This window comes from Sphingobacterium sp. GW821-FHT03E03 (assembly GCF_059420745.1).
In genome coordinates, this window is sequence record NZ_JBWKUH010000002.1 from 1 (window position 1) to 57,671 (window position 57,671).

Below are 57,671 nucleotides of genomic sequence, written 5' to 3' on the forward strand. Positions count from 1 at the left end.
ATAGAAATCTTTTCCGAACTTCCAAAAAACTTTTGAAGTTTTTTTTCTCTTCCTTTTTCCCGATTTCCGCGCCTAACTCCCGTCAGACCCTTCTTTTTTTCACTGGTATCCCCTTGCGAAGTAACCGTCCCTCCCTTGCGGAGTGGTGCAAAGATAGGGAGTTTTCGGGCAAACTTCCAAGCCTTTTGTTTATTATTTTTTAATATTAAGGTTAACTAACTGTAACATTGAAGGATTCATTTAAGACAGATATACTATAAACCGTCCAATCAGGTTAAATTAACCAATTAAACGGCCAAGCTGCTCGTTATAAATTTCAGTTCGAAGCCCTCCCTTAACAAAACAATTTCACAGCTAAAAGGACAAGTTAAATACTATTTACTGCTTTATTCTATACCACATAAAGTCCCTATGGAAACAAAAAAGGTCCAGACATACGCCTGGACCTTTCTCTATAAAATAATCTATGATAGATTAATCTTCTTCTTTCGAAGCCAACAATTGATCGTACTCTTCGCGAGAACCAACAATTAAGTTGCTGTATTGACGGATACCTGTACCTGAAGGAATCAAGTGACCAACGATTACGTTTTCTTTCAAACCTAACAAGTTGTCACGTTTACCTGCGATAGCAGCTTCATTCAATACTTTTGTTGTCTCTTGGAAAGAGGCAGCAGAGATAAACGATTTGGTACCTAATGACGCTCTAGTGATACCTTGCAACAATGGACTTGAAGTCGCTGGAATTGCTTCACGCACTTCTACAAGTTTTAAGTCACGACGTTTCAAGCTGGAGTTTTCCTCTCTCAACTTACGTAAAGAAACAATCTGTCCTGGACGTAAGCTATTGGAATCTCCGGCATCAACAACGACTTTCTTGTCGAACAAGGAATCATTCTCTTCCATGAAGTCCCATTTGTTTACAGCTTCTTTCTCTAAGAAACGTGTATCTCCTGGATCCTCAATGTTAACTTTTTGCATCATCTGGTGAACGATCGTTTCGAAGTGCTTATCGTTGATCTTCACACCTTGAAGACGGTATACCTCTTGGATACCATTCACGATGTAATGTTGCACCGCTGAAGGTCCTTTAATAGATAAGATATCCGCTGGAGAGATCGAACCATCCGATAATGGCATACCCGCTTTCACGAAGTCATTATCCTGAACAAGGATATGTTTGGAAAGTGGCACCAAGTATTTCTTGATTTGACCATCACGTGATTCAATCGACATCTCACGGTTACCACGTTTCACACCGCCTAATGTTACCACACCGTCGATTTCTGTTACAACAGCTGGGTTAGAAGGGTTACGTGCTTCGAACAACTCGGTTACACGTGGAAGACCACCCGTGATATCTCGTGTTTTACCAGTAGAACGAGGAATCTTAACTAAGATACCGCCTTCCTTAACAGTTACACCGTTAGCAACAGCAACGTGGGCGCCTACTGGGATATTGTACGTACGGATAACCTCTCCAGATTTATCAAGAATCTTGATGGATGGGTTTTTCGTTTTATCACGTGTTTCAATAATTACTTTCTCTTTGTGACCAGTTTGCTCATCTGATTCCTCACGGAAGGTAACACCTTCGATGATTGCATCAAACTCAACTTTACCAGCAAATTCAGAGATAATTACTGCGTTATATGGATCCCACTCTACCAATTTATCACCTTTAGCTACTGTACCGCCATCCTCAACGAACAACTGTGAACCATAAGGGATATTTTGTTGGAATACAATCTTATTATGTGCATCAATGATCTTAACCTCACCAGAACGTCCTAAGACAACCTGATGTGTACCATTGTCATTTGTTTGCGAAACGGTACGCACATTTTCAAATTCGATTTTACCATCGTATTTAGAAATGATGCTTGAGTCAGCGGCAATATTTGATGCCGTACCACCCACGTGGAATGTACGAAGTGTCAACTGTGTACCTGGCTCACCGATTGATTGTGCTGCGATAACACCGACAGCTTCACCCAATTGAACACGTTTACCAGATGCCAAGTTACGACCATAACAACAAGCACACACACCACGTTTCGATTCACAAGTTAATACAGTACGAATTTCGATACCTTCAATACCTGCTTTTTCGATAACCTCCGCAATTTCCTCAGTGATATCTTCATTTGCTGAAACGATCAACTCCTCTGTCTCCGGATGGAATACATCATGTAATGGAGTACGACCTAAGATACGGTCGAATAATGGTTCAACAACATCATCATTATCTTTCAATGCTGTTGTGTAGATACCACGTAAACCACCACAATCTTGTTCAACAACGATCATATCCTGAGCGACGTCATGTAAACGACGTGTCAAGTAACCCGCATCAGCCGTTTTCAAGGCTGTATCGGCAAGACCTTTACGCGCACCGTGGGTAGAGATAAAGTACTCCAATACGGACAAACCTTCTTTAAAGTTCGACAAGATCGGGTTCTCAATAATCTCACCACCTGAAGTACCAGATTTTTGAGGTTTCGCCATCAAACCACGCATACCACACAACTGACGAATCTGCTCTTTCGAACCACGGGCCCCAGAATCCAACATCATATAAACTGAGTTGAAACCTTGGTTATCGTTGGAAAGAATATCCATTACGTGCGCAGTCAATCTGTTGTTGATACGTGTCCAGATATCGATGATTTGGTTATAACGTTCGTTGTTCGTAATGAAACCCATGTTATAGTTGCTCATTACTTCTTCAACTTCGTTTGTTGCTTGTTGGATCAACTCAGCTTTCGCTGCAGGAATGTTCAAATCTTCCAAGTTGAAAGAAAGACCACCTTTGAAGGCTGTTTGATATCCCAACTCTTTCATATCATCCAAGAATTGTGCTGCACGAGCCATACCCGTAGTCTTCACAATCTCACCGATGATATTACGCAAAGATTTTTTAGTCAGCAATTCATTGACAAATCCCATTTCTTCAGGAACAACCTGGTTGAAGATCACACGACCTACAGTTGTCTCTAATAAGGTATCAACGATGCTACCATCTTTTTGTCTGACTTTTGTTTTTACTTTAATCCAAGCGTGAAGGTCAATTTGCTTCTCATTCAAAGCAATGATAACCTCTTCAGCTGAATAGAAAGTCATATCTTGGCCTCTTACGATATGGTCACCAGCAGTCTTACGACCTTTAGTAATATAGTAAAGACCCAATACCATGTCTTGAGATGGTACAGTGATCGGTGAACCGTTCGCAGGGTTCAAGATATTGTGTGCTGCTAACATCAAGATTTGGGCTTCCAAAACTGCAGCATTACCTAAAGGTAAGTGAACTGCCATCTGGTCACCGTCAAAATCGGCGTTGAACGCTGTACAAACCAATGGGTGTAACTGAATCGCTTTACCCTCTACCAAAGTAGGTTGGAAAGCTTGAATACCCAAACGGTGAAGCGTAGGTGCACGGTTAAGTAATACAGGATGACCTTTCAATACATTTTCAAGGATATCCCATACCACTGGATCTTTACGATCTACGATTTTCTTAGCGGATTTTACTGTTTTTACAATACCACGCTCGATCATCTTACGAATGATAAACGGTTTGTAAAGCTCAGCAGCCATATCTTTAGGAAGACCACACTCATGTAATTTCAAGTGAGGACCTACCACAATTACCGAACGAGCTGAATAATCGACACGTTTACCTAATAAGTTTTGACGGAAACGACCTTGTTTACCTTTCAAAATATCAGATAACGACTTCAATGCACGGTTACCTTCTGTCTTAACAGCATTCACTTTACGTGAGTTGTCAAACAAAGAATCCACTGCCTCTTGAAGCATACGTTTTTCGTTACGTAAGATTACTTCTGGAGCTTTGATCTCGATCAAACGTTTTAGACGGTTGTTACGGATAATAACACGACGGTATAAATCGTTCAAATCCGAAGTCGCAAAACGACCACCATCCAAAGGCACCAATGGGCGTAATTCAGGTGGAATGATAGGAACAATCTTCACGATCATCCATTCAGGACGATTCTCGATGTTTTCACGTGAGCTACGGAAAGCTTCAACAACATGAAGACGTTTTAACGCTTCATTTTTACGTTGTTGAGAAGTCTCGTTAGCAGCTTGGTGACGTAAATCGTAAGACAATTGATCCAAATCAATACGTTTCAACAAATCTTCCAAAGCCTCAGCACCCATCTTAGCGACAAATTTTTGAGGATCAGTATCGTCTAAATATTGATTTTCTTTTGGTAAGGTATCTAAAATATCTAAATATTCTTCTTCAGTCAAGAAGTCCATAAAGTTGATACCATCTTCTTCCTTAATACCAGCTTGGATAACGACATAACGTTCATAGTAAATGATCATATCCAGTTTCTTTGTAGGAAGCCCTAACAAATAACCGATTTTATTAGGAAGAGAACGGAAGTACCAGATGTGCGCTACAGGAACCACCAAGTTGATGTGTCCCATACGCTCACGACGTACTTTTTTCTCTGTTACCTCAACACCACAACGGTCACACACGATACCTTTATAACGGATACGTTTGTATTTACCACAGTGACATTCGTAATCCTTTACAGGACCAAAAATACGCTCACAGAATAAACCATCACGTTCTGGTTTGTAGGTACGATAGTTAATCGTTTCTGGTTTTGTAACTTCACCACTTGAACGCTCCAAAATAGTTTCTGGAGAAGCCAAGCTGATCGTAATCGAAGTGAAGTTGCTTTTAATTTTATTATCTTTTTTGTAAGACATACTTATTCAAAAGTTAAAGCTTTATAGAGAAGCTTTGAAGAACTGCAGTCCTTCAAAGCCCTAATTGCTTAATTAATCCAATGTGATATCTAGACCCAATCCGCGCAACTCGTGTACCAATACGTTGAACGATTCTGGTACCGATGGTGTCGGAAGGTTGTTGCCCTTAACGATTGCTTCGTAAGTTTTGGCACGACCAACTACGTCATCCGATTTCACGGTCAAGATCTCTTGAAGGATGTTAGATGCACCAAATGCTTCCAATGCCCAAACCTCCATCTCACCAAAACGCTGACCACCGAATTGTGCTTTACCACCCAGAGGTTGTTGTGTGATCAATGAGTAAGGACCGATTGAACGTGCGTGCATTTTATCATCAACCATGTGACCTAATTTCAACATGTAGATTACACCTACTGTTGTTGGTTGATCGAAACGGTCACCTGTCAATCCATTGTACAAATATGTACGACCTGATTTTGGTAAACCAGCTTTCGCAACCCAGTCTTGTACTTGATCCATCTCAGCACCGTCAAAGATTGGTGTAGCAAATTTAATACCTAATTTTTGACCAGCCCAACCTAATACAGTTTCATAGATCTGACCCAAGTTCATCCGTGAAGGTACCCCTAATGGGTTCAACACGATATCAACCGGAGTACCATCTTCCAAGAATGGCATATCTTCATCACGTACGATACGTGCAACAATACCTTTGTTACCGTGACGACCTGCCATCTTATCCCCTACTTTCAATTTACGTTTCTTAGCTACGTAAACTTTCGCCATCTGCACGATTCCTGATGGAAGCTCATCCCCAACAGATACTGCGAATTTATCACGTTTGAATGAACCTAATTCTTCATTAATTTTAATATTGTAATTATGAAGGGCCATTTTGATCAACTCGTTTTTATCTTCGTCAGTTGTCCATCCCATTGGGTTGATGTTGTTGTATTCTAATTCAGCTAAGATTTTTTGTGTAAACTTAGCACCTTTAGCAACTAACAACTCTTTATATACATTGTACACACCTTGGCTTGTTTTACCATTCACTACAATGAATAATTTCTCCACCAAACGGTCTTTCAATGATTTAACAGCTCTATCGTGAGCAACCTCTAATTTCTCTAAAGTTTTACGTTCAACTTCTTTAGACATTTTCTTCGCACGAGAGAATAACTTCGTATCGATAACAACACCTTTTAATGAAGGTGGAGTTTTCAATGAAGCATCTTTCACGTCACCAGCTTTGTCACCAAAGATTGCACGTAATAATTTCTCCTCTGGAGAAGGATCAGACTCACCTTTAGGCGTGATTTTACCGATCAAGATATCACCACCACCAACTTCAGCACCGATACGGATAATACCGTTTTCATCTAAGTCTTTCGTCGCTTCTTCAGATACGTTAGGAATATCAGCTGTTAACTCTTCTTCACCACGTTTTGTATCACGAACTTCAAGTTCGAATTCTTCAATGTGAAGAGAAGTAAACCAGTCTTCTTTCGCTACACGCTCAGAAATTACGATCGCATCCTCAAAGTTATATCCTTGCCAAGGCATGAACGCTACCTTTAAGTTACGACCCAATGCTAATTCACCATTTTCAGTAGCATAACCTTCACACAATACCTGTCCTGGTTCAACTCGTTGACCTTTCTTAATGATAGGCTTCAAGTTCATACAAGTATTCTGGTTAGTTTTCTTGAATTTGATCAATTTATATGTTCTGACATCATCATCAAATGATACTAAACGATCATCATCGTTTCTGTCGTAACGGATTTTAATTTCATCAGCATCTACATATTCAACCACACCATGACCTTCGGCATTGATCAATGTACGTGAATCTTTCGCTACACGACCTTCAAGACCAGTACCTACGATAGGAGCCTGCGGACGCAATACAGGCACAGCCTGACGTTGCATGTTGGATCCCATCAATGCACGGTTGGCATCATCGTGCTCCAAGAAAGGAATCAATGAAGCCGCAATAGATGTAATTTGGTTTGGAGCAACGTCCATATAGTCAAGCATTTCAGGCTCGATAATTGGGAAGTCACCTTCGTATCTGGCTTTTACCTTTGCATCTTCAAAATTACCTTTGTCATCATACAAAGCATTTGCTTGTGCAATTGTTTTACCATCTTCATCCTCAGCTGACAAGTATACCACAGGTTGGTCTACAACAACAACACCATCTTTTACCTTACGGTAAGGAGTTTCAATAAAACCTAAATGGTTGATTTTTGCATGTACAGCCAAAGAAGAAATCAAACCGATGTTTGGTCCCTCTGGTGTTTCGATTGTACAAAGACGACCGTAGTGTGTATAGTGAACGTCACGAACCTCGAAACCTGCGCGCTCACGAGAAAGACCACCTGGACCTAAAGCTGACAAACGACGTTTGTGCGTAATTTCAGCAAGAGGGTTAGTTTGGTCCATGAACTGAGATAACTGGTTGGTACCAAAGAACGAATTGATTACTGACGATAAAGTACGTGCATTAATCAAATCTGTTGGTGTAAACACCTCGTTATCTCTGATATTCATACGCTCACGGATTGTACGCGCCATACGAGATAGACCCACACCAAATTGAGCATATAATTGCTCACCAACTGTACGTACACGACGATTTGACAAGTGGTCAATATCATCCACCTCAGCTTTGGAGTTGATCAAGTTTATCAAATACTTCACGATTGCAATGATATCTTCACGCGTCAAGACCTTAGTCTCATCTGGTGTACCCAATTTCAACTTACGGTTGATACGGTAACGACCTACATCACCCAAGTCATAACGTTTATCAGAGAAGAACAAGCGATCGATGATACCACGAGCAGTTTCCTCATCTGGTGGTTCAGCGTTACGCAATTGACGATAGATATGCTCTACAGCCTCTTTTTCTGAATTGGAAGTATCTTTTTGTAAAGTATTATATATAATAGAATAATCTGCATTATTTGACTCATCGTCTTTCGCTAAGATAATAGACTTAACGCCAGCTTCGATAATCAAATCAATGTGATCTTCTTCTAGAACAGTTTCACGTTCAAGGATAATTTCGTTACGGTCGATAGATACTACTTCACCAGTATCCTCATCCACGAAATCTTCTACCCATTTTTTTAATACCCTAGCCGCAAGACGACGGCCAACATATTTTTTAAGACCAGATTTACTAACTTTTACTTCATCAGCTAGGTCAAACAATTCTAAGATATCTTTATCTGAATCGTAACCGATCGCACGCAATAAGGTAGTAACTGGGAATTTCTTTTTACGGTCGATATAAGCATACATGACGTTGTTTACGTCTGTAGCGAATTCGATCCAAGACCCTTTGAAAGGAATTACCCTTGCAGAATAAAGTTTAGTACCATTTGTGTGTCTACTTTGACCAAAGAAAACGCCCGGTGAACGGTGTAATTGCGATACGATGACACGCTCTGCACCATTTACCACGAAAGTACCTTTAGGAGTCATATAAGGGATAGTCCCTAAATATACATCCTGAACAATAGTTTCGAAATCTTCGTGTTCTTCATCATTACAAGATAACTTTAACTTAGCCTTTAGAGGAACGCTATAAGTCAAGCCGCGTTCGATACACTCTTGGATATCATAACGTGGTGGATCAATGAAATAATCCAAAAACTCTAGCACAAAAATGTTTCTTGAATCAGAAATAGGGAAGTTTTCCGAGAATACCTTGAACAGCCCTTCCTGATGGCGGTTGTCAGAAGTAGTTTCTAGTTGAAAAAACTCCTTGAAAGATTCCAATTGCACATCTAAGAAATCTGGATATTCCAATACTTTCTTACTTGTTGCAAAGTTTATTCTTTCTTGTTGAATATTATTGTTTGCCAAGGGAATATGAATTTTAGTTTTAAAAAAACTGCGCTTACATGCATGCTGTAAACCACATGTCCACTGTGCCCAGCATATACACAGCATAGTGGCGTATTGATATAAATAGGAATAGACTCTGACGAAAAATCGTCAGAGTCTAAACCTTTTCGGGCTAATTAGTTGAGATTATTTAATCTCAACAACAGCACCAGCTTCTTCTAATTGTTTTTTCAAAGCTTCTGCTTCGTCTTTAGATACACCAGCTTTCAATTCTTTAGGTGCTCCGTCAACTAAATCTTTAGCTTCTTTCAAGCCTAATCCAGCTAAATCTTTAACCAATTTAACTACAGCTAATTTTTGACCACCAGCTTCTTTCAAGATAACGTCAAATGAAGTTTTCTCTTCTGCAGCAGCAGCACCACCTTCAGCTGGAGCAGCAGCTACAGCAACAGCAGCAGCAGCAGGCTCGATGCCATACTCGTCTTTTAAGATATCAGCTAATTCTTTAACTTCTTTTACTGTTAAGTTAACTAACTGTTCAGCAAGTTGTTTTAAATCTGCCATTTTATTTTGAATTTTTGAATGTACTTTGTAAAAATTGTTAATTAAATTGTAACGAATAATTCTGTTCTAGAGGATTCGTTAACCTCTTTCTTCTAAAGCTTTTACTAAACCTGCAACAGTATTTCCTCCTGATTGAAGAGCCGAAATAACATTTTTCGCAGGTGACTGCAATGCCGCGATAACGTCAGCAATAAGTTCGTTTTTAGATTTAAGATTAACTAATGCAGTTAATTGATTATCTCCTACGAATGCTGTTGCCTCAATGAAAGCCGCCTTTAACAACGGTTTCTCACCTGTCTTGCGCAATTCTTTGATCAATTTAGCAGGTGCATTAGCGACTTCTGAAAACATCATTGTAGACGCACCTTTAAGCGTTCCAAAAATATCTTCTTCTTCAACACCAGCTTCGATCAATGCTTTCTTAATTAAAGTGTTTTTAACAGCTTTAATTTCGATACCTTGCTCAAAACATTTACGACGAATGTTATTCACTTTTTCAACTGACAACTCAGCAGTATCGGCAATATAGAAGTTACCGTAAGATTTAATCTGTTCGGCCAAAGCTTGAACAATTTCTTGTTTTTCTTCTTTTCTCATGATTAAATACCTGCTACTGATTTAGTCTCAATATGAATACCAGGACTCATAGTTGAGGAAATGTGAATACTTTTAAAGTAAGTTCCTTTAGCTGCAGATGGTTTCAAACGTGCTAGAGTTTGTAATACCTCTAATGCGTTATCATATATTTTATCTGCATCGAACGACGCTTTACCAATAGAAGTATGGATGATACCGGTTTTGTCAACTTTGAAATCGATCTTACCACCTTTTACATCTGTTACAGCTTTACCAACTTCTGTTGTAACTGTACCAGTTTTAGGGTTAGGCATCAAGTTTCTTGGACCTAAAATACGACCCAATTTACCAACTTTAGCCATAACACTAGGCATAGTAATAATGATATCAACGTCAGTCCAACCACCTTCAATTTTGCTGATGTAATCATCTAAACCTACGTAGTCTGCACCTGCCGCTTTAGCTTCTTCTTCCTTATCAGGAGTACACAAAACTAAAACGCGAACAGTTTTACCAGTACCGTGAGGTAATGTTGCAATACCACGCACCATTTGATTTGCTTTACGAGGATCTACGCCCAAACGAACGTCGATATCCACAGAAGCATCAAATTTGGTCAATGAGATTTCTTTAACTAAAGCCGAAGCTTCTTTTAAAGAGTATGCTTTACCAGCTTCAATTTTGGATAGTGCCGCTTTTTGATTTTTTGTTAATCTAGCCACTTTTCTTAAATTGATTTCTTAATTAATTGTTCCAAGGAGCATTACCGGATACAGTAATACCCATACTACGTGCTGTACCAGCTACCATTCTCATAGCAGCCTCTACAGTAAATGCATTTAAATCAGGCATTTTATCTTTAGCGATTGTCTCAACTTGTTCCCAAGTAATAGCCGCAACCTTCTTACGGTTAGGCTCGCCAGATCCACTTTTTAATTTAGCAGCGTCTTTCAACTGAACTGCTACCGGTGGAGTCTTGATGATAAAATCAAATGACTTATCCGCGTAAACTGTAATGACAACAGGTAATACTTGACCTGGTTTGTCTTGCGTACGAGCGTTGAACTGCTTACAGAAATCCATGATATTCACACCTTTAGCACCTAATGCAGGTCCTACTGGAGGTGAAGGATTCGCAGCTCCGCCCTTAACTTGTAATTTTACTAACGCACTGACTTCTTTTGCCATTTTGTTTTGAATTTAATTTTGTTAAATGTCTGTTAGTAAGTTGGAAGCAAATAACGTAACATTCATCGATCAGGACGTAACACCCCAACCGAGGTGCAAAGTTAATAAGAAGATTTGAATCCTGCAAGTATATAACTTTTAATTTTTCAGGAATTTATGATTTTTTTACAGATATTTCAACATATAAAGCCATCCTCAATCAAGAGAATGGCTTTATATAAATAAACTAACAATTAACGACCTACTTCCGCAGCCTGCACTTCCCGATCAGCCATCCTACCGCGTAGCTGGCCACAGTCCCCAACACCGCCGACAGCATTGTCTGAAAAAGATCGCCCAGGGAGAAACTAGCCCAGATAGAGACCAGCGTACCGCCGAAGGTTCCAAAACGAATATCATTTAGCCGCATCCGGACCTCCTTTTTCTAATTCATCAGTGGAGTCTTCTGTCTCCGCATTATCCTTCTCAAGTACTGTTTCCATGATTCCCAGCCCCAAGGCGACATATCTGACGACTGCCAGCACTTTTCCCGGCAATTTGACAGGGGCCATCAGAATCATCTGCAAGGCCCGATTTATTTTATTTACTATTGTTTTCATGTGATTACATTTACGATAAACACTGTTCTTCAAACGTCGGCCCCGAGACAATCTCCACAGTTACTTTTTCGCCATTATCCCAAGCCTTGCACATAAGCACATAGAGCTGCAGATACGTCCTGGTCGATCCATACACCGCATAATCCCCATCCTTCATTTTCCAGTAATCCCCCACCAGCACACATCCGGCGGTATCACTGAAATAGTTACCGATATGGATATAGACGTATTCAAAATTTGGCACCTGCATCATTTGGGCCATACCGCGATGAAGCCCCGGATAAAGGCGAGAGTACCTTGCATGCATACCACCTGCTTTGCGTAGTTGCACGTTATATTGTCCGGCAGGTATGGCCGTACTCCCCGGTATCTTTTCGTCACGTACCGAATCTTCTAGCGCGAGACAGAAATACTTCCCATCGACGTAGACTTTGGAGAGCGTAGCATGCTCGCTACGCTTCTCCCTTTTAATGGTGATAATCATCTGAACTCCGCTATCGAACCAATATAGTTTCTGTTTGGCTCCAGTCGCCCGCTCCCTTGCTATTCACTGCACGGACTTTAAATTCATACAGCTGAGCCACTTCCAACGGCGCTATGATATTACCGCGTGAGGAGGTTGTCGTCAGGCGGTCACTCCACTCCGCTTCGGGCGTTTCCACTTTCCGATAGCAGTACTCATATAACTTTGCCGCTCTGCCCTGGGATTCAAAATCCAGCCTCAGCTGTCCCGATTGCCTTCCATCAGAGACTTTCACGCCCTGGACCTGAGCCGGGATTATACTGCCGACAGCTGGTGCACTCGTCGGAAAGCCTGAACTCAATAAGGTGGAGAGATGCCCCTTTGCTACGCTATTGACATAATAAGCCAGTTGCTGCAAAGCTTCGGCCAGCGGCTCTTTGCTTTCATCCTTACGTGCGGTATCCTCCGGCGATCCTCGTTTGCGGGCTATTGCCAGTTTGACCGAAAAGTCTTCAAGCAGGGTTTTGATATCATCCAGCGCGGGGCTAGGTGTTGTAAAATTACTGTTGCCAGTCATCGCATTGATGACCGTATTTCCTAAAATCATCAGTTCATCATCTTTCATTTTGACAAAACCGATCAGTGCTTTTGTTTTAGCCATTTTTTTCTGTTTAAATTTTTAAAAACATGTCCTTTACCTCGCGAGTTGATTGAACGATACAAACATACTTTAGCAGCTAAGGCGAATGCAAATAATGACGCTATTTGACGTAAAATGACTCGAAATGACGGGAATACCTGTCAGAAACATCACTCAAAAAGTTTATTTTCCGGATACAAAGTCCCAAAAACCGGATCACTCTCGTTAGAGACTGATGTATTTTTCTTAACTATCCGATACGGTTTGCAACAGACTTAATACAGGTTATGAAAAACCCGATACAGTTTATCACACCCCCAATACAGTTTGCGATAAATCAGATAACGTAAACGACAAACCTGATACAGTTTATGTCAAACCGGATACGATTTATGACGAACCCAACACCGTCCGCGATAAACCAGACAACGTAAACGGCCAACTAGACAAGGTAAACGATAAACCCGATACGGTTTACACCGAACCGGATACCGATTGCGCCCCACCTGATACCGAAAATTGACATGATCCCCCTATTGAGCATGCCTGTACTTCTTGTTGCGTCTCAGCGCCTCGCTGATGTCTACATCTGTATAGTAATGTTTTCCTCCCAGCTCGCTGGGATTAAGGAGCTGATCAGCGATGTAACGTTCATAGGTTTTTTTTGCTGATTTTCAATTTTTCCATGATAACGATTTTGTCCAGAAATTCCGATGCAGTCTTGGTTTCGATCTCTTTTAGCAGGTCAATGGATTGCTGCATCGGTAGGTTAGACTTTTTGTTGAGCAACACGGATTTCGTACAGAAAAGTGAGAATCTCTGTCAATGCATGCGCAATTCCTGCAATTAAATGGGATAATTGATTAAGCCATTGCATAATGTAAGTTAATTACGATACAGAGACCGGCTCCCCTTTATATTAGGTTATAATCTATAGACTAAATATGTAATATAAGTTAACAAGCAATCTGGATAGGATCAGGTAATAATCGATGAAATGGACTGCTTTTGGGACGAAAATAAATATCGGTACAAACCTTTAAATCCAAGTGAGTCTATCTTTTTGCACATGTATTATTGATACGGCATCCCAGATATTTGATAGCATGGAATGGTAATGGAATTGAAGAGAGAATTGAGAGAGAATTCAAGTATCGCTTGACGTTATGATACAAGTGCGTGCAGATTTAGTGAAAAGAGAGAAGTAATCTTTTGTATTCAATAGTATCAATGGAACTAGCGTCTTTCGTAGTGTAAGGAACACAACATTCTTCTTGTACAGGGTGATGAAATTGTATGCTTAAGAATGATTTCCCCAAAACTTTCGGTATGATACCATTTTCTTTACAAAGGACGGTGCGGATGAAGTAGTCATCAGTCCACGATAACATAGAAGAGGAAAAAACAAAAAAAGCCTTACATTTTCATGTAAAGCTTTTCTCTATCGTTAATTACTAATCTTACTCTTTTTCTACTTGCATGTAGTTCAATTCAAGTGGAGTCTTACGACCGAAGACCTTCACCATGACGATCAATTTCTTCTTATCTTCATGAACCTCTTCTATTTCACCTGTAAAACCGTTAAAAGGACCATCGTTTACTTTTACAGTTTCACCAACGTAGTAAGGAACATTAATGGTTTCACCTTGCTCAGCCATTTCATCAACCTTACCTAAGATACGGTTAACCTCTGCTTGGCGTAAAGGGACAGCGTTTCCAGCTTTATCTCCCAAGAAACCAATTACGCTATTGATATTCTTAATGATGTGCTCCAACTCTCCATCCAATGCGGCTTCTAATAAAACGTATCCAGGGTAGTAGTTACGTTCTTTAGCGACCTTCTTACCATCGCGCATCAAGTAATATTTTTCCATTGGAATCAACACTTGAGGAATCAAATGTTCAATACCTAAACGACTAACCTCGGCATCAATATATTGCTTTACTTTCTTCTCTTTCCCACTTACAGCACGAACTACGTACCATTTTAAACCTTGATCTGCCATAAATAAATACTATTGAAAATTAAGAAGCAATACCGTACAAGAACTCTAACCCTACACTTGAAGCCTTATCCATTACAAAGACTACCAATGCAATAAGAAGAGATGCAACAAGCACAATAACAGCTGAACTTTGCAACTGAGACCATGTAGGCCAAGTCACTTTCTCAGTGATCTCTACATAAGAGTCTTTAAAAAAATCAAGTACTTTTGCCATTTTAGTTTATCTGTTTTTATAAGCACGGGCACCAGGACTCGAACCCAGACCAAAGGTTTTGGAGACCTTCGTTCTACCTTTAAACTATGCCCGTGTATTTCTTATTTTGTGATGCAAATATAGTGTTTTAAACCACTTTCTGCAAATCTTTTTTAACTTTTTTTTATTTTAATCCGATAAATCGCTTATCGAAAAAATAAGCTAATCAACCTCAGTCGATTAGCTTATTTTATCTTTTTCTAGATCTTTACAGACTAGATGATTTCAGTTACCTGACCAGCACCTACTGTACGACCACCCTCACGGATAGCGAAACGTAGACCTTTTTCCATTGCAATAGCAGAAATTAATTTCACGCTGATTGTAACGTTATCACCTGGCATAACCATTTCAGTACCTTCTGGTAAAGAGATCTCTCCAGTTACGTCAGTTGTACGGAAATAGAATTGAGGACGGTATTTGTTGAAGAATGGAGTGTGACGACCACCTTCAGCTTTTGACAATACGTAAACCTCAGCTTTGAAATGATCGTGAGGAGTTACTGAACCTGGTTTACAGATAACCATACCGCGTTTGATATCAGTTTTCTCAATACCACGTAACAATAAACCTACGTTATCACCAGCCTCACCGTAATCTAAGATTTTACGGAACATCTCAACACCTGTTACTGTAGATTTCAAGTTCTCAGCACCCATACCTAAGATCTCAACTGGATCACCAGAGTTGATTACACCTCTTTCGATACGACCTGTAGCAACTGTACCACGACCTGTGATCGAGAATACGTCTTCTACTGGCATCAAGAAAGGCAACTCAGTTAAACGTGGAGGAATTGGAATGTAGTTATCAACAGCATCCATTAATTCCATGATTTTCTCAACCCACTCAGGCTCACCATTCAATGCACCTAAAGCAGATCCTTTGATTACAGGGATATCATCACCTGGGAATTCGTAGAATGACAATAACTCACGAACTTCCATTTCTACTAAGTCTAACAACTCAGAGTCATCAACTAAGTCAGTTTTGTTCATGAATACTACTAACGCAGGAACACCTACCTGACGAGCCAACAAGATGTGCTCACGAGTTTGAGGCATAGGACCATCAGTCGCAGCAACTACGATGATAGCACCGTCCATTTGAGCAGCACCAGTTACCATGTTCTTAACGTAGTCAGCGTGACCTGGACAGTCAACGTGTGCATAGTGACGGTTAGCTGTAGAATATTCTACGTGTGCAGTATTGATTGTGATACCACGCTCTTTTTCTTCAGGAGCAGAGTCAATTGAATCAAATGAACGAGCTTCTGACAAACCTTTATCAGCCAATACTTTAGTGATAGCAGCTGTAGTTGTAGTTTTACCGTGGTCAACGTGACCGATAGTACCAATGTTTAAGTGTGGTTTACTACGGTCAAATTTCTCTTTTGCCATGTTTATGCGAATTAGTAATTATAAATTATTTCTATTTGTTATATACTCTTGCTTAACTTTTACACAAGTACGAGCCAAAGATGGGATTTGAACCCACGACCTCTTCCTTACCAAGGAAGTGCTCTACCCCTGAGCTACTTCGGCTTACTAAAAAACCTTATTTACGTATTAATGCCCCCACCTTTAGATACATTATTATCAAAGAAGATAGAGACTAAATTTAATACTTGAAAAATTTGAGCGGAAGACGAGGTTCGAACTCGCGACCTATAGCTTGGAAGGCTATCGCTCTACCAACTGAGCTACTTCCGCTTAATAATTAGAAACTAGAGTAAATCTAAACTCCAATTAAAAAAAAGTGTGGAGGGAGAAGGATTCGAACCTTCGAAGCCGAAGCAACGGATTTACAGTCCGTCCCATTTGACCGCTCTGGAACCCCTCCAGACCTGTAACTTTCGTTACATTTAGAGCCTCTTATCGGAATCGAACCAATGACCTACTGATTACAAGTCAGTTGCTCTACCAGCTGAGCTAAAGAGGCTTCTAATATTTTTTTTTAAATAACTTACGTTCTATCAACGCTAATCAGATATATTCATCTTTTCAGCGAGTGCAAATATCGAATTTACTTTTGATTATTGCAAGTTTATTTTTTACTTTTTTTTTTCATTTAAAGAACTAAGCAAACTTCGTTGTTAAGAACCGTTGTTCCCTTGTTTGCTGATGCAAAGATAGACACAAAACTCACTTTACAAAAATATTTGTCAAAAAAAAACAACACTTTTTGTCAATTATACTGATATGCAGCACAATAATTTTTAATTGTTTATTTACCTATTTTGGTTATTTGCCTAATGTACTATCTTTGGGCATGCAAATTTTATCGCAATCACTTTCAAAACTTACCCGGTATACAACGCTCTGTGCTTTGTTTATAGCCGGAACAGGCGATTTGAAAGCTCAAAATATTATTCAAAAATTGAGTAAAAAATTCCTTTCTGCCGAGAAGGACTCTACCCGTTCAGGCAGTTTTATGGTTTTACCCGCTGTCGGTTACGCACAAGAAACAGGAGTAGAATATGGATTAGCCAGCTCATATAATTTTTACCTGGACAAGTCAGATCCCCATATCCGTACCTCCACGATGACATTAATGGGAACCTTTACATCCAAACATCAGTCAAATTTTAAATTTCAAACTGATCTTTGGACAAAAAATAACGACTACCATTTCGTCAGTGAAATCCGTTATCGCAACTGGCCTTTTAATTATTATGGCATTGGTATGGATACCTGGAAGACCGATGAAGAACGCGTTGACCAAAAGCTATTTCGCGTAAAATTGGAAGCGGAGAAAAAAATCGGCAACAATCTGTATTCCGGAATCAATATACAGTACGATAATTTTTCGATCCGTAGCGATAGTAGCGACCATATATTTAACCAATCTAATCTCATTGGAAAAGAGGGTGGGCAACAATTGCTGCTCGGCGTATCTCAGTTATTTGACAACCGAGACAATGTTTCCTATAGTACACGTGGTTATTATGCCAAATTACGACTGGCCTATGCACCGAAATTATGGACCAGAGAAGACTTTAATGGAGCAAATCTAGACCTAGACCTTCGCGGATTTATTCCATTACATCAGAAGGTCACATTGGCCCTTCAGGGGATCTTTCGTTCGACATTCGGAAAAACAATTCCGTTCTATAATTACCGTGAACTAGGTGGTGATATGATGATGCGCGGGTATTACCTCGGCCGTTATCGTGACAAGAACTACCTCGCTTCGCAAGCCGAATTACGTTATCGTTTTCATCCTCGTTTTGGCATTGTCGGTTTTTCGGGAATTGGATCAACCTTTTCAAAAGAAAATAGCAGTAGGTATGTGCCAAGTTATGGCGGCGGACTACGCTACTTCTTTAGTTTAGAGCACAATAGTAGTATTCGGTTTGATTATTCTTATGGTGAACAAAGGGCCGGTGAAAAACGTCAATCGGGCTTCTACCTATCTTTAAGTGAAGCTTTTTAAAAAAACCTTCATGTGTTCATAGCTGTATCTGCCTGTGAACGCATGAAGGTTCTTACTGGTCTATAAACCGAGCATAGCGAGTTCATTGATAGCTTTCAATATCCTAATTAAACATTCATTAAAGACTTTATGAAGGACAGCGAAAATGCTAAAACCTAATCAGAAAATTTTCTTTACGTTGTCCGGTCCTAAAAAAGACCAAGCCAATTCGATACAAATCTACGGTGACAACTACGCGACCATCATCCTTTAGCTTGTTCCAATAGTCTTCACGTTCTGCTGACAAATACGGTTCGTTCACTATCAGCATATCCCGGTCATTGATAGAAGTAAGCAAATTCAAGTCAAGATTCATCTGATCTACATAATAGATCTTCCGAAAAGAATAACTCCCGACCCTATGTTTAAATAGAGTCTCATAACTCGCTAGGGACTTTTCGGTCAAAAACACAAACTGATCATAAGCAAAAACCTTTAATAGACGATCGACCAGCAGATATTTTTTTTCCTCTGCCTTTCCCGTTGCCCTGATGTCGTGAGGCAAGTTTAAGATCGTATCAGGATCATCTTTCTGATAAATTACTTCATCGACCAATTTATAAACAAAGGGAGAATGTGTCCCATGCCGGCTATGGGAGATGAAATAATGGCGCCAATACTTCAGGTGGTAATTCATTTTGCTGCAAACTTCGAAAAATTTACCTTGATATACAATTAAATTCTCGCTCTGTAATGGTATATTTAATCATCTACAACTCTATAAAATCATTTCACACAGAATTCAGAATAGTTGACCTTAGTTTTACACACCGCAATACCACTTTTACTAATTATTTCACATGGAACATTCAAGCACAAAGATATGAACAAGTCATTTAAACCCTATTCGGGATACAGAGAGGACTTATGAATAGAATACATTGTATCTGGGATGATATTTTAAAATTGAAGTATAAAAGCACTACCTTCTCCCTCAATACTATTGAGAAAGATTGTACCCTTATGCAGCAACATAATTTGCTTGCTCAGGGTCAGGCCAACCCCTGTTCCCGTTTTTTTTGTTGTAAAAAAAGGTGTAAATATCTGTTCCTGGAGATCAGCGGGAATCCCGGAACCATTATCTTCGATACGAATTTGCACGCTTCCGTCAATTTCCAGTGCAGACAAACTAATATAAGCCGCCTCCCTGGTCTTTACTGCATCAATGGCATTTAGCATCAGATTGATAATAACTTGTTCGATCAAGTTGACATCAGCATACAGTATCAACCGGGTATTCTTTAAGATGATATCAACATCAATATTTTTCTGAATTAGTGTCGGCTCGAGCAACTGATAGATATGTTCAAATAATTGGGAAACCTGAATCGGAGCCACCTGTGGCTGATCCACCTTGTTGATCATGCGGTAGCTTTTTGCAAAATGTAAAAGCCCCTCACTTCGACGTTTGATGGTGGATATACCTGTTTTTAAATCATCGATGTCCTCATGTCCCCTGAAATGATCCAAACGTCCGTTAAGTGTTTCGGCCAACGAACTGATCGGCGCGATAGAATTCATGATCTCGTGCGTAAGTACACGCAATAATTTATGCCAGGCTTTTGTCTCAGTCTCGTCAATAGCTTCGTTAATATTTTGATAAACGACAATGCGAAATATAGCATCTTGTGTTTCAAAACTAGAACTCTGAATCAACAATTTTATCTTTCCTTTACTTGACTGAATAGACTCCATTTGTTGCCGCCCATTATCCAGTAACATGGTCTTTTCATAAAGGTCAGGATTTTTCTTTTTCAGTCCAGCAATATTCCCTAGGTGTGGTAGATGAAAAAGCTGTTTGAAGGCATCATTCACCCACATTACTTTTCCCGTGTCCATTTCATAGAAGATAATAGCCGAGTTAAGCATATTGATGACACGATCAAGGTACTGGTGCTGTATCTCCTGTTTAATATTAATTTCCTTATACGTTTCGTTAATTTGATTAAAAGCGAGGAAAAGCTGTCCCTCAACCGATTTTGGGTTTTTCACCAAAAAACGTCGTGTGAAATCTCGATATTTAACTGCCTCAGCAAATTCCACAAGCTGTCTTTCCAAAAAATTATACTGGGCATATAAATTAAAGCCAAGATAGAGCATAATACAAAAGATCAAAGACGCCTGTACATACTCACGCTTCATAAATAGGTAGGCGCCGACAACCGCAGCTACCAACAGCAAAATAATCTTAATTACATTTAAAATCTTTCCATGTCTCATAGACTAGATATCGTATTTCTCCAAACGCCTATAGAGTGCCGCACGAGTAAGCCCCAATTCCTTTGCTGCCTTACTGATATTTCCATTATAACGTTCTATGGCCGACTTAATGGCTTTTCGCTCCAGCTCTTCTAGATTTTGACTACTAGGAACTGATTCAACAACGACCTGTTCAGCTTGCTGCTCAATAGGAGAGAAAAACAGATCATTTCCAGCAATACTTACTTGATCGGCCATGATAACAGCCCGTTCGATACTGTATTGCAACTCACGCACATTTCCAGGAAAGTGGTAAGCAAAGAGCTTTTTTATGGCATCCGGTTCAAATCCTTCTATCCGTTTATTGTACTTCTTCGCATAGATATCCAGAAAATGTGCCGCCAATAGTCTAATATCTTCTCCCCTATCCCGTAAAGGAGGAACTTGAATTTCCACGGTATTGATCCGATAAATCAAATCCTTTCGAAAACGGCTTTCGTCGGCCAAATGTTTAAGGGATACATTGGTTGCGGAGATTAGGCGTATATCCACAGGGATAGGTTGATAAGAACCCAACGGCGTAACTTGTCGATTTTGCAGCACAGTCAATAGTTTGGCCTGTTGCTGTAACGAGATATTTCCGATTTCATCCAGAAACAACGTTCCACCATTTGCCGCTTCAAAACGTCCCTGACGGTCTTCCCGCGCATCTGTGAATGCCCCTTTTTTATAGCCGAAAAGTTCACTTTCAAACAATGTCTCTGTCAACGCACCTACGTCAACTTTCACATAGACCTGATCCGAGCGCAACGAGCGCCGTTGAATAGCTTGTGCAATCAAATCCTTACCTGTACCATTTTCACCCAAAATCAAGATATTAGCATCCGTTGGTGCTATCTTCTCAAGCTTATATTGCAGTTCGTCCATGACAACTGAGTTACCGATCAGATCCGGACTATTACTGGAACGTAACAGCGAACTCTTATTTTTCTTTTCTCTATTTTTTGATTCTGCAAGCGTGCTTTCAATTGTTGCCAGCAACTGTTCGTTTTCCCAAGGCTTGACCACAAAATCAGCGGCACCCTGTTTCAGCGATTTTACAGCCAGATCCACAGCCCCATAGGCTGTGATCATAATCACATGAATCTGTGGAAATTTTTCCTTGATCCGCGACAACCAATATAAACCCTCATTTCCGGTATTGATTGTGCTTTTGAAATTCATATCCAGAAGCACAAGGTCATAAGGCATTTTCTCCAAATGCCCAATTAGGTTCTCTGGATTAGATTCGACTTGAACATGGCTGACTTTAGGTTTTAGCAAGATCCGTGCTGCCGTAAGTAAATCTTGGTCATCGTCGACAACTAAAATAGATGCTTTTTTCATATTCCCTGGCTTCATTCAGACACTAAGATAACTATAAATTTAACGAGCCAGCGTAATAATCATTGATATATTTTTGTAGCAGCCACTCATACTGCTTGACAACCAATTGAATCTGGCTATTATCATATTTTGTCTTTGCAGTTAAAAATATGACTGAATTACTATTTCCCAGTTCAAAGACAACCTTAGCGATACGAAATGATTCAGCATAATTTGTATTTTGCTCATGCAATTGCGTGATCGTATTGCTAGCATTTTTCAGGTTAAAAACCGCATTTGCAGTCTCGGCCCTTAAATTATTCAGCGCAATCTCGCGTTGAAATTTACTTGATTCCAAATCTAGTTTAGCCAGTTTAACATCATTCTTAACCTTAAATCTATTAAAAACAGGTATTGAAAGATTTAATGATACAGACTTCCCAAGATTATTTTTCATCTGATACCAATAACCTCCAGTCGTTACATTTTTAGAATAATTCGAACTCAACCCACCATTTAAAGATAAAGAAGGCCAATAGGATGATTGTGCTATTTTGATATTCTTTTCGGCCGCCTTAATCCTCCATTCCAGTGCCGGGATATCTGGAAGGCTCTCCGTCGCCAATTTATAAAGTGCTGTAGCGTCCAATTTTTGCGCATCAGTCTTTAATTCCAATGCTTGTAAATCGCCCAATTGTGCCTCGTCTACATTTAAAAACCCGGCCAACTTCACACGGTTCGTATAAAGTCGCTGTTTATTGCTTTCGATCATATTGATATCGTTAGCAAGTTGCCCTTTCAGATCAAAATAATCACCGGGATTAATTGCCCCTTCTTTTTGCATCGATTCTGCACGACGCACCTGCTCACGTGTGACCTCTGTCTGCATCTCCGATTGCTTCAACACATCTTGTGCTGTTAATACTTGAATATAAGCCGTAATAACATCCAGTTTCAACGCGTTGACCTGCGAATCAAATTCAAGCTTTCCAGCCGTCTTCGCATCTGCCCGCATCCGAATATCATTCAATATGCGAAATCCATTAAAAACGGGTACACTAGCATCCAACCCAAAATTTCCAGATGAGTTATTTCTAGTAATATACTGATTTGTCGCGTTATCAACCGAACGTCCTGAAGTAAGGCTATGGCCTAAACGTCCATTTAAATCAGGCAATCGATTCGATTTGGCTTGCGAAAGATTCACCTCCGCACGTCTAACAGCTAATTCATTTTGTAATAAGGTAGGATTGGCTTTTATCGCCAATTGGATACATTCGGCTAGGCTGCGTTTTGTATCCTGCTTATCTCCGTTAGTGGCAGTTTCTACTTTTACAACGTCCTTCTCCCCTGTTCCTTGCTCAACCTGCTGAGCGTCAACTTTCATGTAAGTCAGCAAAAAACATAATGTACTATATATATAGATTCTCTTCATATCCACTTTTTGTTTTCCAAGCAGACCATCCCCATGCCAAACAATAAAATTTCTGATTATCAACAAGATGCACAAAACCACAAACAATCAATGTCCAAGTTCGTACAATCAACTGTCCGATATTGAACACCCACACAATCTTATTAAAATACAATAAAAATAAACAGCGAAAAACACAGATAAGACCAGGGTTGTACGCCATCGTACATGAAGTGTCCGCTATCGAACACCGAACAGTGGTACACACAAAATAAACAACTAAAAATCAATACGTTAAATTATTGGCACAGCTTTCATAGTTACATAGCAAATTGATATTAAATTATGGACAGACCTTTAGAAAAGAAGAAGTGGAATAGCAAACGCATTATGACCATTGTAGGGATTGCTGGCATCGTTGGATTAATCGGCGCGAGCTTTTACTTTACCTCGGGCAAAAGCAAGCTAAATGTAGAAGCGGACCGTATCTCTATTGTCGAAATAAAAAATGGTAACTTTCAGGAATTCATTCCAATCAATGGTACAGTGCTTCCGATCAGCAGCATCTATCTCGATGCTTCTGTAGGTGGTCGTGTGGAGGAAAAATTTGTTGAAGATGGTACTGTCTTAAAAAAAGGTGATCCGATTATGCGTCTATCCAATACAGATCAGGAGCTCACATTAGTTCAACAGGAAACTCAAGTACTGAACCTTTTGACACAGTCGCAAATCGCGCAGACCAATGCACAACAAGCATCTATTAACAACCGTAACCAGATGGCAGATGTCGAACAGGCTTTTAGAGAAGCGGAGCGGATCTATCGTTTAAATCAGAAATTGCTTAACGAAAAAGCCATTGGATCACAGGAATTTGAAAAATCAAAAAATGAATATAATTACCAAAAGGAACGGGTCAATCTAACGAAACAGATCCTAAAACAAGACGAAATATCCAACGCTCAGAAAACCAATCAGGACAAACAGACTTACCAACGTACACAAAGTGCATTGGAATTAATGAAACGGAAAATCGGTGACCTCATTGTGCGGTCACCTGTAGATGGTCAGTTAACAGCCTTTGATGCCGAAATTGGACAGAACAAAAATGCGGGCGAACGCTTGGGACAGATCGACGTATTGACTGGATTTAAAGTGCGTGCTGATATTGATGAGCATTATATTAACCGTATTTTCCCAGATCTACAGGGCGAGTTTTCCATTGGTGACAAAACCTACAAGCTTCGTATTAAAAAGGTATACACACAGGTAACGAACGGCCGCTTCCAAGTTGATATGGAATTTATCAATGAAGTACCCAAAGGAATCCGCCGCGGACAAACGTTACAGATACGTCTCGCCTTAAGTGACGAAACAAAAGCATTATTATTAGCTAAAGGCGGTTTCTATCAGCAGACTGGCGGCAACTGGATCTTCAAGCTCGATAAGAATGGAAATACAGCCTATCGTATCGACATTCAACTGGGGAGACAGAACCCTGAATATTATGAAGTTATCAAAGGGTTACAACCCGGAGACAAGGTAGTCGTATCAAGCTACGAAACATATGATAAAGTACAGGAATTAAGTATTAAAAGGTAAGTTTAAATTGACAAAATAAAGCCAGCGGGGTACCACTGGCTTATTTAAGCAAAATCCGAATAAGCAACACCAATTACACAATACCACAATGATAAAGAACTTTATAAAAACAGCCTTTCGAAACCTTTGGAAAACCAAAGGTTACAGCTTTCTCAATATTTTTGGGTTAGCGATTGGCATTGCAGCGGCAGCGTTGATCTTTTTATGGGTAGAAAATCAGTTAAGTTATAACGATAACTTCCCCAACAAAAAGGATATCTACATCGTCAAGTCAAAACAGACCTATGATGGTGCAACCTTTGTGTTCGAATCAACCCCCGGTCCCCTGGCACAAAATATAGCGAAAGAGATTCCAGGCATTAAACATGCCGTACGTATGACATGGAATAGCCCAATGTTATTCTCTGTTGGTGACAACAATTTATTTCAAAATGGGCTATATGCTGATGCGACCGTTGCGGACGTGCTTTCCCTTGAATTTATGGAGGGAGATCGTAAGACCGCGTTTGACAAAGTAGATAACATCATTTTATCGGAATCTGGTGCGAAAAAATTATTTGGTAACCAACCAGCTCTAGGCAAAACAGTGAAGACCAATAACAAGGACCTTTACATCGTTTCAGCCATTACAAAAGACCTCCCTAAAAATAGTAGTTATGAATTTCAATGGTTAATTCCCTTCAAAAAATTTGAGTCTACCCAAGACTGGCTGACCAGATGGGACAATAATGGTATCCAGACTTTAATTCAGGTTGAAGAAAATGCAAATGTTGATCGTATCAACAAACAGCTAATGAACTACGTCAAAAACAGAACCAATGGAGAGGTTACTTTTTCACAAAACTTCCTATATCCAATGGAAAGATGGATTACGTATAACCGTTTTGACAACAGTGGAAATGAGATAGAAGGAAGCTTAAAAAATATTCGTCTATTCACCATTATTGCGTGGATCGTTTTGCTGATTGCCTGTATCAATTTTATGAATCTCGCTACCGCCAGATCCGAAAAAAGAGCAAAAGAAGTCGGTATGCGCAAAGTTGTCGGCGCAACTCGTCAATCGTTGATCGGTCAATTTCTCGCAGAATCATTGGTCCTAGCCTCTATCTCCTCTTTAGTCGCTATTTTATTGGTCTATATCTGTATTCGGCCATTTAATACCATGATTGGCCAAGACCTTCAGGTCGATTTATTAAAACCGATGCATCTTGCCTTTGTCATCACAATTACTTTAATATGCGGACTATTTGCAGGAAGCTATCCCGCATTCTTTCTGTCCGCTTTTAAACCACTATCTACGATCAAAGGAGCAAAGCAGAAAGCCGGGACCGGAAGTCTTATCCGCAAGGGATTAGTTGTGCTACAGTATACCGCATCAGTTGTACTGATCATTTGTACGATTATCATTTATCAGCAAATACAACACAACAAAAATAAAGACCTGGGTTTTGACAAGAGCCAGGTACTGACCACCGCATTGCAAGGGGACATGGCCAAACATCTTCCCCTGATCAAAAACCAGCTCATCGCAACTGGACTAGTGGAGCAGGTCGGTGTCAGTGATGTGAGTATTCTCAACATTTACAACAACACCTCTGGCTTCAATTGGGAAGGAAAAGATCCCAACAAGAGTATTCTGATCGGAATGTTTCGCGCAGATGAAGGATTAGTACCCGCATTAGATCTTAAAATGTTTGATGGAAGAAACTTCCACGCCAACTTACTAGGTGACAGCACTTCGGTTCTTATTAATGAAACCCTGGCTAAATTAATCCGCAAAGATGGTCATGTAGTGGGTAGTATCCTTAATTACGGCGAAGAAAATTATACTATTGCCGGAGTCGTCAAAAACTTTGTTTATAACAACGTGTATGCCGATCCAGATCCGATGTTATTTATTCCGCTAGTCAGAGAGAGTGGCCTATTGAATATCCGGACAAAAGCAGGGATTGACCTCCCACAAGCTATTCAGCAAATTGAAAAGATTATTGTAAAAAATAACCCCGGATTTCCTTTCGATTACAAATTTTTGGATGAAACCTTCAATAGCAAATTTCAGGCTGAACTTTTTATACAACAGCTATCCAGCGTATTTGCGATTATATCCATTATTATTTCATGCTTAGGCCTATTTGGTTTAGCCGCCTTTGCGACAGAACAACGTGCCAAAGAGATCAGTATACGTAAAGTCCTCGGTGCCTCTGTTTCAGGCCTTATTCAGATGCTTAATCGCGAATTTATTATCCTTATTGGTATCTCCTGTATCATTGCATTCCCGATTGCCTGGATTTTCATGCACAAATGGCTCGCAGATTATGCACATCACGTCACTATTTCTTGGACAGTCTTTGTACTGAGTGGCCTATCTGCGATAATAATAGCCTTATTAACGATTAGCTCACAAGCTTTTAAAGCAGCGATAGCCAATCCGACCAAGACACTCAGAGACGAATAAACAGAAAAATAAACAATTTACAAGAATAGAATTAAACAGAATAATAACCGTCTAAAGCGATTGCCGAGGACCCAAAACATAAAACCATGAGCGCAAAAAATATGATTAAAATAACCAATCTTCAAAAGTATTACCGCACGGAAGAAGTAGAGACTGTCGCATTGAACAATTTGAATATTCACGTAAAAGAAGGTGAATTTGTTGCCGTGATGGGTCCTTCTGGTTGTGGCAAATCAACTTTACTGAATATAATCGGACTATTGGATGATCTGGATGAAGGGAGCTATTTATTCAACGAGATCGAAGTGGCCAAATTTAAAGAACGCGGCCGTTCGGATCTGCGTAAGCACAATATCGGTTTCGTATTCCAGAGTTTTAATCTGATTGATGAATTGACGGTATTTGAAAACGTGGAACTTCCTCTTGTCTATACCAATGTCCCAGCAGCCGAACGTAAGAAACGTGTCGAAGAAGTACTGGAGAAGGTACAGATCATGCACCGCCGCAACCACTTTCCGCAACAGCTTTCCGGAGGACAGCAACAGCGTGTAGCCGTTGCGCGTGCAGTCGTCAATAATCCCAAATTAATTCTTGCCGATGAGCCTACCGGTAATCTGGATTCCAACAATGGTAACGAAGTGATGCAGCTCTTAACGGAGTTGAACGAAGCTGGCACAACCATCGTCATGGTAACCCACAGTGAACACGACGCCAAATTTTCGGATCGTGTCATCCGTATGCTGGATGGCCAGGTCATTATGGAAACAACATCATTAGGATCCTAGCAAAGCTAGCTATCCATTTTAAGGACAAAAAATGTGCTTAAAAACCTAAAGCGCTTACCTATGAAGGATCAAGAGCTGTTAAACGAGTTTAAAATATAAAAAGATGAAAGGTTTAAAATTAATTTTGAGACAATGGGGACGTAACCGTCTGTTTACCTTCCTGAATATCATCGGTCTAGCGATCGGGGTTAGCGCAAGCTGGATTGTATTTCGAATTGTCAATTACGAATTCAGTTTTAACCAGAATCATCCCGACAAGGAACGGATTTATAAACTTTACTCGGCATTTAAGGAAGGTGAAAATATCCATCGTTTTGATGGGACCCCCTACCCTCTTGGTGCTTATCTCGGTGGTAATTTAAAGAAAGATCTGACCGGATTGGAATTGGTCGCACCTATCGCTAATCGATCATTTGAAAGCATTAAGGTAAAGCGTTCCAACAACGAAACATTGGAATTCAATGCGCAGGACAAAATTGTTGCAGCCACTACGGACTATTTTAAACTTGTTCCCTACAAATGGATTGTTGGTAATCCCAATACTGCACTCAAAAACAACAATGAAATTATCCTGACAGCCTCCCGCGCAAGGCAATATTTTCCTGATACAGATTTAAAATCCCTTCTTGGCAAAACAATACAATACGATGATCAGCTTCTTACGGTAACCGGGGTTATTGCCGACTTAGACTATCCGAGCAGTTTTGTCAATAAAGAATTTATCCGTGTAAACCCCAATCCTCAAGAAGCAGAAAATTGGCAGAATTCAAGTTCAAATTTCCATGTTTATGTTAAATTAACTGAAAATGGACAGCCTTCGCAAGTGATTGCGCTAGCTACCAAAAAGTTTAAGGAAATGGCTGGCGAAGAATTTAAACAGTACAATATAACTCCTGGTTATGAATTAGCACCACTGACGGACTTGCATTTCAATAAATTCATCCTGGACGGAAGCGACAAAAAGGTGTTATTCGGGCTTATAGGTATAGCGATATTTCTCCTTATACTGGCTAGTATCAATTATATCAACCTGACAACGGCTCGTGTTCCTGCCCGGGCCCGAGAAATTGGTATTCGAAAAACATTAGGAGAACAACCCAGACACCTGACACTGTCCTTTATCAAAGAAACCTTTTTTACCTGTCTATTTGGGCTATTATTCTCCTGGCCATTGGTCAAGATATTTGAACTTACCTTTAGTACATATCTTCCGGAAAATATAAATGCCTATTCAGATGGTTTATCCGTTTTTATCTTTCTATTGAGTCTTATTATCCTACTCACGTTGGTTTCCAGTCTATATCCAGCTTATGTTATCAACAAAGTACACGTTGTAGAGGCCATCAAAATACATGCAACAGATAAAATTTCGTTTGGTGGCATTTCGCTCAGAAAGGTTCTCATCGTCTTTCAATTTGTAATCGCTCAGGCTTTTGTCGTACTGACAGTGATCATGGGTTTACAGCTACAACATGCTTTAAACAGCGATGTTGGTTTTCAGGATGATGCTGTTATTACACTCAAACTGCCCTATAGAAAAGCGGAAGATTCAGGTAAAAGTCCATTTCTGTTGAAAGAGCTCCTTCAAAAATATCCTGAAATAGAGCAGGTTTCGCTAGGTCACCTCCCAATGAATAACGACCAATGGGGAAATAATATCGTTATGCAGAGCGATACAGGTCAGATCTTGGTCAATATGCCCTTTAAATATATCGAAGAAAATTATTTGGATGTATTTAAAATGAAACTACTGGCTGGACGGGCACTTAAACTTTCAGATACGACCTCTGGAATACTGATCAATCAAAAGGCTATTAGTAAGTTTGGATTTAAATCCCCAGCAGAAGCAGTCGGAACAATTGTTACCGTAAGCGATCGTCCAACGACAATTGTTGGTGTATTGGCCGATTTCCACAACTTTAATCTCCATGCTCCATTAGAACCCCTTGCTATGCAAATCTCAACCAACAAGGGCACGCTGCAGAATATTAATATCAAATTAAATGGAGATCCTAAAAAATGGCCTCAGGCGGTTGCATCCATAAAGACCGAATGGGAAAACGTATATCCAAATGCACCATTTACCTACCAATTTTATGACGAGCGGATCAAGGAACTCTATGAGAAAGACTATCGTTTTTATAAAATAATCAATTTGTCAACATCAATTACCATTTTATTAAGCTGCTTGGGATTGATCGGTTTAGTGACATTAACTACGCATCAACGGACAAAAGAGATCGGTATCCGAAAAATTTTGGGAAGCACGGTCAGTGGAATTGTGCTCCTGCTCTCAAAAGATTATATCAAACTCATTGTTATCTCGATCCTAATTGCTACACCGATTGCCTGGTTGGCGATTGATAAATGGCTAACAGACTTTGCTTTTAAAATAGATCTCAGCTGGTGGATGTTTATCATTCCAGCGATAGTAACTATTGGCGTAGCATTTTTAGCCATGAGCTATCAATCCGTCAGTGCCGCCCGTGCAAATCCCGTAGATAGTTTAAGAGATGAATAATAAAGAGCCATTTTGTAAAATATAAACCCAATAAAACTGAATTGTGATGAGTAATATGAAATTGATTTTTAGACAACTCTGGCGACACCGTCTTTTTACCGTTCTGAATGTATTGGGACTTGCCATAGGTATAAGCGCCTGTTGGTTTATCTTTCGTATTGTCAATTATGAATTTAGTTTTGACCGACAACATCCAGACAAAGAGCAGATATACAAGGTATATTTCCATACACAGGATAAAAATACAGATGGGGATTTTGACGCAGTACCATTTCCCCTTCCTTATTACCTGAAAGAGAACTCGCAAGATGTCGAATTGGTTGTACCTTATTATAATCGTTATTTTGAAATCGTAACACCAGCTTCCAAAAGTGAAACGCCCACAGAATTTGCCGGACAGGAAAAGATTTTTGCAACGACTGCCGACTATTTTAAAATGGTACCCTATAAATGGCTTGTCGGAAGTCCGCATCAGCTTTTCAAGCTCCGGAATGAAGTCGTTCTTACCGAATCGCGTGCGAAAGCCTATTTCCCAAAACTGCAAAATCAGGATATTATAGGCAAGACCATTTCTTATGACACGACACAGTTTACTGTATCTGGCATTGTAGAAGACCTAAGTTACCCAAGTACTTTTATTGGTAAAGAATTTATCAAAATACCTGATCAGGATCCGAATTTAAACAATTGGATGATGTTGATGAACTATTATCAGTTATTCGTCAAAGTCAAATCTGCCAATCATCTTAAAAATCTCGCGAATACCATCGATCAAAAATTAGTGCAGATGAATGGCGAAGAATATAAAAAAGAGAACTATAAGCAAACCGCCCGTTTTTCATCATTATCTGAGCTGCATTTTAATCCTATTATACAAAATTACAGCAATATCAAGGTGTTTTATGGACTTATCGGAATAGCTGCCTTTCTACTTGTATTAGCTGTGATCAATTATATCAATCTAAGTACCGCGATGGTGCCTATGCGCGCACGATCCATCGGTATACGGAAAACACTGGGGGAACGGGAAGTCTATTTGACCCGAAGCTTTCTAACAGAGACTTTTTGGGTCGCACTATTCGCCCTCTTGCTTTCTTGGCCTTTTACAAAAATGATGGAAATACTGTTCAGCGATTTTATCCCTTCGGACATCAACAACTACAACGATCAGTTCAATCTGTTGTTATTTATCATTGGGTTACTCGTCTTAATCACATGCTTCTCTGGAATATATCCATCGATATTGATCAACAAAGTAAAATTGATCGAGGTCATGAAAATAAAGACTTTATCCAACAACTCAAACAAGGGAATATACCTCCGCAAAGGACTGATTATCTTTCAGTTTATTATCGCTCAGATTTTCCTTATTGGCACTTTCGTGATCACCATTCAGATCAAACATATGCTCAAGAGCGATCTGGGATTTACTAAAGATGCTATTGTGACCGTATCAATTCCCAATCGGGCTGCTGATAAAGCAACAACAGATCCATTTGTATTTAAACAGGCCTTATCCAAATATCCCGAAATCACCCGTGTCTCCTTGGGACATTTTCCTATGGATGATAGTTATTGGGGAAATAGAATCCGTAGATATGGCGAAGAGGAAATCAAAAATAGAATCATGCAATACAAGTATGTTGATCAGGATTACATTGACCTCTATGATATAAAACTTCTTGCCGGCCGCAAATTAATGATGTCTGATACGAGTTCTGGGATCATAATCAACGAAAAAGCAATGACCGAACTGGGATATAAGAATGTTGATGAAGCAATCGGACAATCTGTTATCTCCAGAGACAAAAATGTAAAAATTGTAGGTATTATAGCCAATTTCCACAGCAAAGATCTTCACCAACAGTTTAATCCTATTGTGATGGAAGTTTCATCCGGTAGAGGCCCACTCGGACACATCAACATCCGTCTGGATCATGATCCAAAAAAATGGTCGACTGCCTTGGCAAACCTCGAAAAAGAATGGAAAAATATTTATCCACATGCAAAATTCAGCTATCGCTTTTATGACCAGGAGATCAAATCCCTTTACGAGACTGACATGCGACTGTCCAAGATTATCAATTTGGCAACTGCAATAACCTTATTGCTGAGCTGCCTTGGCCTCGTCGGCTTAGTTACGATAACAACTGTACAGCGCACAAAAGAAATTGGAATCCGCAAAGTATTGGGAAGTTCAGTTACGGGTATCATTGGTCTACTGTCTAAAGATTACATCAAACTAATCATCATTTCAATATTGGTATCAACGCCAATTGCCTGGTGGGCCATGCACGAATGGCTGCAGGATATCACATTTAAGATAGATATACAATGGTGGTTATTTTTTATACCTGCCGTACTCACGATAGGAATAGCATTTTTGACATTAAGTTTTCAATCATTGCGGGCCGCACGTGCAAATCCAGTCGATAGTTTAAGAGATGAATAAAAGAAGCTCAATAGTGATCAGAGAAAGTAATGGGTCTCAATAATGAGCCCATTGCGCTCTCTACATACATCATCTCAATTAGAACTGAGAGCAGTATTTATCACGATAAATGTTTAAAAGGCAAATAAATGAAATACTAAAGTTAGCGTTGCTACGAAAAGCAACTTACTGAACTAGATAATTTTAAAAAACAGCAATCATGATACAAAATTATATTAAAATAGCCTGGCGCAATATTCTAAAGAATAGAGGTTATGCCACCATAAATATTGTAGGTCTCGCCATCGGTTTGGCTTGCTGTTTATTAATTGTTATTTATGTACAGAATGAACTTTCCTACGATAAATATCATGTCAACAAAGACCGCATTTTCCGCATCGCACATGACTATAAAGAAGTCGGCAGCACAGAACAACATCAAATCTGGAGAAATGCTCCGATCGGAGAAGCTCTGAAAGCCGACTTCCATGAGATAGAGAAGATCGTTCAATTCTCCGGGCAAACGTCCATCCTACTCAAGCAAGGAGAAAATAGATTCCAGGAAGAAAATGTATTTTTCATGGATTCTACAGCATTCGATGTATTCAGTTGGAAAATTTTGGCTGGAAATCCACATACAGCATTAAAAAATGCATATTCTGTTGTATTAACAGAAAGCACTGCTAAAAAGTATTTCGGTGATCAGAATCCCATTGGCAAAACCATTGAAGGGGGATTAGCAGCAGGTCGCGCTGATGCCGGTCTGTATACGGTAACAGCTGTGATGGCAGACGTACCGGCCAACTCACATTTTACCTTCGATGCTTTACTATCTATGAGTACCTTTCGAAAAGCAAGACCGGGTGTCTTCGAAAAAGAAGGTTGGGACTATGTAGATTTTTACACCTACTTTTTGACATCTAAAGAATTTGATAGTACAAAATTCAATCAGAAGATACCTGACTTTCTCAAACGGCACATCCCTGTACATGAAAATGCCAATTCAAAATACAGTTTCCATCTCGAGCCCATGCTTCAGGCATATATGCACTCCACTGCGGATCGCCAACCAGGAACAACGGGTAGCTTTCAAAATTTGTACATTTTCGCGATTATCGGGGGATTTATCCTGCTGATTGCCTGTGTTAACTTTATGAATCTTGCCACCTCTAGATCCATGGAGCGTGCCAAGGAAGTCGGTGTCCGAAAAGCTATCGGTGCCAATAAAAGCAATCTGATTCTACAGTTTATGTCTGAGTCGCTGGTACTTGTATTTATCGGCGGTATATTGGCTATCGCTTTAGTCATTGCCTTTCTCCCTTTTATGGAAGCTTTTTCCGGTAAACAGTTTGGTTATTCAACCCTCCTTAACAGCACGACATGGACTATTTTCATTTTAGTAACACTTATAACCGGGATATTAGCCGCCAGCTATCCCGCATTGATCCTGGCAAATTTTAAACCGATTAAAGTTCTTAAGGGGACCTTTAGCAACAGTAAAGGTGGGACATTGTTACGTCGGGGTCTCGTCGTCTTTCAATTCTGTCTTTCTATTGCATTGATTGCAGGTACTGTGATTGTATTCTCACAATTGAATCAACTGCAACAGCAAGACCTTGGATTTCAAAAAGCACAACGTCTAATCATCGACTATAATTTCGATGAAAAAGTCAACAATAACTTAGAGGCAATCAAAAATATACTCGCAAAAGATAAAGATGTACAGTCGGTGACGGCTTCACGCACAGTTCCGGGAGCATTTTTTCCAAATGCCGGCACAGAAATTATGTCGATAGATGGTAAAATGACCAATTTCGCTCCTTCTCTATATGAGGTAGATATAGACTTTATCCCCAATATGGGCATCAAGATGGCAGCAGGAAGAGCTTACTCACGCGATTTTCCAGCAGATAGCGCCCATTCACTTGTGATTAATGAATCGGCAGCCAAATTATGGGGCTATTCAAATCCACAGGATATCATCGGCAAACAATTTAGACAGTGGGGCAAAGAAGGTACGGTCATTGGTGTTGTAAAAGATTTCAATTACCTGTCTCTGCATCGCAAAATTGAGCCTCTAGCGCTACGACTTGAGCCAAGTAGCAGCCGTTATCTGGCCGTGAATCTACAAAATGTCAATCAGCAAACAATTGACCGAATTGGCAAATTATGGTCCGAACTCGCCCCTCACCGCCCTTTTCTATATAGTTTCTTAGATGATAATTTTAACCGTCAATACGAAGCCGATTTTAATTTTAGAAGACTCTTTACAGCCTTTTCAAGTCTCGCTCTTTTCATTGCTTGCTTAGGTTTACTTGGACTGGTAACCTATACGGCTCAACAGCGTACCAAAGAAATCGGGGTCCGCAAAGTGCTTGGTGCTTCCATATACAATTTAGTGCTGCTGCTTTCTTCCGATTTTATCAGACTATTAGTCATTGCGCTTTGTATCGCTACACCATTATCATGGATAGCAATGAATAAGTGGCTGGATAATTTCGCCTACCATATTGAGCCAAAATGGTGGATGTTTGCTTTTGCTGGATTTTCAGCTGTTCTTATTGCCCTGGTCACCGTTAGCTTTCAAACGTTTAAAGCCGCTAAAGCCAATCCGGTAGATAGCCTGAGAGATGAATAAATAGTATACAATCAAGAACAAACTTAATATATCAGCACGAAACAAATAGATACGATCATGATCAAAAACTACATAAAAACAACCTGGCGAAGTATTCGGGCCAACCGATTTTTCAGCATCCTTAATATTAGCGGATTAGCGATTGGCATCTGTGTATCCCTTCTGCTATTTGCTTTTATCCGTCAGGAACTGAGCTTTGATACTATGTATTCTAAGGCCGATAATATCTATCGTTTGCACATGCAGCTGTCGGCAGAATACAATCGGGAGAAAATGATCAATCTGCCAAATGCTGTGGGGCCTGCTCTGAAATCAGATATTGCCCAGGTCGACAATATGGTACGACTTGTAAAAGATGGCTTTGGAGCAACAGCTTCCATCCGCACCGGAGAGGAAAATTTCAATGAGAAACAATTATACCTAGCCGATTCAACGCTGTTTTCCATCTTTGATTTCCAGTTTATTGAAGGTAATGTTCATGCAGCGTTTCTAAATAAAAAAAGTATTGTCCTTTCTCAATCAACAAAAGAGAAATTGTTTGGTAAGATTGAAGCACTAGGAAAACTCATTTCCATTAACCAAAGAGATACCGTACAGGTTACCGGTGTATTCAAGGATCTTCCCGTAAATAGTACACTGGACTGTAATATGGTCATGAATATTATGGATTCCTGGATGGGACAAAATGTCTATTGGAGTAATGCCAGCTATGAAACGTATATATTACTAAAAAAAGGATCAGATCCAGCTGTCGTTGCGCAAGAGGCAACGAAGCTGATTGACAAATATGTCGAAAAAGATAACCGATATTTTACCCAATTTTTCCTTCAACCACTATTAAAGGTCCATCTCTACTCCTCAACTCTTGGAGAGGGAGTCACCAAACGTATTGGGAACATTGACACTATTCGGACACTATCTGTCCTTGCTTTTCTTGTCATCGTGATTGCCTGTATCAATTATATGAACCTGGCCACGGCAAAGTCACAAAAGAATGCTAAAGAGGTGGGTGTAAATAAGGTACTGGGAGCTACTAGAGGCCAACTCATTCTCCGCTTTTTTGTCGAAACCGCAACAATTAGCCTATTTGCGATGACAATCGGTGTGGTTTTGGCCATTATTTTGATTCCGATGTTTAATTCTATCGGCAATACAAATATTAACATCAGACAACTTGTGAACTGGGATATGCTAGGGATATTGGCGCTATCCTGGTTTATGATTACGTTTATTGCAGGTAGCTACCCAGCCTTATTCTTATCGAAAATCAAATCGATCGCATTGATGAATAAAGGTTATAACAAACAAGGGAAAACAGTTCTGATCAGACAAATATTGGTGATATGCCAATTTACGATTTCGATTATATTAATCATCGGCATTAGTGTGATGCTCACCCAGATGAATTATATCCGAAATAAAGACCTAGGTTATCAACCTGAACATGTGGTCTCTATTCCTATCCGTTCTTTCCGGAGCCAGGAAAAACTCAATACACTCAATCAACAGGTCCAAAGCTTATCAAATACGCGATCCACCACGTTCGCACAGTCCATACCAGGAAGTAACGAAAGTGGAAAAACAACCTATAAACTCAGCACAGATAAACAGGGGTTACCAACACTAAGTTGTGTTACTTATGGAAAGACAGTAAATACACTTGGATTAAAACTGCTTGCTGGAACAGATTTACCCGACATTTGGGGACGTCCAGATTCCACCTGTTATATGTTGATCAACGAGAAAGTACTGAAATACTTAGGATATAAATCTCCACAGGAAGCCATTGGAAAACATATTGTCACTGAGATGAGCCCGACCAACTCGATCATCACCGGTGTCGTCCAGGATTTTAATTATGCAAACCTTAAATCTGAAATCGGGGGTTACAGCTATTACACCATGAATGATCCCTCGGAATCACCACGCAACTTATTGATCCGTTATAAAACAACAGATGTTCAAGGATATATCGAACAAATAAAGAAGATATATACGACTGTTTCTCCAGAAGCTGCATTCGATTTTTCCTTTTTAGATCAGCATGTGCAAGACCAATATGAAAATGAAATTCGGTCATCCAATGTCATGAGCATGTTTTCGTTTCTTACTCTTTTTATAGCCTGTCTAGGTCTGTTGGGATTAGCAGCCTATACCACCGAAGCCCGAAGCAAAGAAATAGGTATCCGCAAAGTTTTGGGAGCCAGTGTTCCGAGCATTATTCATTTACTTTCATCAAATTATATCAAACTGATTCTTCTTGCCTTTCTTATTGCTGGACCGATCGCTTATTATCTATTCAGTCATTGGTTAAATGATTTTGTGTATCATATTGAGATGCCATGGTGGGCTTACCTGATTGCGATAATATCAGTCGCGCTGGTCGCATTTATCACGATAGGATTCCAGACATTTAAAGCCGCACTATTGAGTCCGGTAAATAGTCTAAGGGACGAATAGACCTTTAACTATTTCTACATATGGTTGAATCAATTTAAAACTAAACGACAATGATTGGAAACTCACTAAAAACAGCTTATCGTTTCTTGAAAAAACACAAGCTGATTACATGTATCAATGTCATGAGCTTAGCGATAGGCATTACAGCAACATTAGTCATTTTTTTGATGATTCAATACGACTATAGTTTCGATAAAAATGTTCCAAACCGCGAACAGGTTTATCGTATTGTCAGTAACGGTGATTTTAAGAATGCAGGTGTATACATGCCTTTAGTACGAACTATGGAAGAAGAGCTACCTAACCTCGACGCAGTAGCCCCGATATATCGAAGTCATGTTCAAAAATTAAAAATCACATCCAATAGCAACAAAGCTCAAGTTTTCCCTAAAGAGCAAGGTATTTTACTGACCAATAGTCAATATTTTGATATTTTACCCCGCAAATGGCTATCCGGAAATCCACTTAGCCTAAATACAGCTGGCCATATCGTATTGTCAGAAAAGACACTGGAAAAATTCTATGGAGATGAGTTACCCGCCGATGTCATAGGCAAAACCATTGTGTATGCAGACAGTATCCCACTCCAGGTTGTAGGCGTAGTTGAAAATGCACAGCAAAATTCAGATTTTAATTTTGACAGTTTTATCTCCGAAAAAACAATTCCACAGAACAACAGCCTGAAAGAGATGTTTAATTGGGAAGCGTGGAATAGTATTTCCGACTCCCATCAGGTATTAATCAAAACCAAACCGGGTACTGCTCCAAATGGCGTAGAAAGTAACATCGCAAATCTACTCAACAAGTACAGAAACAAAAATGGTAAGACATTTAAGGATAAGCTTATCTTACAGCCCTTATCGGAGGTTCATTTTGACACGACTTTCAATTATGGAGCTACTAAACCCGAAACACTCCGTAACCTGATTTTACTCGCTATATTTCTGTTAGCATTGGGAGCTGTCAACTTTATCAACTTATCTACCGCACAATCTATCGAACGGGCAAAAGAGGTGGGTATTCGCAAAACATTGGGCAGTTCAAAATCCACGTTAATTAAGCAATTTTTAGTAGAGACATTCCTGATTACCCTAACAGCGACACTGTTTGCTGTCCTATTACTACCCTTGTTTTTACGTGTTTTTGAAGGATTTATCCCTCCAAGTTTAAGTCTGGAATTGCTAGATAAAAAATTGATCGTGCTGTTCCTGTTTGTCCAACTTATTCTGGTAACATTATTGGCTGGTTTTTACCCTGCTTGGGTATTGACAGGATATGCTCCGGTATTAGCCCTCAAAAACCAATTGGGGAAAAACACCAATCTTTCCAGAAGTGCATGGATACGTAAAGCACTGACCATTTTTCAATTTGTGATGGCCCAAGCTTTTCTGATCTGTGTGTTGATTGTAATCCGACAAATCAATTACCTATCCCACAAGGACATGGGATTTCAACGGGATGCAATCATCAACATAGATATCCCCGGAGCATTTCAAAACTCGGACAAAGGGTCAATGCTCAAAAACGAACTAATGAAACTTCCTGAGGTGAAAGCCATAAGCTTTGGAAATATTGCACCAGCTATGAATGGATTTATGACCACATCAATGGTTTATGATCAATCTTCGGACAAAAAATCCTTAACTTTTGATAATCGATCAGGAGATGAGAACTATTTAAATGTTTATAAAATTCCACTTTTGGCAGGAAGGAATATTCGTTTACTGGACTCAACAAGCGAAATGTTGATCAATAGAAAAGGTTTAGAATTATTAGGTATCCAAGACCCACAGGATGCAATCGGTAAAACATTTGAAAATGGGGAGTCCATTATCGTCGGTGTTATGGAAAATTTTGACATCACTTCAGCCCATCAGGCTGTCAAACCTGTTCTATACATCGGAAGCAAGACCGGTTATGTGCTTCATATCGCTTTAGACCAAAAGCATCCAGAAAATTGGAAAACAGCTGTTGATAAGATTACATCTACTTACAAAGCTTCCTTCCCTGACGACGAGATCGACCTCCGCTTTGTGGATGAGATTGTCCAAAAATTCTATGACCACGAAAAACGGCTTTCCAAATTGCTGTCCTGGGCTGTGGGGCTTTCCTTATTTATTGCGGGATTAGGATTATTTGGGTTAACTATATTTACAGCAAATCAAAGAACAAAAGAGATCGGCATACGTAAAGTTTTGGGTGCTTCCGTATTACAGATTACCATTTTATTGCTTAAGAATTTACTTACACTAGTGGCTATAGCCTGTTTGATTGCGTTCCCGATTGCCTATTACTTTATGCATCATTGGTTAAATGATTTCGCATATCGCACCGCAATAAATCCATGGATTTTCGGCTTATCTGCCCTAGGCTTGATTGCATTCGCAAGCTTCGTGCTGTCAACCAAAAGTATTATGGCCGCAAAAGCAAATCCAGTAGATAGTCTAAGAGACGAATAGATCAGGTGATGGCGGCGAGAATGGCATACAGTTAATTTTGAATCTAAAAACAGATCGCAATGATAAAGAATTTCATCAAAACCGCATGGCGCAGTATTTTTTCCAACAAATTCTATAGCGCTATCAATATCCTCGGGTTGACCGCAGGATTAGTTGTGGGAATCTTCCTATTACTATGGATAAAGGATGAATTGTCCTTTGACCGTTTTCACAAGAATCAAGGCTCGATCTACAAAATTGGGATTGAGGGTGGAACGGGGATCTCAAAACGAATATTTGGATCTATCATTGCCCCAGTTGGGAGTTTTGCCAAGAGAGAAATTCCCGAAGTTCAGGACGCTGTACGTATCCTTAGGATCGGTGATGCCGCCATCAAGTATAAAGACAAACGATTTAGAGAAAAAAATTTCGCTTTTGTAGATCCAAGTTATTTTAGTGTTTTTGATTTCCCGCTCATTCAAGGTAACCAGAAGCTGCCTTTTCCTGATAACAATTCCGTTGTTCTTACCGAGACCACTGCCCGTCGGTATTTTGGTGATGAAAATCCAATCGGCAAAACTGTGGTATTGGGAATAGAAGATTTATGTGTAGTAAGTGGAGTTATCCCCGACTATCCCGAAAACTCCTCCTTTCAATTTCAGGTACTCCTCCCCCTTTCACGGTTTAATGAACAGACTTACATCAAAAACAAAACCACCTACGACAATAAAACCTATCTGTCATCGATGGATGAAGATTGGTCGAGTTTCTCCTTTGGAACCTACCTGCAGTTGAGACCTGATGCAAACCCCGCTGTGGTGGCTCAGAAATTACAAAAGATACATGAACGCAATAAACCAGAAGATACTCCCGTGCCCTATGTCACGCAAGAATTAGCGAAGATGCACCTTTATCAGATGGATGGCAGCGATGGAGGAATTGGTACTGTCCATATCTTTATAGGCGTCGCATTGATGATTCTTGTCATTGCTAGTATCAATTACATCAACCTCTCAACAGCGCGCTCCTTATCCAGATCCAAAGAAGTCGGTATCCGTAAAATTATCGGGGCTGGAAGAAAAGAGTTATTTTCCCAATTTATTCTGGAGACGACATTGCTCTTCACAATCGCTGCAACTTTAGCAGTCAGTATTGTTTTTATCTTTCTCCCCTTTTTTAACAATTTCTCTGGCAAACATATTTCTTTGCAGCTATCTAGTATTGATCTCTGGAGCTATATTTTAATCATGTTGATAGGCACATTACTATTGACCAGCATTTATCCGGCATTATTACTTTCAAACTTTGACCCAATCAAAGTATTAAAGGGCAGATTCGGAATGAAGAAATCAAATTTTAGAAAGATATTAGTCGTGTTACAGTTTACGGTATCTATTGTTCTCATCACAATGACGATCGTCATCGGTCGACAATTGGAATATATACGCAACAAGAACCTAGGTTATGAAAAGAGCAATATTATCGCTGTTTCCATGGCTCCTAAAATGGCGCAACATTTTGATGCCGTCAAAAGTGATCTCCTGAAAAATAAAGGCGTAAGTGATGTCATTCGACTTGGAAGGGATATGGTATATGGTGGTGGATCGACAGGAGATAACGATTGGGACGGAAAGCCCAGCAATTCAAATCTTTGGTTCAGCATTACGCATTCGGATCAATATGCACTTGATTTTTTCAAGATAAAACTGACTCAAGGGAAAAATTTCACCGGCTCAATGGCAGATTCTACGCATTTTCTCATCAATGAAACTGCCGTTCGTGAGATGGGATTAAAGAATCCAATTGGTACCCGTTTACGGATTCGAACTGTTCCGGGAACCATTATTGGTGTGGTCAAAGATTTTAATTACGCAAGTGTACGTCAAAAGATCGAACCTATGGTCTTTCAATTTAGTCCAAAAGATTGCCAGCAGCTTTATATAAAAACAAACCCTGCCGGAACCGAGTCGGCGTTGCATGCGCTGCAACAAATCTGGAAAAGCTACTATGACGATATGCCTATCAGTTATAGTTTCGTGGACGAAAGCTACCAGCAACAATATATGAGCGAGCAAAAACAAGGAACATTGTTTAATTTCTTTGCCATCATAGCGATACTAATTTCTTGTCTGGGACTTCTTGGACTATGCACGTATACCGCACAACTGAAAACCAAGGAAATTGGCATCAGAAAAGTCCTCGGAGCAACGGTCTTCAATATTATGCAAATGCTGAATAAAGAATTTTTGCTCTTGATCATTATCGCTAATGTTATCGCACTTCCTGTCGCGTTATATTTCACTTCGAACTGGCTAGATGGATTTGCCTTTAGAACAACAGTGCCGATAACCATATTTTTAGGTGCAGGCTTCCTAACGATTATGATTGCCCTGTTTACTGTTAGTTTTCAATCGATCAAAGCAGCTATCGCCAACCCCGTCAAAAGTTTAAAAGACGAATAGCTTTTATTCATAAAAATTAACTCTTTATATATTGAACAATTAATCAGCACACCAAAACAACAAACATAACCATCAAACACCGCCATGATTAAATTATTTTTGAAAACCGCTTTACGCAATCTTAAACGCAACCCCTTAAATACGGCAATCAATATCCTTGGATTGTCCCTGGGATTTACGGTTGCTTTGGTAAGCACGCTATGGATCTTGAAACAGTTTTCCTTCAACCACAATCATGAAAACTATGATAGTATCTATCAAGTCATGTTAACAGGTACATTCAATAATGAAAAATCTACGGGTCATTCTACTCCAGTCCCCTTAGCAAAGGTTATTGCATCTGATTTTACCAATGAGATGCAGGATGTTGCATTGGTCACCAACGAAAGTAACAACCTTAAGGTTGGGGACAAGAAATTCAACGTCGACGGCTTTTATGCAATGGGCAAATTTTCCGAATTGTTTTCATTAAAATCTGTACATGGAGATATTTCTACCCCTACCGCAGCATCCACCATGATTATCTCCGAATCATTAGCCAATCGGCTATTGGGGTCAACTGATGTGATCGGGAAGACTATTCAACTCAACGGAAAAGAGCAATATAATATACTGGGTGTTTTTGAAGATGTTCCTGAAAATAGTACATTTCAAGGATTAGCGTATATTTTGCCTTTTGTCGATTATCTCCACAAAAATGAGGGTGTCGACGAAAGGTGGTCAAACTGCTTTTTTCGCACGTATGGTAGGATTGAAAACCCACACAATATTCTGGGACTTGAGCAAAAACTGACCAATATCTTTAGAACAAATCTTACAGATATCAACCCTGAAATTCTGTTGCACCCCATGTCCAAATGGATTCTTTATGATTCATTCAAAAATGGCAAAAATGCAGGTGGGCAGATTCAATATGTATGTATGTTTGCCTGGATCAGTATATTTATTCTTTTGTTGGCAAGTATAAACTTCATTAACCTCAGTACAGCCCGAAGTTTAAAAAGAGGAAAGGAAATTGGTATTCTAAAATCTGTTGGTGTAAACCGTCGGCAACTGATTGCGGGATTTTTAGTTGAATCCATCCTTTCCGTATCCTGTGCTTTTCTGATAGCACTGATATTAAGTACCTTGCTTCTTCCGTGGATCAATACCATCACCAATACCTCATTGCATGTTCCATTTACGAGTATTCAATTCTACGCATATGCCTTATTGGCAATTCTTATTTTAGGAGTTTCGGCTGGACTATATCCTGCACTGTTCTTATCCTCTTTCAATCCGATCCTTGCGCTCAAAGGAAAGATGAACATCGGTAAAAGAGGATTCAATGCCAGAAAGGGAATGGTTGTTGTACAATTTGCAATTTCCATCTTTTTGATGATTGCAACCTATTTGGTCATCAAACAATTGCACTATACAAAGGATCGTCCGATTGGTTACAAAAGCTCAAACTTAGTCAACATCACTAGCAGTAGTCAATTAATTTCCAAAAACTTTGAGATCCTGAGAAAAGAACTGATCGGTCAACGTTTGATTCAGGAGGCATCACTCACTTCGAATTTTGTAAACAAACTCACTTTAACTGGTGGCGGTTTTAACTGGCAGGGGAATGAAACAAAGGAAGGATCCATTATGGGGATTTTCACGATAGACGAAAACTTTGCCAAAACCGTACAATGGAACTTTTTGAAGGGAAGAAATTTCTCCAAAGATTTCAAGACAGATTCCACAGGAGTAATCATCAATGAGGCAGCGGCCAAATTTATGGGGGTTACAGATCTGACAAGCAAGCAGCCTTCTCGGAGTGGAGTCAACTATACCATTATCGGTATTATACAGAACACGTTATCCGAATCCCCGTTCAAATCCATTACACCTACGGCCTATTTTCTTGATTTTCTTCCAAAAAATAAAATAACACTCAGACTGAATGAACAGCAAAATATCAGTCAAACAATGAAAGCAATCGCTCAACAATTCAATCGCTTTGATCCAGATCTCATCTTTGATTATGCATTCACAGATCAAGAATATGCCAAGCAATTTGAACAAATGGAAATGATCAAAAGCCTGACCAGTATTTTTACGGGGCTCGCCATACTGATTTCCTGTCTTGGACTATATGCTTTGGTCGCATTTCTAACCGAGCAACGTGAAAAAGAAATTGGTATCCGTAAGGTTCTTGGCGCATCAGAAGTTGGTTTATGGAAATTGTTATGCACCGAATACCTATGGTTGACATTAATCGGTTTCCTCGTTGCAGCTCCTCTGGCCTTTCTGTTAATGGAAACATGGCTCGACGATTATGTTTATCGCATTTCAATTAGCTGGACAGTATTTGCCTTTACGGGATTAACGGCACTGGGCATCACCCTAATAACGGTCAGTTATCAAACCATTAAAGCGGCATTGGCCAATCCGGTGATCACATTACGGAACGAGTAGACACACATGTACGGCGACGGACAGCAGACTGTCCGTTTTCGAACATATAACAATCCCACCAAAACACAATACCAACTAATAATCAACAAATTACACTTATGGCAAACGAATTGAATTAGCTATTTCTAATGTGCATGACCAGCAAAAAGCTATCTATTTGGATAAACAGCTTTGCAGGACAGAAAAATTATGGAAAAGTCAAAAACTCAATACGATGATTAAGAACTACCTTAAAATTGCCTGGCGGAATATCAAAAAAAATAAGGGGTTTTCCTTATTAAACATGTTTGGCTTAAGTTTGGGCATTACCTGCTTCCTGTTACTAGCAGCCTATATTTTTCACGAATCAAGTTATGAACGTTTTTTTCCAAATGCCGACCGTTTAGCTTATTTCAGTCTGACCTATAAGGCACCCAATAGCAACGAAGAGGTAAATTCGAGTGTAACACCAACAGCCCTAGCCCCCACCTTGCAAGCAGAGCTTCCCGAAATCGAACAGGCAACCCGATTATTTGAATATTCCAAGGCCGGAAATGTAGAATCGAAAGACGAAACAACGAAGGAAAAAAAACTGATGTATGCTGATCCTAATTTTTTTAACACCTTAGGTTACACATTTATCGAGGGCGATGCAAAACATGCATTAACTGAACCAAATCAAATCGTACTGACTAAAAAACTCGCCGAAAAATACTTCCCAAAACAATCTGCACTGGGAAAAACCTTAGCTATAGATAAAGTCAATTGGAAAGTCTCCGGTGTCATACAAGATTTACCCACAAATACACAGATAAACTTCACGGCCATTCTTTCCAACAAAGATTTAGCACGCTACAAGCAACCAGAATGGTCTTCGGCAAATGACATCACCATCGCGCTACTAAAAAACAAGGACAGTTTTGGCGCCATTCAACAGAAATTAGATCAGATCACCAAAGCGAAATTCGCCGAGGCAACCAAACAAGGTTATCAATTTAGCTTTTCAATTGAAAAACTAATCGATATTCATCTGCATTCTAAGGCTGCGGGTTCTGGCAACCTGGTGTATATCTATATTTTGATGGCTCTAGGAGCTGCGCTTATTATCCTGACGAGCATTAACTTCACAAATTTAATATTGGCACATGCCATCGAACGCAAAAAGGAAATTGGAGTTAAAAAAGTTTTAGGTGCCGCCCGAAAAACGATTTTCTTGCAATTCTTCTTAGAATGTAGTTTGATGGTATTGCTCTCCCTTTCGTTAGGCCTGCTGGCTACATTTCTATTATTGCCCGTATTCAGTTCGTACATGGGAAGCGAAATGCAATTAACGGTATGGACAGATCCCAGGTTCTATGCTATCCTGTTTCTATTTTTTATCGTATTGACACTAATTTCTGGCGGATGGCCGGCCTATTCTATTGCCAGCTCAAAACCAATATCTATTTTCAAACGGAAATTGACGGAGAAACAAAGCGGGATTTCTTTTAGCAAGGTATTGGTCACCTTCCAATTCAGCATATCCATCTTCTTTATCATCTGCACCTTATTTGCGGGACGTCAAATGCAATTTATACAATCCAAAAATACAGGGCTAGACCGCACGAATATGCTGGTCATCGACGGGCAGGGATGGCAGGACAAGGAACGGCAATTGTTAAAAGATAAATTGATCCAGCTCAATAGTGTTCAGGGCGTAACCGCTTCCTATGACAATCCAGTCAATATTCAGGGCGGATATAGCATTAATGAAGTCGAGGGCCAACCAACCGATTTTGAAATGAATGTGACAGCAATTCCTATCGAAAAAGATTTTGTATCGGTCTTCCGTATTAAAACGGTCGCAGGGGAGCCACTTTCTGATACAGATATTTTGCGTGCACGGGATACCGTATCACCAGAATTCGGTTTCGTTGTCAATACACTTGCCGCATCGGCGATGGGATTTACACCACAACAGGCTATCGGTAAGAAAATAAATTTAAACGGCCGTAAAGGCAGTATTAAACAAGTTGTTGCCAGCTTCAACTTCGCTTCACTCCACAATGAGATTAAGCCTATTGTACTTTTTCCTGAATACTATTATTTTGGTAATATTTTCATCCGACTCAACCCAAATACGCCAATTCAAGACGCAATAGCGCAAGTGAAATCGGTCGTGAAAGACATTAATGCGAAAAACCAATTTGAATATCATTTTCTAAATGATGACTATAGCAAACTCTATTTAAAAGATCAACAGACGACAAAAGTCATGCAGCTCTTTTCGATTATTACAATTGCCATTGCTTGTATGGGCTTATTCGCACTATCCGCTTATGCTGTGCAACAGCGTGTCAAAGAAATCGGAATTCGCAAAGTATTGGGTGCTTCCGTATTCAAAATCGTCAAGATACTCAGCGTTGACTTTATGATACTCGTTTGTTCAGCACTTTTGATCGCTATACCATTGGGATGGTACGCCATGCATCGCTGGATGGACAATTTTGCTTATCACATTACACTGGACTGGTGGATATTCATTATCGCAGGATCAAGCGCACTGCTGGTTTCCTTTATTACAATCAGTTTTCAGACGGTAAAAGCAGCGGTGACAAATCCCATTGACAGTTTAAGGGATGAATAATTTTATAAAAAAATAGAAATAACATGTTTAAAAACCATATTAAAATCGCTTGGCGGAATCTTTGGAAAAGTAAGAGCTATTCTATTATTAATATCATCGGTCTTTCCATAGGCATGGCTGCTGTATTGATTATCGGCATATGGGTGCAAAACCAATTACAGTTTGACAATTTTTATAGCAATAAAGAAAACTTATATAAGATCTGGATTAAAAGCCAGAATGATGAGGGAAAAGTAGGTATGAATGAGATTACTTCCGGACGAGCAACACGTGCTCTTGTGGAAGACTATCCAGAAGTCGAACATGCTGCGCGTATGTATTGGAGTACCACTAGACTGATATCATTTGATGACAAAAAAATCAAATCCAAAGGAAATGAAGTCGATCCAGATTTTATCCGGATGTTTGATTTTAAACTCCTTAAAGGAAATGGTGATCAAGCTTTACACGAAACAAAAAATATTATTCTTACGGAAAGCTTGGCTAAAAGTATATTTGGTGGCGTAGACCCATTGAATAAAACCATCATACTTGATAACAAGGAGCCTTATCAGGTTTCTGCTGTTATGCAGGATCTTCCAAACAATACAAGTTTTGATTTCACCTACCTGATCCCTTTAGCCAATGCTAGCAAATATTCACCAAATTGGAATACAATCACATTCTCAAGTTACGTACAGTTAAAGGCTGGAACTAATATTGACGCTTTTAATAAAAAGCTTGTCAACATAATTGAGAAAAAATCCAACAACGAGTTAAAAGGGTCTTTGTACTTATATCCAATATCCAAAATGCACCTGTATTCAAAATTTGAACAGGGTATTCCAGTTGGCGGAAAAATTGATCAGGTTAAACTTGTTGCGGGTATTGGTTTATTAATTTTATTGATAGCCTGTATCAATTTTATCAATCTCAGTACAGCGCGCAGCCAAAAAAGGGCAAAAGAAGTCGCTATACGAAAAGTTGTGGGGGCACAGCGTTTCAACCTCATTGCACAATTTCTGACAGAATCCCTATTATTGGCGATGATCTCAGGAGCCCTTGCCATCACATTGACAGTACTGATTCTTCCTCTTTTCAATAAGCTATTTGATAAACCCTTGGTACTTGCTTTGTCAGATCCAACAATCTGGTTCTCGTTGATCGGGTTTATTTCTCTAACAGGTATCCTGGCGGGACTATATCCTGCATTTGTACTATCGGCTTTCAAACCTATAAAATCACTAAAAATATTTGGCTCATCAAAAAAGATCCCCTTGAATTTCCGTGAATTATTGGTCATTTTTCAATTCGGTATTGCCATCATACTTATTATTGCTACGATTGTCGTCCGGAAACAAATTGAATATGCGGGACAACGTGATGTTGGTTATAACACCGACCAACTTATCGAGATAGGGATGGAAGGTGATATGGGTAAAAATTACGAAGCGATCAAATCCGAACTAATTAACAGTGGAGTTGCTACTGCCGTCACACGTACAGGATCATCAATAACCATTAGCGGGAGCAGCGCTTGGGGTAGTTTTTCTTGGGAAGGTTCAACACCTGAACAGGAGAAAAAAATGGGATTTGATCTAGGAAGAGCAGAAAATGATCTTGTCAAAACACTTGGATTAAAACTTATTGCCGGTCGGGATATCGATTATCCGAGAGTAGCTGCCGATAGCGTTGCTGTATTACTGAACGCTGCCGCTATCAAAGAAATGAAACTGGAAAACCCTATTGGAAGCTTTCTAAAATGGGGAGATAATACCTATACCATTGTTGGTGTAATCAAGGACTACATCAGTGGTTCTCCTTATAATCCTGTAAAGCCTATGTTTATATACGCTAACAAGAATTCCTTGTTCAATCTAGTGATCCGTACCAGCCCGACAACTTCAATGAGCAATCAGCTAAAACAAATCGAGCAGATCATTAAAAAATTCAATCCGGCATATCCCTTCGAATATCAATTTGTCGATCAAAAATTTGCTGGTAAATTTAAAGAACAGCAACAGACAGCTCGACTGGCGTTCATCTTTTCGGGGTTGGCGATTTTTATATCTTGCTTAGGCTTATTTGGATTAGCGTCCTATATTGCAGAACTAAGAACCAAAGAAATTGGCATCCGCAAGGTACTCGGTGCTTCGGTTAGTGGCATTACAGCCATGCTCTCCAAAGATTTTATCAAATTGGTGATTGTTTCCATTTTGCTGGCCTCACCGATCGCCTGGTGGGCAATGAATAAATGGTTACAAGATTTCTCCTATCGCATTGAGATACAATGGTGGATTTTTGCGCTGGCAGGTGCTGCAGCCCTTTTGGTCGCCTTCGTGACAGTAAGTTCTCAAGCCATCAGAGCCGCAAATTACAATCCGGTAAAAACATTAAGGGACGAATAATTATCCATTATCTCATATTTTAATAGAAACAACATGATAAAAACATATATCAAAGTAGCTTGGCGAAATTTACTGAAGAACAAAGCTTTTTCGGCGATTAATATCTTTGGTTTAGCCATCGGTATGGCTGGCGCCTTACTAATTACCCTTTGGTTGCAGAATATGTTGGGTACAGACCGCTTTCATGAAAAAAGTGACCGCCTTTATATTATCAGTAACCGCGATACCTATCAAGGCGAATTACAGGCCTGGACAAATACACCTAAGATTATGGGGCCAACACTGAAAAGCGATTTCCCCGAAATCGAAAGTTTTACGCGTATCGAGCAGGACGATAAATTTCTAACAAGTTATGGGGATAAAAATCTTGTTTCCAGCGCCACTTTTGTCGATCCTGGTTTCTTCAATATGTTCAGCTATCCATTACTTAAAGGAGATAAAACCAATCCACTTAAAGATCCGAACTCAGTAGTCATTACGGAAAAATATGCAAAAGCGCTTTTCGGTGATACGGATCCAATAGGAAAAACTATTAAAATAGAATCAAAATATTTGGTAACCGTCCAAGCGATCGTAAAAGATCCTTCCAGCTACAGCAGTATACAGTTTGATTATTTGCTATCATGGGATTTGGCCAAGAAAATGGGCTTCGTAGATGAAAATTGGTCTAACAATTCAACTTATACCTATCTGCTGTTACGGGAAGGGACAACATTGGAAAACTTCAATGCTAAAATTAGACTTTTCAGCCAGAACCATATCAATGTAGGAGATAATGAAATCAAATCGACAAACGAAATCTTTGCATTTCCATACAAAGACACTTATCTCTACAACAAAAGTGAAAATGGCGCTTATACTGCCGGACGGATCCAGTTAGTTCATTTATTTACCTGGATCGGTGTCTTTATTTTGCTTGTTGCCTGTATTAATTTTATGAATCTCAGTACAGCCCGCTCCGAGAGAAGAGCCAAAGAGGTCGGCGTACGTAAAGTAGTCGGTGCACAAAGAAAAAGTCTTATTCTACAATTTATTATCGAGAGTATACTGGTCAGTATTGGTGCAATGATACTCGCTCTCGTAGCCATCGTATTAGTTCTCCCTGCCTTCAATGATCTGGTTGAAAAAAATCTTACCATCTCCATTCTCTCCGGCGATACCTGGTTGTTCTTAATTGGCTTCACGTTGTTGACTGGAGTATTAGCGGGAAGCTACCCTGCATTTTTTCTCTCTTCCTTTAAACCATTGAAAACATTAAAAGGGAAATTGAACACCTACAACAAAGGGATCAGTGTGCGCTCTATCCTGGTTATCGTCCAATTCAGTCTCGCTATTATCTTGGTTATAGCAACTATCATCGTTTCGCAACAAATCCAGCATACCAAGGATCGCGATCGTGGTTATAATGACAATGGGCTTGCTGCGACCCGATTTACGGGCAAACTTAACAGCGGAAAGATCTACCAGACTCTTCGAAATGAATTGTTGGCCAGCAATGCCGTGCTCTCGGTGACAAAAAATATGTCCCCGGTCACAGATCGTTACAGCAATGGCTGGGGTTTCTCCTGGCAGGGCAGTACAGAGAGCGATAAAAAAATCTCCTTCAACCGTTTCAGTACCGATGCCGATGCCGTGAAAACGCTGGGATTTAAACTTGTTGCTGGACGAGATATAAATATTTATCAATATCCGACAGACAGTAATGCCATGTTACTGACCGAAACAGCGGTCAAGCAGATGCGCTTGCAGCATCCGGTTGGGCAAACGATAAACGGTGATGGTCAGGACTGGGTCGTCGTTGGGGTAATCAAAGATTTTATTACGGAATCTCCCTTTGAAGCAAGTTATCCAATGGTCGTCTTTGGGCCTAAATCCTGGTTTACAAATATCCACTATCGTTTAAATCCAAACAACATTACTGCAGTCAATTTAAAAACTATCGAAGCAATCTTTAAAAAGTTCAATCCAGAGTATCCATTTGACTACAAATTTATAGACGAAAATTTTGAAGCTAAATTCAAAGAAACACAATCTATTGGGACGATTTCAATGCTATTTTCAGGGTTGACCATCTTTATTTCCTGTCTTGGTCTACTCGCCTTGATCGCATATATGGCTGAGACACGTATGAAAGAAATCGCGGTTCGCAAAGTCCTCGGGGCAAATTTGACACAGGTAACTTCATTGCTATCGGTAGACTTTATTAAATTAGTGATCATTGCTATTCTGATAGGCTCACCAATCGCTTGGTGGATAATGGACAAATGGTTGCAGGATTACAGTTACCGTATCCAGATTCAATGGTATTATTTTGTTATTGCGGGACTAATGGCGATATTAATCAGTATGGCAACCATAAGTTATCAAGCCATTAAGGCCGCACTTAGCAATCCGGTGAATAGTCTGAGAAATGAGTAAACAATAATACCAACCAATACGATCCCATTATGATAAAGAACAATCTAAAAATAGCGTGGCGGAATCTAAGAAGAAATTCTTCCACCTCAATCATCAATATCACTGGGTTAGCCTTGGGGATTGCGATCTGTTTGCTGATAAGCCTATATGTCACCGATGAATTCAGTTTTGATCGGTTCAATACAAATGCGGATCGAATTGTACGTGTCGTCTTTCGGGGTACGGTACAAGGGGGAACGATGAATGAGGCACATGTCATGCCGCCTGTGGCAGCCACAATGAAAGCTGAATTAGCAGAAGTACAGGAGACAGCGCGTTTGAGACAAGCTGGAGCACCCTTATTTACGGTTGGTGATAAAGTTTTTCGTGATGAACAGATGGCCTATGTTGATGCCTCCTTCTTTAAAATATTTACCTTGCCTCTTATCAAAGGTGATGCGAATACCGCGTTGAAGATGCCCTATACCACGGTAATATCTGAATCCATGGCACGCAAATATTTTGGAACAACAGACGTTGTAGGTCGGGATCTCGCCATAAAAGGTGATCAAAATATCCTAAAAATTACTGGGGTAATGAAGGATATCCCCAGAAACTCGCACTTCCATTTCGATATTTTCACCTCAATTTCGGCACTGGAAGATTCCCGTTCAAACTCCTGGATGACATCCGAGTATTATACGTATGCGCTGCTCGCAGAAAATACCTCATTAAAAAGTCTAGAGAAAAATTTAGCGGCCTTATTTGACAAACATGTTGGAGCCCAGTTTATGGCTGGATTCGGAATGAGCTATGCGGATTACAAAAAATCAGGCAATACAATAGGTCTCTATTTACAGCCCCTGACCGATATCCATCTGCACTCCAATTTTGGCTACGATCTAAGTCCATCAGGTGATATCCGGTACATTTATATTTTTAGTGCTATAGCGCTGTTTATGCTATTAATTGCGACGATCAATTTTATGAACCTATCAACGGCAAGTGGTTTCCGGAGAAGCCGGGAAGTAGGTGTACGGAAAGTACTAGGTGCCGACAGGCAAAGCCTGATCCGTCAGTTCCTCTCCGAAGGCATTCTGCTGACCTATCTGGCATTGTTTCTGGCAGTCGGGATCGTTTTACTTGCTCTTCCTCTATTTAATCAATTATCAGGCAAATCCATTGAGATCCATCAACTCGATTTTGCCAAAATAATCCCCCTCCTGCTCGCATTCGGCTTACTGATCGGTCTATTTTCGAGTACTTATTCGGCTTTATATCTAGCAGCATTCAACCCTTTGGTTGTATTAAAAGGACGTTTGTTGCGATCTACAAAACGGTTCAATCTCAGGAGCAGTCTTGTGGTATTTCAGTTTATTATTTCCGTAGGGCTCATTTTCTGCACAGTGGTTGTCATCCGACAGCTCGATTATATGCGGAACATCAAATTAGGCTATGAAAAAGAGAATGTCATTGTGATCCAGAGTTGGCCCTTGGGCGAAAACGAAAAAACGTACGTCAAGCTATTATCCGAAGACAGCCGTATCAAGCATATTTCCCGCTCATCTTACCTACCCGCTGGAGAAACCAACAACAATAACTTCTTTGTCTATCCAGACGGAAATACAGAAAAATGGGTCAAAACACTACGTTATGATGTAGACCAGAAATATATTGCTGCAATGGGCATGCAGCTTCATGCGGGACGAAATTTTTCGAAAGCTTTTGGTAACGATACCTTATCCATTATCGTGAATGAAACCGCAGCAAAAGATCTGGGTTGGAAAGAAAAAAGCCTTGGCCGTACATTGACCAATAAGGATAATAAAACCTATCGTGTCGTGGGTGTTGTCAAAGATTTTCATTTTAAATCGCTACACGAACCCATTTCACCATTGGTCATGGTATTGGGCGACCAAGCAGGGAGTCTGATTGTCAAAACACAGACAAAAGATACCGAGGCTCTCATTCAAAAGTTGAAAGCTGTCTATGACTCATTCCCTTCCGATATTCCATTCAATTATTCTTTCCTCGATGAGCGCTATGCCCAAACCTATCAGGCTGAAGTCAAAACAGGAAAATTGTTGAGCATATTCGCCGGACTGACGATTTTTGTCGCCTGTCTAGGTTTATTTGGATTAGCTATTTTTACGGCAAATCAGCGCCGGAAAGAAATAGGTATACGTAAAGTCATCGGCGCCTCTGTTCCTGGTATCACACGGATGCTTTCGGCGGAATTTATCAAACTTGTTCTGATCGCCATCGTGATTTCTTCACCGATAGCCTGGTGGGCGATGTACAAATGGCTGGAAAATTTTGCTTACCGCGTTGAAATGCAATGGTGGATGTTCGCCGTTGCAGGACTACTTGCTGTACTGATCGCACTGCTGACAGTGAGTTCGCAAGCCATCAAGGCAGCTGTAGCAAATCCTGTTGATAGTTTAAGGGACGAATAGAAAGGAAGCTGTCAAACAAGAGATAAGCGATCCTATGGATAGCTTAAGCGAGGTCAGGTTTACCTGTCTTGTTATTTGCTATCCGTTCGAGGAATAGACCAGACCGAGGTGTTCGCGGGTGTACAATGACTGTCCGATTTCGGACAGCCCACTCGGCAAAAACAATTTTAACAAACTAACAATCAATAAACTACAGGCTTGGCCAAGGATTTGTATTATCGTACACAAATTAGCAAAAACCAAAACCTGCATCCGATCCGTTTGCGGTGATGAAAATAAACCTTATACGAGTGACAATGACTTTTACAAACTTCAAGATTGCCTGGCGGAATATTCGAAAGAAAAAAATTCAAAACCTGATCAACCTAGTTGGATTGATCCTTGGTATTACCTTTTTACTACTGGTCGGGGCCTATGTATGGGATGTTCAACAGGTAAATAGCAAGATCAAAAATATAGATCAGCAATTTTTATTACAGAGCAAGTATAAGAAAGAAGGATTTGGGATCAATTTGACCACAATCGGAGCGCTCCCCAAAGCCCTGTATGAAGAATATCCAAATTTGGTTGCCAACTATTATCGTATCGATGGATTAACAGGTATTATCGCTAATGGTGCTACAATCCATGAAGAAGGGATGGCCCTCGGTGATCCCAGCCTTTTGACCATGTTTGGTTTTGAACTTTTAGCAGGTAATCCTAAGACCGCGCTGAATAATCCCTTTTCTGTGGTGATCACCGACCAGGCTGCCTTAAAATATTTTGGAAACATAAATGTCCTAGGAAAAACCTTGCAGATTAAAAATTTCAAAGGCGAAAAACATGATTTTGAAATTACGGCCGTCATAAAAACTGCTGTACAAAATGCGATCATGGATTTGACAAAGGATATGCATTCCGATATTTTCCTGCCCATTGCCAACGAACAATACTTTGGCCGATCTCTGGATAACTGGAATAATCCTTACATCGCAGGTTACGTCGAATTGAAAGCTGGGGTGACGACGCAACAACTGGATGCGGCAATTCAAGCGCTGGTGCATAAAAACACCGATCAAGAATTTGCCAGCCAATACAGCCCCGACCTAAAACCGTTGAAAAGCTATTATCTAGACGATAATCAAGGTGCTGTCCGCAAAATGATTCAGACCCTAGTCTGGATAGCCATTTTTATCCTGGTCATGGCCATCATCAACTTTATCAATTTTAGTATTGCACAGCATATTACACGATTGAAGGAAATTGGTGTGCGCAAGATTATGGGTTCTTCCAGACCACAATTGGTAAGGCAATTGCTGACAGAGTATATTCTTATCGTAGCTATTGCAGCATTGATCAGTCTGCCCATCTATAGCATAGTACGCCCTTTGTTTGCATATGTACTGATGCGCGAGCTGCCATCTCTGATCAATTTACCGGGCTATTTTTTCGGTTTATTGGCCCTATTGACTGTAGTGATCGGCATGCTGGCGGGACTATACCCAGCAATTAAACTGTCCAATATCAAGATACTTCCTTCGGTCAAAAATCAGTTCTCCGCATTGGGTAACAAGCAATTAGTTCGAAAAGTGCTATTATTCTTTCAGTTCGCCGTTGCGCTACTCCTCTTGGTCTGTACCTTGATTATCTCCAAACAAGTCAATCTATTTATAAATAGCAATTTAGGGTACAACAAAGATTATCTGTTGACAGTACAGGCACCAAGGGACTGGTCCGAAAATGGTATCCGGAAAATGGAGGCCATCCGGCATGAGCTGCTGCAGGAATCAGTAGTCAAATCTGTGAGCCTTTCCTATGAGACACCAGGGCTATTAGGCTCAAATATGCAATCGGCTTTTGGTAATAACAACGATACGGACGTACAGGTGCAACGGATTAACAGTGACAGTTATTTTCTGGAAACTTATGAAATCCCTTTATTGGCGGGTACCTTCTTACCCAAAAATGCGGTGACAAATACCACAAATAGATCCGTTGTGATCAACAAGAAAGCCATGGAAGATTTTGGCATCAGTGATGCCGAAAGCGCCATCGGTCAACAGATCGCCCTGAACGATCCAAATGTTAAGTTGACCATTGTAGGGGTCACCGACAACTTTGTCGCAAATTCTCTTCACCATGCATCTCCAGCTATTGTCTGGACAGATATCCATGAAAATTTCCAATACCGATACCTGAGTATCCGTTTAAAACCGGGCAGACTGTCCAGAGCAGTACAAGGACTGGAAAAAAAAT

32 protein-coding genes and 5 tRNA genes (1 of these 37 running past the window's edge) are annotated in these 57,671 nt (G+C 39.9%); 16 read left to right on the top strand and 21 right to left on the bottom strand.

From position 1 onward, the window contains the following. Nucleotides 1-474 precede the first annotated feature (474 nt). The 17 genes from rpoC to AC07UV_RS03475 all read right to left on the bottom strand — a co-directional run bounded on the left by rpoC (nt 475) and on the right by AC07UV_RS03475 (nt 16,846). Complete coding sequence (rpoC, locus tag AC07UV_RS03395; protein WP_120261639.1) at nt 475-4,752, bottom strand: DNA-directed RNA polymerase subunit beta'; 4,278 nt, start codon at nt 4,750-4,752, stop codon at nt 475-477. A 72-nt stretch (nt 4,753-4,824) separates the two neighbouring features. Further along, nucleotides 4,825-8,634, bottom strand: coding sequence for a DNA-directed RNA polymerase subunit beta (gene rpoB, locus AC07UV_RS03400; protein ID WP_223583977.1), 3,810 nt, complete (start codon nt 8,632-8,634; stop codon nt 4,825-4,827). A 168-nt stretch (nt 8,635-8,802) separates the two neighbouring features. Continuing rightward, entirely contained in the window at nt 8,803-9,180 is a 378-nt protein-coding gene (rplL, locus tag AC07UV_RS03405; protein WP_002992785.1) for a 50S ribosomal protein L7/L12, read from the bottom strand. Nucleotides 9,181-9,258: 78 nt separating this feature from the next. After that, nucleotides 9,259-9,777, bottom strand: coding sequence for a 50S ribosomal protein L10 (gene rplJ / locus AC07UV_RS03410; protein ID WP_223583976.1), 519 nt, complete (start codon nt 9,775-9,777; stop codon nt 9,259-9,261). A 2-nt stretch (nt 9,778-9,779) separates the two neighbouring features. Then, complete coding sequence (rplA, locus tag AC07UV_RS03415) at nt 9,780-10,478, bottom strand: 50S ribosomal protein L1 (RefSeq protein WP_046672240.1); 699 nt, start codon at nt 10,476-10,478, stop codon at nt 9,780-9,782. 22 nt (nt 10,479-10,500) lie between these two features. Continuing rightward, nucleotides 10,501-10,944 (bottom strand): 50S ribosomal protein L11, encoded by a 444-nt coding sequence (gene rplK, locus AC07UV_RS03420; protein ID WP_028072660.1) that lies wholly within the window; start codon nt 10,942-10,944, stop codon nt 10,501-10,503. 395 nt (nt 10,945-11,339) lie between these two features. Beyond that, nucleotides 11,340-11,543: a hypothetical protein gene (locus AC07UV_RS03425; protein WP_282250192.1), complete on the bottom strand. Its 204-nt coding sequence runs from the start codon at nt 11,541-11,543 to the stop codon at nt 11,340-11,342. 10 nt (nt 11,544-11,553) lie between these two features. Then, on the bottom strand, nt 11,554-12,027 hold the full coding sequence (locus AC07UV_RS03430; RefSeq protein WP_282250193.1) for a DUF5675 family protein: 474 nt from the start codon (nt 12,025-12,027) through the stop codon (nt 11,554-11,556). Between the two features lie 10 nt (nt 12,028-12,037). Continuing rightward, the gene (locus AC07UV_RS03435; RefSeq protein ID WP_282250194.1) at nt 12,038-12,667 is read right to left on the bottom strand and encodes a fibronectin type III domain-containing protein; all 630 of its coding nucleotides are present in this window, start codon (nt 12,665-12,667) and stop codon (nt 12,038-12,040) included. A 1,439-nt stretch (nt 12,668-14,106) separates the two neighbouring features. After that, on the bottom strand, nt 14,107-14,652 hold the full coding sequence (gene nusG / locus AC07UV_RS03440) for a transcription termination/antitermination protein NusG (protein WP_046672242.1): 546 nt from the start codon (nt 14,650-14,652) through the stop codon (nt 14,107-14,109). Between the two features lie 19 nt (nt 14,653-14,671). Next, entirely contained in the window at nt 14,672-14,866 is a 195-nt protein-coding gene (secE, locus tag AC07UV_RS03445) for a preprotein translocase subunit SecE (RefSeq protein ID WP_028072657.1), read from the bottom strand. A 23-nt stretch (nt 14,867-14,889) separates the two neighbouring features. Next, nucleotides 14,890-14,960 (bottom strand) — tRNA-Trp (locus tag AC07UV_RS03450). 160 nt (nt 14,961-15,120) lie between these two features. Further along, nucleotides 15,121-16,305, bottom strand: a complete 1,185-nt coding sequence (gene tuf / locus AC07UV_RS03455) for an elongation factor Tu (RefSeq protein ID WP_120261630.1) — start codon at nt 16,303-16,305, stop codon at nt 15,121-15,123. 72 nt (nt 16,306-16,377) lie between these two features. Next, nucleotides 16,378-16,449, bottom strand: a tRNA-Thr gene (locus tag AC07UV_RS03460). A gap of 95 nt (nt 16,450-16,544) precedes the next feature. After that, nucleotides 16,545-16,617: transfer RNA gene (locus AC07UV_RS03465), tRNA-Gly, on the bottom strand. Nucleotides 16,618-16,666: 49 nt separating this feature from the next. Next, a tRNA-Tyr gene (locus tag AC07UV_RS03470) sits at nt 16,667-16,747 on the bottom strand. 26 nt (nt 16,748-16,773) lie between these two features. Beyond that, nucleotides 16,774-16,846: transfer RNA gene (locus AC07UV_RS03475), tRNA-Thr, on the bottom strand. A 330-nt stretch (nt 16,847-17,176) separates the two neighbouring features. On the opposite strand from AC07UV_RS03475, the gene AC07UV_RS03480 reads away from it, so the two are divergent. Beyond that, nucleotides 17,177-18,340 carry a BamA/TamA family outer membrane protein gene (locus AC07UV_RS03480; protein ID WP_282250198.1) on the top strand — a complete coding sequence of 388 codons (1,164 nt, stop codon included), beginning with the start codon at nt 17,177-17,179 and terminating at the stop codon, nt 18,338-18,340. Between the two features lie 148 nt (nt 18,341-18,488). Here AC07UV_RS03480 and AC07UV_RS03485 read toward each other — a convergent pair whose 3' ends face one another. The 4 genes from AC07UV_RS03485 to AC07UV_RS03500 all read right to left on the bottom strand — a co-directional run bounded on the left by AC07UV_RS03485 (nt 18,489) and on the right by AC07UV_RS03500 (nt 23,378). Continuing rightward, on the bottom strand, nt 18,489-19,016 hold the full coding sequence (locus AC07UV_RS03485) for a hypothetical protein (protein WP_282250199.1): 528 nt from the start codon (nt 19,014-19,016) through the stop codon (nt 18,489-18,491). A 263-nt stretch (nt 19,017-19,279) separates the two neighbouring features. Further along, complete coding sequence (locus AC07UV_RS03490; RefSeq protein ID WP_495182734.1) at nt 19,280-20,599, bottom strand: sensor histidine kinase; 1,320 nt, start codon at nt 20,597-20,599, stop codon at nt 19,280-19,282. A gap of 3 nt (nt 20,600-20,602) precedes the next feature. Continuing rightward, nucleotides 20,603-21,964 (bottom strand): sigma-54-dependent transcriptional regulator, encoded by a 1,362-nt coding sequence (locus AC07UV_RS03495; RefSeq protein ID WP_495182735.1) that lies wholly within the window; start codon nt 21,962-21,964, stop codon nt 20,603-20,605. 31 nt (nt 21,965-21,995) lie between these two features. Beyond that, on the bottom strand, nt 21,996-23,378 hold the full coding sequence (locus tag AC07UV_RS03500) for a TolC family protein (protein WP_495182736.1): 1,383 nt from the start codon (nt 23,376-23,378) through the stop codon (nt 21,996-21,998). A gap of 324 nt (nt 23,379-23,702) precedes the next feature. Between AC07UV_RS03500 and AC07UV_RS03505 the strand changes: the two genes are divergently transcribed. From AC07UV_RS03505 to AC07UV_RS03575, 15 genes are all read left to right on the top strand, one after another. Further along, entirely contained in the window at nt 23,703-24,956 is a 1,254-nt protein-coding gene (locus tag AC07UV_RS03505; protein WP_282250203.1) for an efflux RND transporter periplasmic adaptor subunit, read from the top strand. Between the two features lie 88 nt (nt 24,957-25,044). Beyond that, nucleotides 25,045-27,411, top strand: a complete 2,367-nt coding sequence (locus AC07UV_RS03510; protein ID WP_495182737.1) for an ABC transporter permease — start codon at nt 25,045-25,047, stop codon at nt 27,409-27,411. 101 nt (nt 27,412-27,512) lie between these two features. After that, on the top strand, nt 27,513-28,196 hold the full coding sequence (locus AC07UV_RS03515) for an ABC transporter ATP-binding protein (RefSeq protein ID WP_104385115.1): 684 nt from the start codon (nt 27,513-27,515) through the stop codon (nt 28,194-28,196). A 103-nt stretch (nt 28,197-28,299) separates the two neighbouring features. After that, the gene (locus tag AC07UV_RS03520) at nt 28,300-30,717 is read left to right on the top strand and encodes an ABC transporter permease (protein WP_495182738.1); all 2,418 of its coding nucleotides are present in this window, start codon (nt 28,300-28,302) and stop codon (nt 30,715-30,717) included. A gap of 46 nt (nt 30,718-30,763) precedes the next feature. Continuing rightward, nucleotides 30,764-33,169, top strand: coding sequence for an ABC transporter permease (locus AC07UV_RS03525; RefSeq protein ID WP_495182739.1), 2,406 nt, complete (start codon nt 30,764-30,766; stop codon nt 33,167-33,169). 199 nt (nt 33,170-33,368) lie between these two features. Beyond that, nucleotides 33,369-35,786 (top strand): ABC transporter permease, encoded by a 2,418-nt coding sequence (locus AC07UV_RS03530; protein WP_495182740.1) that lies wholly within the window; start codon nt 33,369-33,371, stop codon nt 35,784-35,786. Nucleotides 35,787-35,843: 57 nt separating this feature from the next. Then, nucleotides 35,844-38,246, top strand: coding sequence for an ABC transporter permease (locus AC07UV_RS03535; RefSeq protein WP_495182741.1), 2,403 nt, complete (start codon nt 35,844-35,846; stop codon nt 38,244-38,246). A gap of 50 nt (nt 38,247-38,296) precedes the next feature. Further along, nucleotides 38,297-40,705 (top strand): ABC transporter permease, encoded by a 2,409-nt coding sequence (locus AC07UV_RS03540; RefSeq protein ID WP_495182742.1) that lies wholly within the window; start codon nt 38,297-38,299, stop codon nt 40,703-40,705. 59 nt (nt 40,706-40,764) lie between these two features. After that, a complete protein-coding gene (locus AC07UV_RS03545) occupies nt 40,765-43,146 on the top strand; it encodes an ABC transporter permease (RefSeq protein ID WP_495182743.1) in 2,382 nt (793 codons plus the stop codon). A gap of 84 nt (nt 43,147-43,230) precedes the next feature. Beyond that, nucleotides 43,231-45,591: an FtsX-like permease family protein gene (locus tag AC07UV_RS03550; RefSeq protein ID WP_495182744.1), complete on the top strand. Its 2,361-nt coding sequence runs from the start codon at nt 43,231-43,233 to the stop codon at nt 45,589-45,591. 214 nt (nt 45,592-45,805) lie between these two features. After that, complete coding sequence (locus tag AC07UV_RS03555; RefSeq protein ID WP_495182745.1) at nt 45,806-48,196, top strand: ABC transporter permease; 2,391 nt, start codon at nt 45,806-45,808, stop codon at nt 48,194-48,196. Nucleotides 48,197-48,219: 23 nt separating this feature from the next. Then, a complete protein-coding gene (locus AC07UV_RS03560; RefSeq protein ID WP_495182746.1) occupies nt 48,220-50,583 on the top strand; it encodes an ABC transporter permease in 2,364 nt (787 codons plus the stop codon). A 33-nt stretch (nt 50,584-50,616) separates the two neighbouring features. After that, nucleotides 50,617-53,001 (top strand): ABC transporter permease, encoded by a 2,385-nt coding sequence (locus AC07UV_RS03565; protein ID WP_495182747.1) that lies wholly within the window; start codon nt 50,617-50,619, stop codon nt 52,999-53,001. 29 nt (nt 53,002-53,030) lie between these two features. Then, the gene (locus AC07UV_RS03570) at nt 53,031-55,436 is read left to right on the top strand and encodes an ABC transporter permease (protein ID WP_495182748.1); all 2,406 of its coding nucleotides are present in this window, start codon (nt 53,031-53,033) and stop codon (nt 55,434-55,436) included. A gap of 296 nt (nt 55,437-55,732) precedes the next feature. Further along, on the top strand, nt 55,733-57,671 hold the 5' portion of the coding sequence (locus tag AC07UV_RS03575; protein ID WP_495182749.1) for an ABC transporter permease. The gene runs 467 nt beyond the window's last position; 1,939 of the gene's 2,406 nt are visible here — the first part of the coding sequence; it begins with the start codon at nt 55,733-55,735; its stop codon lies off the right edge, out of view.

Bases quoted from the DNA above. Each gene is read 5' to 3' on its own strand.
- rpoC (WP_120261639.1), bottom strand. From the start codon at position 4,752: ATGTCTTACAAAAAAGATAATAAAATTAAAAGCAACTTCACTTCGATT.
- rplL (WP_002992785.1), bottom strand. From the start codon at position 9,180: ATGGCAGATTTAAAACAACTTGCTGAACAGTTAGTTAACTTAACAGTA.
- rplJ (WP_223583976.1), bottom strand. From the start codon at position 9,777: ATGAGAAAAGAAGAAAAACAAGAAATTGTTCAAGCTTTGGCCGAACAG.
- rplK (WP_028072660.1), bottom strand. From the start codon at position 10,944: ATGGCAAAAGAAGTCAGTGCGTTAGTAAAATTACAAGTTAAGGGCGGA.
- AC07UV_RS03425 (WP_282250192.1), bottom strand. From the start codon at position 11,543: ATGAAAACAATAGTAAATAAAATAAATCGGGCCTTGCAGATGATTCTG.
- AC07UV_RS03430 (WP_282250193.1), bottom strand. From the start codon at position 12,027: ATGATTATCACCATTAAAAGGGAGAAGCGTAGCGAGCATGCTACGCTC.
- AC07UV_RS03435 (WP_282250194.1), bottom strand. From the start codon at position 12,667: ATGGCTAAAACAAAAGCACTGATCGGTTTTGTCAAAATGAAAGATGAT.
- nusG (WP_046672242.1), bottom strand. From the start codon at position 14,652: ATGGCAGATCAAGGTTTAAAATGGTACGTAGTTCGTGCTGTAAGTGGG.
- secE (WP_028072657.1), bottom strand. From the start codon at position 14,866: ATGGCAAAAGTACTTGATTTTTTTAAAGACTCTTATGTAGAGATCACT.
- tuf (WP_120261630.1), bottom strand. From the start codon at position 16,305: ATGGCAAAAGAGAAATTTGACCGTAGTAAACCACACTTAAACATTGGT.
- AC07UV_RS03480 (WP_282250198.1), top strand. From the start codon at position 17,177: ATGCAAATTTTATCGCAATCACTTTCAAAACTTACCCGGTATACAACG.
- AC07UV_RS03485 (WP_282250199.1), bottom strand. From the start codon at position 19,016: ATGAATTACCACCTGAAGTATTGGCGCCATTATTTCATCTCCCATAGC.
- AC07UV_RS03490 (WP_495182734.1), bottom strand. From the start codon at position 20,599: ATGAGACATGGAAAGATTTTAAATGTAATTAAGATTATTTTGCTGTTG.
- AC07UV_RS03495 (WP_495182735.1), bottom strand. From the start codon at position 21,964: ATGAAAAAAGCATCTATTTTAGTTGTCGACGATGACCAAGATTTACTT.
- AC07UV_RS03500 (WP_495182736.1), bottom strand. From the start codon at position 23,378: ATGAAGAGAATCTATATATATAGTACATTATGTTTTTTGCTGACTTAC.
- AC07UV_RS03505 (WP_282250203.1), top strand. From the start codon at position 23,703: ATGGACAGACCTTTAGAAAAGAAGAAGTGGAATAGCAAACGCATTATG.
- AC07UV_RS03510 (WP_495182737.1), top strand. From the start codon at position 25,045: ATGATAAAGAACTTTATAAAAACAGCCTTTCGAAACCTTTGGAAAACC.
- AC07UV_RS03515 (WP_104385115.1), top strand. From the start codon at position 27,513: ATGATTAAAATAACCAATCTTCAAAAGTATTACCGCACGGAAGAAGTA.
- AC07UV_RS03520 (WP_495182738.1), top strand. From the start codon at position 28,300: ATGAAAGGTTTAAAATTAATTTTGAGACAATGGGGACGTAACCGTCTG.
- AC07UV_RS03525 (WP_495182739.1), top strand. From the start codon at position 30,764: ATGAGTAATATGAAATTGATTTTTAGACAACTCTGGCGACACCGTCTT.
- AC07UV_RS03530 (WP_495182740.1), top strand. From the start codon at position 33,369: ATGATACAAAATTATATTAAAATAGCCTGGCGCAATATTCTAAAGAAT.
- AC07UV_RS03535 (WP_495182741.1), top strand. From the start codon at position 35,844: ATGATCAAAAACTACATAAAAACAACCTGGCGAAGTATTCGGGCCAAC.
- AC07UV_RS03540 (WP_495182742.1), top strand. From the start codon at position 38,297: ATGATTGGAAACTCACTAAAAACAGCTTATCGTTTCTTGAAAAAACAC.
- AC07UV_RS03545 (WP_495182743.1), top strand. From the start codon at position 40,765: ATGATAAAGAATTTCATCAAAACCGCATGGCGCAGTATTTTTTCCAAC.
- AC07UV_RS03550 (WP_495182744.1), top strand. From the start codon at position 43,231: ATGATTAAATTATTTTTGAAAACCGCTTTACGCAATCTTAAACGCAAC.
- AC07UV_RS03555 (WP_495182745.1), top strand. From the start codon at position 45,806: ATGATTAAGAACTACCTTAAAATTGCCTGGCGGAATATCAAAAAAAAT.
- AC07UV_RS03560 (WP_495182746.1), top strand. From the start codon at position 48,220: ATGTTTAAAAACCATATTAAAATCGCTTGGCGGAATCTTTGGAAAAGT.
- AC07UV_RS03565 (WP_495182747.1), top strand. From the start codon at position 50,617: ATGATAAAAACATATATCAAAGTAGCTTGGCGAAATTTACTGAAGAAC.
- AC07UV_RS03570 (WP_495182748.1), top strand. From the start codon at position 53,031: ATGATAAAGAACAATCTAAAAATAGCGTGGCGGAATCTAAGAAGAAAT.